Raw genomic sequence first — 57,671 nt, 5'->3', positions numbered from 1 at the left:
CGCTGTTCATGGTCAACGGGGTCGCCAACGATTCGATACAGGTACCCGCCGACTTCAGCGACATGCGGTTGTGGCGCAACACGTCGATCGCCGGTCTCTCTCCGGGCCAGACGGCGACCTTCCCCACGGGAACGCTGGGGTACGAGTGGGACGAGGCTCCCGACAACGCGGTCACACCGCCCGGACTGGTCAAGTACTCGAGAACGACCGGCAGCACGAGCAACAGATTCCTGCTCAACTACGGCAGCCAATACGGCGCCGGGACCGCCACCCACAGCCTGGTGCTCTACCGGGCTCCCAGCGGAGCGCTCGTCTTCGGAGCGGGGACCACCCAGTGGGCGTGGGGGCTCGACGCGGTCCACGACCGGGCTGGAAGCCCCACGGACATCACCATGCAGCAGGCGACGGTCAACCTCTTCGCCGACATGGGCACGCAGCCGGCCAGCCTCCAGTCCGGCCTGGTGCCCGCGACGCCGTCGACGGACACGTCTCCACCGACGTCGACGATCACCAATCCGTCGAGCGGCGCCGGTGTGGTTCCGGGAAGATCGGTCACCGTTCAGGGAACGGCCACCGATACCGGGGGCGGCGTCGTCGGGGGTGTGGAGGTCTCGTTCGACGGCGTCCAATGGTTCCACGCGGCCGGCCGGAGCGCCTGGCAGTACCCATGGACGCCCACCGGCAACGGACCTGTGACGATCCGGGTGCGCGCAGTCGATGACATCGGCAACGTCCAGGCCAATCCGACCACGGTGAACGTGACCGTAGGCGGGACGTGCTGCACGCTCTGGTCGTCGACGACCGTGCCGGACGTGGAGGCGAGCGGCGACTTCGGGTCCGTGGAAGTAGGGGTGAAGTTCAGGGCCACCGCGACGGGTGAGATCACCGGAGTCAGGTTCTACAAGGGCACGGCCAACACGGGGACGCACGTCGGCCATCTGTGGAGTTCCACGGGGACGCTACTCGCGGAAGCGACCTTCACCAACGAAACGGCGAGCGGCTGGCAGCAGGTGAACTTCGCCACCCCGGTGGCGGTCAGCGCGAACACCACCTATGTCGCGTCCTACCATACGGCTGGCCATTATGCTGTTTCGCGGTCGTATTTCGTGAATCCGTTCAATAACTATCCTCTGATCGCGCTGGCGGGTGCTGCTTCGGGCGGGAATGGGGTGTACGTCTATAATGCCGCGGCCACGTTCCCTGCGGGAAGCTTCCAGTCCACGAATTACTGGGTCGACGTGGTGTTCATGCCGTCGTCCAGTCTGTGGGACAACTCGGCCGTGCCGGGCGTCCAGTCGAACGCGGATACCAACGCGGCCACTCTCGGGGTGAAGTTCACGGCGTCCGCGAATGGTTCCATCAGCGGTATCCGGTTCTTCAAGGGCTCCCTGAACACGGGCACTCACGTGGGAAGCCTGTGGGCCGCGAACGGGACGCTGCTGGCGACCGCGACCTTCACCAGCGAGACGGCGTCGGGCTGGCAGCAGGTGAACTTTTCCACCCCGGTGGCGGTGACGGCGAACAGCACCTATGTGGCGTCTTATTTCACGTCGTCGGGTTATTATTCTGTGACGCGGGGGTATTTCGCCAATGCATATGTGAACGGTCCTTTGACCGCGCTGGCGGGCGGTGCTTCGGGCGGGAACGGCGTGTACGCCTACGGTGCCGCGAGCACGTTCCCCACGGGGAGCTTCCAGTCCACGAATTACTGGGTCGACGTGGTGTTCACGCCGTCGTCCAGCCTGTGGGACAACTCGGCCGTGCCGGCCGTCCAGTCGAATCCCGATACCAAGGCGGTCACTCTCGGGGTGAAGTTCACGGCCTCCGTGAGCGGTTCGATCAGCGGTATCCGGTTCTTCAAGGGTTCGCTGAACACGGGCACTCACGTGGGAAGCCTGTGGACCGCGAACGGGACGTTGCTGGCGACCGCTACCTTCACCAATGAGACGGCGAGCGGCTGGCAGCAGGTCAACTTCTCGAGCCCGGTGGCGGTGACGGCCAATACGACGTACGTGGCGTCTTACTTCACGTCATCGGGTTATTACTCTGTGACGCAGCAGTATTTCGCCAATGCGTATGTCAGTGGTCCTTTGACCGCACTGGCGAGTGGCGCTTCGGGCGGGAACGGCGTGTACGCCTACGGTGCCGCGAACACCTTTCCCACGGGGAGCTACCAGTCCACGAACTACTGGGTCGACGTGGTGCTCGCGGGATCGAGCTGAGCGCCCCGCCCTCCCCCCGGCCCCGTCCTCCCCCCGGCCCCGTCCTGCCCCCGCCCCGTCCTGCCCCGCCCTGTCCGGAGGCGTGTACGCCCCTGCCGGCGGAGGACATCCTGGACGTGCTGCGGTTCGCGGTGATGTGCTTCCGCAGGCGGCGTCTCGCCGAAACCGGGAAAATACCGGAGGGGCGGCGCGGAGAGGGTGACCGGGTGCGGGCGTTCGACAGACGGTTCGCCAGGGCGACGAGGCGGCTTGAACACGCCGAGACCGCGGTGCGGCTGGCCGGGGTCCACGCGCTGGCCGGTCTGGCCGACGAGTGGCAGGACGAGCGGCAGGCCTGCATCGACGCGCTGTGCGCCTACCTGCGGGCGCCCTACGAACCTCCCCCGGACGCCGGCCCTCCGGCCGCCGAGCAACTGGCGTTCGGCGGCAGCCAGGAGGTGCACCACACCATCATCTCGATCATCACCGCACACCTGCGGGACAACGCCCGGGTCTCCTGGCGAGGCCATGACTTCAACTTCACCGGTGCCCGCTTCGACGGCGGCGACTTCAGCGGCGCGGTGTTCTCCGGCGGCATCGTCGACTTCCGTGACGCCGTGTTCTCCGGTGGCACGCTCGACTTCAGCGGCGCCGTGTTCTCGGGGGCCACCGTCGACTTCACCGGTGCCGTGTTCTCCGGCGCCGCCATCGACTTCACGGGCGCGACCTTCTCCGGCGGCCCGCTCCACTTCGTCTCCGCGGTGTTCTCCGGCGGTGCCGTCCACTTCGGCGACGCGACGTTCTCCGGTGCCACCCACTACTTCATCGGCGCGGAGTTCTCCGGTGCCGCCATCGACTTCACCGGCGTGACCTGCTCCGGCGGTGCCCTCGACTTCGCCGGGGCGGTGTTCTCCGGCGGTGCCGTTCACTTCACCGGTGCGGCGCTCTCCGGTGGCGTCATCGGCTTCAACGGCGCGGAGTTCTCCGGCACCACCGCCCACTTCAACGACGCGACCTTCTCCGGTGGCACTCTCGATTTCACCGACGCGATCTTGTCCGGGGGATCCCTCTACTTCACCGACGCGAAGTTCTCCGGCACCACCGTCGTCTTCACCGGTACGACGTTCTCCGGCGGCACCGTCGACTTCAGCGACGCGACGTTCTCCGGCCGTCGGGGCGGCCTCGGTAAGGACATCGCCGCGGATCCGCCCGCAGGGCTACTGCTGCCTCCCGCATAGCCCCGCGGCATGGGTGTCTGGCGGCGGAGGAGCGTCCCCGGGTGGGTGGCGAGGCGACCAGGCGGCCGGCGTCCCGGCGGTCGCCTGGTCGCCTCGTACGGTGATCGTGCGGACTCAGGCGCGCCGCTCGGTGATCGCGGTCCTGACCGTGTCGTGCAGCTCGTCCGACGTGAAACCGAGGTTGCGCAGGATCTGCGCGGCCGGGCTCTGCTCGACGCGGATCAGGCCCAGCAGCGTGTGTTCGGTGCCGACCCAGTCGTGGCCGAGGTCGTCCGACGCGCGGCGTGCCTGCTCGATGGCCTCTTTGCTCTCCGGCCGGAACGGGATGTGACCCCGCGGCGCCTTCTCCCCGGCCGGCGGCAACGCTTCCTCGATCGCGTCGCGGATGCGCCGCTCCGACTCGGTCTTGGCCATCAGCACCTCGTACGCCAGGCCCCGCGGCTCGCCGAGCAGGCCGAGCAGGATGTGCTCGGTGCCGATGAAGTCGTGTTTGTGCGCTCGGGCGGCCTCCTGCGCCAGCACGATGCCGTGCCGGTTCAGGTCGGTGAACCGCTCGAACACGTTGGGGGCGTGGCGTTGCTGGGCGGCCTGTTTGGACACGCCGATGGCGTCGCCGATCTCGCTCCACGACGCGCCGGCCTGCTTGGCCTTGCCGACGTAGTGCCCGACGAGCTGGTCCCCGAGGTCGGACAGGGTCTGGGCGCGTAGGTGCGCCTCGCTGATGCGGGCCAGGTCGTCGGTGTCGGGGAACTCCTCGTCGAGACGGGCGATCAGGTCGGCGAGGCTGATGTCGAGTGGACTCATGCGTCAACCGTAGATTGACGTTCGCTCGATCGTCAACCCGTACTTGACGCCCGTTCTGTGGATGCGCCCGGCACGGGGCCGCGAACTCGCCGCCCGGCGGGTGCGAACCTCTGGTACACGTTGCCTCATGACGGACCTGATCGAACTGACCGGCCGGACGGTGATCGTCACGGGCGCGTCGTCCGGGATCGGCGCGGCCACCGCGCGCCTGTTGCACGCTGCCGGGGCGTACCCGGTGCTGGCCGCGCGCCGGGCCGACCGGCTGGCCGCGTTGAGCGAGGAGCTCGGCGGGGCGCTCGCGGTGCCCACCGACGTGACCGACGCCACGCAGGTACGCGTCCTGGTCGCGGCCGCACTCGACCGGTACGGGCGGATCGACGGGCTGGTGAACAACGCCGGCGCCGCCATCCAGGGACCGATCGCCGACCTTGACGTCGCCGAGTACCGCAGGATCCTCGAACTCAACGTGACCGCCCTGGTCGACGTCACCCAGGCGGTGCTGCCGGCCATGCGGGAGCGGGGCTTCGGGCGCATCGTGAACGTCAGCTCGGGCACCACCCGCCGGATCGCGACCGGGGTGGGCGCGTACGCGGCGACCAAGTCGGCGGTGAACATGATCAGCTCGGTGTTGCGAGAGGAACTGGCCGCGGATGGGATCGCGGTGTCGCTGCTGCTGCCCTCGGTCACCGCGACCGAGTTCGGCAACGGCATGTTCAAGGACGGCGTGCCACCCCGGCCGGGGATGGTGGTGCATCGACCGGAGTACGTGGCCGGCGTGGTGCTGCGGCTGCTGCGCACCGGCGAGGACACCGTCGACATCCCGCACGGCCCCGAGCAGCCCGACATCATCCGCGTAGCCGAATAGGGGTCACGACAACGCCCACGTGGCCCGGTGGCGGCCGCCGTCGCCCGTCACCGCTGCGGCCGGCCGCGCTCGCTGACGCGCAATGTCTGGTTCGCTATCTTCGTGACCATGCACGGTGAACCCGGGGAGATCCTCGCCGGCCGGTACCGGATCCTCGGGCTCATCGGGCGTGGCGGCATGGGCCGCGTGTGGCGCGCGTACGACGCCGAGCTCGATCGCGAGGTCGCCGTCAAGGAGCTGCGGCTGCCCGACGAGGTCGATGACGCCGAGCGGCGCGAGTGGTACGCCCGGGCGGCCCGCGAGGCGCGCGCCGCCGCCCGCCTGCACCACCCCGGCATCGTGGCCCTGCACGACCGGGTGATGGATGACGGCCGCCCGTGGCTGGTGATGGAGCTGGTCGCGGGAGGATCACTGGACCACGCGCTCCGTACGGACGGGCCGCTGCCCGTACGGCGGGTGGCGGACATCGGCCGTCAGATGCTGGACGCGCTGGTCGCGGCGCACGCGGCGGGCATCGTGCACCGCGACGTCAAGCCGGCGAACGTGCTGCTGGACGGTGACCGCGCGGTCCTCACCGACTTCGGCATCGCCGTGCTGGAGGGCGATGCCACGCTGACGAGGTCCGGCGTCCAGCTCGGCACCCCGGCGTACATGTCACCGGAGCAGGTCCGCGGCCACGTGGCCACGCCGCGGTCCGACCTGTGGGCGCTCGGCGCCACCCTGTACGCCGCGGTCGAGGGCCGCCCCCCGTTCCAGGGCCCGACACACGGCGCGGTCTTCGTCGCCATCGCCACCGAAGACCCACCGCCGCCGACCCGCGCGGGCCCCCTGACGGACGTCCTCACCGGCCTTCTCGACAAGGACCCCGACGCGCGGCCCACCCCGGAGTCCGTCCGCGACCTCCTCCTCCCACTGGCCGCGCCACCGCCCGCCGCGCCTCGCACACCCGGGCCCGGCCCGTACGACGGCCGGTCTTCGGCGGGTTCCGAGGCCACACGTCCGGTGCCCGGCCCACCGCCCGGCTCCGCGCCGGCTCCGTACGGTGCTCGGCCTCCGGCCGGTCCCCGGCCTCCGGCCGGTCCCCGGCCCGGACCGGGTGATGGCCCGGTTCCGGTACCTCCCGCCCCCGGCTCATCCCCGGAGCGTCCCGAGTTCGCGCCGCATGCGGTGCCGCCCGGCTCGTACGGTGGCACGGTTCAAGCGGGCACCAAAATCCTGGACGGGACCGGACGCCGCCTCCGGCGTGGGCGGGTCGTGACCATCGTCGCGGGGGTCGTCGTCGTGCTCGCCGCCGCGGGCTTCGTCGTACGGGACCGGATGGGCGGCGCCTCCGCGCCCACGCACCACTCGACCGCCGTTCCGACCGTCGTCCCGGCCGACCGCGTGCTCGACACCGACTCGGCCGGGGTCTGGGGTGTGGCGTTCAGCCCGGACGGCAGGATGCTCGCCAGCGCCGACAGCGACGACGCCGTCCGGCTGTGGGACACCGCCACGGGACGGCAGGCCGCCGTACTGGACGGCGGCAGCGGCGACCCCGAGAAGTCCCGGCACGTCGTGGCGTTCAGCCCGGACGGGAAGACGCTGGCCACCGAGGACCATGACCACGGCATCCGGCTCTGGGACGTCGCCTCCAGGCGGGCCATCACCACCCTGACCAACCCGGAGGGCGCGAGCGCCACGGCCGCGGCGTTCAGCCCGGACGGCACCACCCTCGCCGTCGGCTCCTTCCGGTTCGGTGACAACGCGGCGGTCATCGGCGAGGTGCGGTTCTGGGACGTCGCCACCCGGCGGGACACCGCCACCACTCCGGCCACGACCGACTCCACCTTCGAGCTCGCGTTCAGTCCGGACGGCCGGACGCTGGCGTACGGCGACCGCGACCACATCCGCCTCTGGGACGTCCCCGGCCGTAGACCGAAAAGCCCGATCAACGCACATCACAGCGTCGCCGCGGTGGCGTTCAGCCCGGACGGGAAGACCCTGGCCGCTGCCGGCGCCAAGGTCGACGTCGAGACCTGGGACGTCGCCACGCACAAGCCCGGCGTACGCTTCGCCGGCGGTACGAGCGGCAAGGTCGCGTTCAGCCCTGACGGCCGTCACCTGGCGGCCTGCGACGAGGAGAACGGCCCGACCGCCACGGTCTGGGACGCGCGAACCGGCAAGGTGGTCCACGCGTTCGCCGGGGTGACCGGCTTCTCGGTGGCGTTCAGCCCGGACGGGAAGACGCTGGCCGGTGGCGGTTCGGACGGCCGCATCCACCTGTGGCGGCTGTGACGCCGAACCGCGTCCGGCAGTCGGTGACTCCACTCGCCGGCCTACTGCGTAGGCACCAGAAGAGGCGGGCGGCTGGTCCGGGTGCACCAGGGGAAGACGGTGGCGGGGGACGATGCCCCGGCGGGGCGCCGAAAGGGAGTGTTGGGGACGCGCAAATCCAACGGCCGGCAGGTGACGGCCGGCGGGAACAAGGCGGCCGTCGAGGCGACGCTCGGTTCGCTGCACGGGGGCGCGCAGGTCGCGTCGACCACCGACCCCTATGAGACCGGCGCCGTCAGCAAGGACGGCACCATCGCCTACTCCACGATCACCTACAGCGCGGACGCCGTCGACCTGACCGAGTCGACGAAGAGCGCCCTCGAGAACGCCGCGAGCCAGGCGCGGCACGCGGGGCTGACGGTGGAGATCGGCGGCTCGGCCCTGGACGCGGAGGAGGAGCCGGCGGTACGACGGAGATCATCGGCGTGGTGGTGGTGGCGGCGGTGGTGCTCGTCCTCACCCTCGGGTCGCTGGCCGCGGCCGGATTGTCGCTGCTGACCGCGTTCTGGGGTGTGGCCATCGCCTTCGGCCTGGTCTCCGCGCTGGCCGTGCCGCTGGGCCTGACGTCCACCGTCGCCATCCTGGCGCTGATGCTGGGGCTGGCGGTCGGCATCGACTACGCACTCTTCATCACCTCCCGCTTCCGCGACGAGCGCGCCAAGGGCAGCGAGCCGGAGGAGGCCGCCGGCCGGGCGGCGGGCACGGCCGGATCCGCCGTCGTCTTCGCCGGCGCGACCGTCTTCATCGCCCTGGTCGGGCTGGGGGGCGTCGGAATCCCCGAGCCCACCAAGATGGGCATGGGCGGTGCGGGCGCCGTGGCCCTCGCCGTACTCGTCGCACTGACCCTGGTCCCCGCGCTGTTCGGCTTCTTCGGCCGGCGGGTACTGCCCCGCGCGGTCCGCAAGGCCACCCGGTCGGAAAGCGAGCACTCGCACCGGATGCCCGCCGCGGCCGGCCGGCCGGGGCTCGGCACCCACTGGGCGCGGTTGTGCTGCGCCGGCCGGTGATCGTGCTGCTGATCGCCGGGCTCGGTCTCGGCGCCGTCGCCCTGCCGGCGCTGAGCCTCGACCTCGGACTGCCGGGAGACGAGTCCAAGTCGGTGAAGACCACCCAGCGCCGTGCCTACGACCTGCTGTCGGAAGGCTTCGGCCCCGGCTTCAACGGCCCGAGGCGATCGTGAACGGGTTCCGGCACAGTGGACGTGTGGTGGCCGCGGCGGCAATTATCATGATCAGCGTGTTCGTCGGGTTCATCGGGATGAACAACCCGACCATTCAGACGAGGGGCGTCGGTCTGGCCTCCGCCGTCGCCTTCGATGCCTTCGTGGTCCGGATGGCGATCGCACCCGCGGTCCTGGCACTGCTCGGCCACCGGGCCTGGTGGCTCCCTCGAGCCCTGAACCGTGTGCTGCCGAACGTGGACATCGAGGGTGAGGCACTGAGCAGGCACGTCGCGGCCTCTGTGACCGTGCCGGACGCGGCGGGGCCGTGGATCCCCGTCGGGCGGGACTGAGCCGGCCATGACGAACCCAGGTGGCGGTGGCCCGCGACCACGCGGCACGTGGTGGCGGGAGGCAGTGATCACGGCGACGGCGTTCGTGTTCTGTCTGCTCGGCGGCGTCATACACGTCGACAACACGCTGGCACCGCCGCCCGCCGCCGCCTATCTCATCGCCGTGGTGTCCTGTGCCGTGCTGCCGCTGCGGCACAGGGCGCCCCTGGCCACCATGGCGGTCACGACCGCGAGCGGCGTGCTGGCGCCGGCCTTGGGCCTCCTGCTGAGCCCGCTCGTCGTGGTCCCCACCGCGGTCATCGCCTACTCCTACTCGCTCGCGGCGCGCACCGAACGGCGCGCGGCGGGCGTGGTGTCGCTCGCCTCCGTGGTGCTGCTGGTCGGCTTCGCCCCCTGGTTCGGGAGCTCCTCGTGGAAGGACGCGAGCCGGATGGGATCAGTGGCGGCGTTCCCGCTGATGGCCGGCGTACTCGGTCACTCGGTGCGGAACCGGCGGGCCTACCTGGCGGCCGTGGAGGAGCGCGCCCGGCGGGCCGAGGAGAGCCGGGAGAGCGAGGCGCGCCGGAGAGTGGCCGAGGAACGGGTGCGCATCGCCCGGGAGCTGCACGACCTCGTGGCCCATCAGATCACCCTGGCCAACGCGCAGGCCACGGTCGCCGACCATCTCTTCGACACCCGCCCGGAGCAGACCCGTAAGAGCGTGAAGGATCTCGTCGCGATCACCAGGGACGCGCTCGACGACCTGCGGGCCACGGTCGGCCTGCTGCGTCAGTCCGGGGACGCGGCCGCGCCCGCCGAACCGGTGCCCGGGCTGTCCCGGCTTCCCACGCTCCTGGAGTCCTTCCGCCGTGCGGGCCTGGAGGTGTCGGTACACCATGAGGGCACGGCCAGGCCGCTGCCGCCGGGAGTGGACCTCACCGCCTACCGCATCGTCCAAGAGGCCCTGACCAACGTGACCAAGCACGCCGGTACCGCTAGCGCCCGGGTGCGCCTCACCTGGAACCGCGATCGCGTGACCATCACCGTCGCCGACGACGGAGGGAAGGCCCGTACGGCGCCGGGTGCGCCCAGGCTGCCGGACCGCCCGCCCGGTTATGGTCTGATCGGAATGCGGGAACGTGCCACCGCGGTCGGAGGACGCCTCTCCGCGGGCAGGCGCCCGGAGGGCGGCTTCCTCGTCTCCACCGAGCTGCCCTTCCCGCCCGCCAAGGACACGACGCGAAGGACCGACGGAGCGACGACCAGCGAGGGGCGGATGGCCGACGGAGCGACAGGCGGCGGACGGACGGGCGATGGAGAGGCCGGGGGTGCGCCATGACGCTCCGGGTGCTGCTCGCCGACGATCAGGCCCTGCTGCGCGGTGCCTTCCGGATTCTTCTCGACACCGCCGACGACATCACCGTGGTCGGCGAGGCCGCCGACGGCAGGGAGGCGGTGCGACTCACCCGGGAGCTGCGCCCGGACGTGGTGATCATGGACATCCGCATGCCCGAGATGGACGGTCTCACCGCCACGTCGAAGATCTGCGCCGACCCGGAACTACGCGCCAGCCGCATCCTGATCCTCACCACGTACGAGACGGATGAGTACGTCGCTCAGGCGTTGCGCGCCGGGGCCGGCGGCTTCATCGGCAAGGGCATCGGGGCCGAGGACCTGCTGGACGCCGTGCGTACGATCGCCGCCGGCGACACTCTTCTTTCCCCCGCCGCGACGCGCTCCCTGGTCGCCCGCTTCCTGGCCACCCCGGACGACGCCCCGGCGAACGACCCCGAACAGCTCGCCGTGCTCACCCCGCGCGAACGCGAGATGGTGGCCCTGGTCGCGACCGGCCTGTCCAACCAGGAGATCGCCGAGCGAACGTTCCTCAGCCCCTACACCGTGCGCGCCCACGTACAGCGCGCCATGACGAAGCTGGACGCCCGCGACCGGGCCCAACTCGTCGTCATCGCCTACCAGACGGGGCTGGTCCACGCCACCCCCGACGGCGGCCCCGACCGCCTGCCGTAGCCCGATCCCGATCGGGCCCGAACCGGGCAATCGGCGCGTTCCACGGCGAGGATCGCCGTTTCGGACTTCTCAGACACCGTGTCGGTGACTGTCCTTTTCGGGGACGATCTCAAATATTCCAAAGATAGGACTAACGGGATTAGCGTCTTTGCGGTTATTATGTCATGCGCACCAGTGGTCTGACTCGGCCGGCTTTTGGCGATCAGTCGGGGCGCTTGTGCATCGCTGCGTGAAATGTCCAATGAAGCGAACGTTGTGACGGATCATTCGGAGTCATCGTGCCCGGTTCCAGGTCGCCAGACAGGCGCTTCTCTGGCTCCCTGACCAGGCTGGTCACTGCCGTAACTTCGGCCACGGGCATTCTCGGTGCCAAACTCGCCCGCGGTGTTACGCGCCCGCGCGCGCGTGGTCGTGGGGCACTTGCGGCGCACGTCGTGGGTGATCACCCGGCAGTCGCGCCGGCCTTCCGGATAAGGCGCGGCGGGTGGCAGGCCGTTCGTCGGCGGCGACAATTATCGGCGAAATGGCCGCAACATATCCGTAATGTCGGGACAAATGTGGTGGGTGTTGTGAGCGCGGGTCTCCGGCGCTCATCATTTTACGGTTCTCGAAACGGCGATGGTGGCGTATCATTCATGAGTATGGGCACCTCACACTCCGTGCGGCGGAGCAACAGGGGACAAAATGCGGAATTCCCCTGGGATACGTTCGATTCGCGATCTTACTTCGCGGCGAACTACAGCAAGATCCGGCATGACGATCAGAAGATCGTCGAGGTGGTCCGTGACTTCTTCTCCGTGTCGGGGGTCCGCGCCGCGGAGGGCATCGACGTCGGCAGTGGTCCGAACCTCTACCCGGCGCTGGCGATGCTGCCCCTGTGTGAGACGGTGACGCTCTACGAGTACTCCGACTCCAACATCGAGTGGCTCCACGGTCAGAAGGAGCACTACTCGCGGCCGTGGGACGCCTTCTGGGACGTGCTGGCCGGAGACCCCCTCTACGAAGCCGTGCCGGATCCGCGCGACGAGCTCCGGCGGCGGGCGCGCATCGTCCAGGGCAGCGTCTTCGAGCTGCCGGAGGCCCGGTGGGACATCGGCACGATGTTCTTCGTCGCCGAGTCGCTGTCCTCCGACAAGGACGAGTTCCGCGCCGCCCTCGACTCGTTCCTTCGGTGCCTAAAGCCGGGTGCTCCGTTCGCCGCCGCCTTCATGGAGAATTCCACGGGTTACGCGGTGGGCGACACCGCGTTCCCGGCCGTCGCCATCGAGACCAAGGACGTCGCCCAGTGTCTGGGCAGCGCCGCGTCGAGCATCCACATCGACCGGATCGCCATGGACGATAAACCGCTCCGCGAAGGGTACAGCGGAATGATTCTCGCGTGGGGGCGCATCATGGAGCGCGGAAAAGACTGACATGCCATGAAAATTCAGCCGCGACAGCGTCTTCTCGAGATCTGGGCGGCGGCAGCCCGATCGGCGATGCATGATGGCAAGTGGCACTGGGGCGGCCGTGACCCGTCCAATTCGGTGAGCGACGCCGAGCAGCTGCTATGCATCATGTATCCGGCGTCCGCGGTGGCCAGTTTCAAGCTGGACATCCCCGACGCGACGGCCGACGATGTGCTCGACGCGCTGAGCAATCTCGGTGACGCGGTCGAGGTCCCCCGGCTCCTGGTCCGTGTGATCACGTCCTACCTCCGCACGTACACCGATGAGAACGGCGCTTCGCTATTCTCCGGCGGCAGCTATTTCCACAGCGATGAGCCGGGTCGCGAGCCGACGGCCGATCAGGCGAACCTCGATGTCGTCGACTCGTTCTCCATGTCGGTCTCGCTGATGCTCGCGACGATCGGCTTCGCCCGCGTGTTCCGCACCACCGTGCGCCGGGAGGACCTTCGCGCGGAGATCGACGAGATGGAGGCGCTGGCGAGCCGGCGGCTCACCGCGGCCATGGTGGGGCTCCTGCGCAGCTTCACGGTGAAGGTCTTCCCACCCGACTCTCCGGCCGGCCGAACACTCATCAACACGGTCAACCAGGGCGACGCGCCCCCGCGCATCGTCGTGGCGGACCTCCAGCGGGCCCTGCGGGAGGTGCGCGCGGGCATCCGGGACTTCACCATCGGTTCCGGGCGCACGACCGAGCTCGACAATCCGAACCGGCTGTTCGAGTGCGGCTGGGCCTGGGGGGTGGTCAAGGACGCCCCGGAGATCGCCACCGACGACATCGGCCCGCAGCCCCAAGGGGTCGCCCAGCCCGACCCGTACCTCTACTTCACGGTCAACGCGCTCGACGGCATCGCCGATCTGTTCTCCGAGCGCACCACCGTCCTCGGCCTGCTGAGCGAAGAGCAGGTGCGTCTGGCACAGGCGCTGCGGCTGCGCTGGGAGCTGACCCAGAGCTACTGGGCCACGATCGGTAGCTTCGGGCAGGAGCGCTGGCCGCTGGAAGACCTGCCGTGGCGCACCACCGACGAGAAGGAGTCGGACTACTTCAGCCTTCTCGTCACGTCGATGGTCGTCCAGGACCTCCACCGGCGCCGTGCCACCGACTCCGACCTGCGCCGGGTCGGGGAGATCCTCGAAGAGCTCGCCGAACGCGGCCGGATCACCCGCCGGGCCACCCACGAGGACCAGGCCATCCGACTGCACGAGCCCGGTGTGGGGCTGAGCCTCGACGGCAGCGAAGAGCTCGGTGGGCCCCGGCTCCGCTGGCAGGTCTCCGACTACGCGGCGGTCGTGCTCAAGCGTGCGCTGAAGGTCGCCGGCATGGCCCGCAGCACCGAGTTGCGCGACACGATGACCGCGCTGGTCGATGACGTGTGGGCGCACGTGCTCCGCCGGCGCATACCCTCCGGTGACGCGCAGAACCTCTGGGACTCCCCCCGCAACGTCTTCACCGCGATCGATGCGAAGGACGACCACCAGGCGCCGTCGTGGTACTTCACCGAGCGCATCGTCGAGTGCCTCGTCGAGGCGGCCAACCTGATCAGCGGCTCTCCCTTGCGGAGCTCGCGCCTGGCCGCGATCGCGCTCGACCTGCTGAACGAGGCCGAGCACCTCTTCGACGACGAGCTGCTGAGCAGCTCCTCCGAAGTCGGGCCGGCCATGCGCGACAGTCTCCTGCACACCCAGGCCAGCCTCGTACGGGCCCGCGAGGTCCTGTCCACCCGCCCCGGCACCGCGTTCGTACTCGCCGGTGAGGTGCTGCGCGAGCTCGATCGCCTCACCGTCGCCCGGCGCGAGGCCACAGGAGCAACGTGACCATGCTGGTCATCGCGACATCCGACAAAGGCGGCACCGGCCGGTCCGTGACGAGCTGCAACGTCGCCTACCGGCGCGCGCTGCAGGGCAGTGACGTCTGCTACCTCGACTTCGACTTCGGCTCGCCGACCTCGGGCGCGATCTTCAGCATCGATCCGGTCTCCCGCGGTACGGAGGGCGGCGGCCTGCATTCCTACCTCCAGGGCAAGATCGCCGAGCCGCAGCGCATCGACGTGTGGCGGCAGACCGATCGCGAGACCCTGCGGTCGCGGCCGCCGGGTGCGGGACGCCTCGTCCTGCTGCCCGGAGACCAGGGCGGCGGCGAGTTCTCGATGACCAAGGACATCCTGCAACGCTGCACCAAGCTGTTCGTGCGGTTGCTGGAGGAGTTCGACCTGTGCGTGGTCGACCTGAGCGCGGGCCGCTCGTACGCCGCCGAGCTGGTGCTCGCCGCCACCGCGCAGCAGGAGCTGCGCGGCGTCCCGCATCGGTGGCTGGTGTTCCACCGTTGGACCCGGCAGCACGTCATCGCCGCATCCGGCCTCGTGTACGGTCGGCGCGGCCTGATCGAGGCGGGTGCCGAACGCGGTCACGACTCCCAGGTGCTCGCCGATTCGATCCGCTTCGTTCGCACCGCCGTCGTCAACCCCGATTCCGAAGAACTCGCCGGCCTGCGGCCGACCCAGGTGGTCTGGCTGCTCGACTGCAACAAGGACCTGCAGGAGCTGGCGCGACAGCACCAGTTGGGACGCACGATGGTGCTCGCGACCATTCCGTTGGATCCGGTGCTGCAGATGCGCGAGCAGCTCATCTCCGATCGCGATGTCTGGGCCAGCCAGATCGCCAACGCCGCCACGGTCGCGGCATTCGACCAGCTCGCCCGGCGAATCGCCGACGACGCGGCCTGGGACGAGCTTTGACATCGGCGCACGTCACCTTCGGGGAGGTCGCGGCCGAGCGCCGGATCTCGAACATCCCCCTCTCGCATGTCTCGGTCGAGCTCGGACACCTCTACATGGACGACTTCGAGGCGGGCCGGGACGCCCTGCGCCGGCAGTTCGAACGCGTACGCCCGTGGGCCGAGACGGTGACCCAGATCAATGAGGGCCGGGTGCGGCGCCCGCGGATCAGCACCTGTTTCCTCATCGACGACTACTTCACCCGGTTCAGCACGCCGTCGGTGGTGATCGGTGATCTCCTCGCCGCGTCCGAGGCCGCCGGACTCCGGATCGACTACATCGCCCGTGAGTCGGGGTGCGCCGTGGCCGACGGCGTGCCGCTGGCCGAACTCGTGCACGCCCGGCTGGTGCCCGATCCGCCTCCCGGCACGAACGGCTCCCGGCCACCGCCACACGAGTCGGGATGGCTGAGCAACGGCGAGCGATCACCATCCGGTGGTGTGGACGAGGCGATGGGCCAGGTGGCGGCGTGGCTGCCCCCGCGGGAGAACGCCGCACGGCACCACTCGATCTTCCTCGACGTCGAGATGTGGACCGACGAGGGCGATCGCCGGATCTGGTCCTGCCCGTACCTCGCGGCCGTGTGGCAGCTCCTGCGGCTCGGCCTGCTCCGCGACGACGGCCGCCCGGTCGCCGTGCCGGTTCCCGCGCCGGACCCGCTCCCGGACGACTGGGACGACCTGCCGGCGATCATCCAGATGGTGCCCTCGGCGCCGCCGTTCGCCGCGTACACCACGATGTCGGTGCTCTCGTCGCGGTTCCTCCCGGTCGAGCACGCCGTACGCGTCATCCTCGGCCAGGTGTCGATCAGCGCGGCGGTGCTCGAGCAGACCGTCAGGCGCGGCGCGGACGAGAACCTGGAAATACCCCGGGACATCCTGAAGAGGATCGGCTATGCCATCCCCGGCGAGATCTGACGCGGGCGGTGACGGCGCCGGGATTCTCATCGGCGAGGTGCATACCGGCCTCCTACTGAACTCCGCCTCCCTCCGGCAGGACATGCTGCCCGCGGTGCTCGGCCTGTTGCCCGGGGAACGGGTCCGCTCGTTCGAGCGCCCCATCTCCCACGCGGTCTCGCCGGAACTCCTGGTGGGGGTCGACTGCGACCTGTCGACGGCCTCGGGGACACGCGTGCGCGGCATCGGCACGCTGGCGGTACGCGCGGCCATCACCGGTGGCCGGGTGCTGCAGGGATCGGCCTGGACCCGCCTGATGGGAGGCCACGCCGAACACCGTCTGCCCTGGTCCCACTACCTGGCCCGCCCGGGCGTCGTCGAGACGGTCGGACGACGCAGGAACCACCCCTACCATGCCGACCTCGCCGACGGCTTTCTCGACCGGACGAACAACAGGAAAGCGCCAGGAATCGATTTCGGAGCGATCTGCGGACAGATTATGGGCGAGGTTCAAAGATCCCCGTATCTCGACCGTAGATCACCCTTCAAAGCCGCCCGGACCACCCTTCGGTGGGTCGCGGAGGAATCTCCCGAACGGCGCATCGGCTTCATCCTCGGGGACGACGGATCGCGGACCACCCGGATCACATTCGACGGTCAGCCCATCTCCGCGGTGATCGAGCTGTGTGAGGATCTGGCACTGCACGATTGGCTGCTCAGCACGTTGCTGGACGTGATCGACCGCGGCATGCCGAGCGACGGGCCGCACGAGACCATGATGCGGCGGATACGCCCGGCTGTGGATCATTTGATACACCTTTGGATGCCGGGCGCACGGGTGGTGGAGTCACTCCTGCCCCTGTGGGAGAGCCTTGACACGAAGCCTGGCTTTACTCGACAATGGGATACTTTGGTGAATCGTATTCGTGACCAACTCGCTTTGCGCACTCTCACACTCTTGAGTGCCAGCGCGGAAGGTGTTCCGGGGCGGAATGAGCAGGGAATTAGAAGCTGACAGTAAAATATATTTTTCTCCCTCTCTGCGAAAGGTTCTGCTGAGCGCGCTCCTCGGCGCGTTCGCGTATGTGATCACCAACCTCACCGACCAGCCGCAACTGTGGCAGATCACCGTGTCGATCTTCATCAGCGGCGTGTTGCTGGTGGTGCAGTTCGTCATCGAGTTCGACGACCGGCTGAAGGACGTCGAGCATCGGCAGCACAGCCATCACAAGGTCATGGAGCAGCTCGTCGATCAGGGGTTCCGGAAGATCAGCGACGCGACGGAGCTGTTCGGGCTGGTCGAGATGTCCGCGGTGAAGACCGATTCCGTCACGCAGCTCGTCCGCAACTCCACCCGCATCGACGGCGCCACACCGGAGCTCGTACAGCGGTTCGCCCAGGGTGAGATCAACCGGCTCTCACAGTTGCTGCTGAAGCTCGGCGACGGCAGTGACGTCACCTACGAGGGTGAGGACCGCGAGTGGATCCTCGGGTTGGCGCGCAACGCGGAGTCGTTCATCTACGCCACGAGCCTGACGACCGTCGACGCGGGCGGCGACGGGTTCGACGGGGGGTTCTGGAACAGCGACCTCGGCCAGCACTACCTGGAGCTGCAGCGGGAGGCGATACAGCAGCGGAACGTGACGATCAAACGGCTGTTCATCCTGGACCGGCCGACTCTGAGTGACGATCCCGATTTCCAGGAGATGTGCGTTTACCAGTCTTACATCGGTATCGAGGTCCGCGTGCTGAAGCCACGCGCCGGCCCGTCGCAGCCGCCGATATCGATGTCGGATTTCATCCTCTTCGACGGCGTGGTGAGTTATGAGACGATTCCGGCAGTTCGGGTGAGCGACCGGACGCGTCCGACGATCATGCACACCCGCCTTGTGCTGGAAAGCGATCGGCTGAAGGAAAGAACTGACCGTTTCGCCGACCTGTGGGGGATGGCCGTGCCGTTCCGGGCCGATCCGAATCCGGAACTCGGATGAAACGCCTGGGGTCGCACAGCGACAGTTCGAATGAACGCTGGACATCGATCGGGCCGTCCTCGACGAGGGCGCTTACGAGGTCGGCGGTGACCGGCGCGAGCGTGATGCCCAGGCCATGGTGCGCCGTCGCGGCGACGAGCCGGTGGTGCGGATCCACGTATCCGATCACCGGCGCGCCGTCCGCGCTGCCGGGTCTGATGCCGGCCCAGTGACGGACGACCCGCCAGTCGGCCGCCTGGGGTACCAGAGTGGTCACGCCGTACAGGATGGCCTCCCGCCCGTTCCGTGTCGGCCGGGTGTCGGCCAGTCCTTTCTCGTAGGTCACCCCGGCCACGACGCGGCCATCGGCACGCGGCACGACGTACGCGCCCTGCTCCTGGCCGCGGACGGGGATCAGCGCATAGCACTGGTGCCGCAGCCCGCCGGCGGCCGGCGCGGCGAACTCGACCGCCTGCCCCTTGACGGGGAACAGGCAGTTCGGGGGGAAACCGAGTAGGCGGTCGCTGAGATGGCCTGCAGCGACCACCACCACGTCACCGAACACCCGGCGACCGTCGCGCAGTTCGACGCCGGCGGTGTGCTCGTCCGACCAGACCTCGGTGACCTCCGCCGGAAGCAGGAGGTCCACCCGGGGATCCCGGCGGAGCATGGCGCGTAACCCATCGATGAGCAGCGCCGGTTCGAGTGCGAGCTCATCCGGCAGCAGGAGACCGCCGAGGACGTCTCCCGTCAGCGCGGGCTCGGCGCGCCGCACCTGCGCGGCGTCCAGGGCGACGACGTCGACGCCGCGGGCGGTGAGGGCGGGAAGCATGCTGCCGTGCAGGCGGCGTAGCTCGCCCGGATCCGTCGCCACCTGCAACTGGCCGGTTCCGAGGACGTGCACGTCGACGCCCGACTCCACGCGGATCCGGGCCAGCCAGGACGGATAGAGCTCGCGGCTGCGCTGGGCGAGCGCACCCACCGGGCCCAGGCAGAAGTCGCCGCTCTGGGGGGTGATGCCGCCGATCGCGGCCGAGGACGCGCCCTGCCCCAGCGACGACTGCGACTCGACGAGCGTCACACCGGAGAATCGGTGTCGTATCCGTTCCGCGATGGCGCAGCCGATTATTCCACCGCCGACGATGATTGCTTTGTGCCCCAAGGCCACTATGCTGCTCCCGACTCGATAAACAGAAACCGAAATCATCGGCGATTTAACGAAGCGGTTTTCTGTTACCGACATTTAGCGATAAATGTGACCGGCGTCAGTGTAAACTTTTTCGCGACATCCGTCAATCCCGTCGTTCCGAGATCGATGACACCGTGCGGTTCGTCATCACGAAATTGTGCGGTCTCGTCTGCTTGTGACTCAGGGCTGCCTACCAGACGCAGCGGTCCCCGGCGTACCGGCGGCCCACCAAGAAGCGCCTAACGGGCCGCCGCGCTACCGCGGGATGCCATTCGGCCCACGTTCGTCATCGGCCTCCCAGCGCGCCGGGAGGCCGCTGTGCCGGGGAACCGTCGGCCGCACGGCGGCGAACTGCGAGGCCGTTCGGGATGACGACCGGCTGCGATCGCTTGACCGCCGCGGCACCTGCCTCGGACGCACACTCACACACGTGGAGGCCGTGCCCGGACGGTGTCACCAGTTGGTGGGCGACCGGGCGAGGGTGGGTGAACCACCATGCCGCCTGCGTGGGCGCCGAATTGGAATTTTGTTCCTGCAGGAATCCTTTTCGAGTCGTTTGAGGAGCGAGGGACGACACAATCGGAACTCGCTCGTCGTGTAGATCACCCTCTTAAGGCGAGAAATGGCCGTCGACGGGTCGACCGGCCGGTGTGAGAGCACAAAGACGTAACCCCCGTCGTCGGTGATTTCGGCCAGGCCCCGGGCGTTGCCCCGCCTGCACAAGTGTCTGGAAACCGGTCTCCGGTGAGGAGACTTTCCCACTCGACGACGGCGTCCGCGGAATCGTAGTTGCCACCCGGCAGCGACTCGAACACGCCACGCGTCCCGAAGGCCGCCGACCTTCCGCTTTTCAGGAGTAACGACCACCGCGCTCGCTGGGTCCGCGCCGAGGTGGACGGCAGCCCGGGTACGTCGGCGGTCGCTAGTGGCTGCCGACGTTGCCGTCACGGTTGCCGTCAGCGGGCAACGTCCCTGATGTCGAGGAGGGGTGTGGGCGAGTGATCGAGGGCAGCAGCGCGTATCGCTTGCGAGTACGCTGGCCGATCACATAAATCTGATAATCAGATATGCTGGTCTCATGAGGACGATGACCGCAACCGAAGCCTCCCGGAGGTTCTCTGACCTCCTCGACGCCATCGAGCGCGGCGAAACCATCACCATCACCCGAGGCAACCGCCCGGTTGCGGAGATCGGTCCCGCGCACCGCCGTACGGGCGCTGATCTGCGGGCAGCGCTGGAGGGTATCGAACCACCCGATGACCGGTTCGTCGAGGACGTCAACAGTGCTCTGGGTCTGCTTACGACGGAGGAGCGGGATCCGTGGGCCGACGCCTGATCCTCGACACCAACCTCCTGATCGCGTACGAACGGGGCACCATCGATCGGGGCACCCTCGACGACGATGACCTGGCCGTCGCGGCCGTGACGATCGCCGAATACCGCGTCGGTATAGAACTGGCCGACACCGCCGCGCGTGCCGCCGACCGCTCTCGTGCGCTCGCCACGATCACCTCGGTGGTCGAGGTGCTCCACTACACCGACAACACGGCCGCCCATCACGCCCGCCTGATAGCGCACGTCCGCCGCGTCGGCACCCCCCGGGGAGCACACGACTTGATCATCGCGGCGCACGCGGCAGAGACCGGCCGGACCATCCTGTCCCGTGATGCCAAGGCACGCTTCGCCGACCTTCCCTCGGTGATCGCAGCCGAAGCCTGAAGCGTTCGTCACGTTCGGTATTGGGCATGGCATGCCACCGGATCTGTTGCCCTCCGGGCCGCCGGTAAGGGTTGTGCCGCGGTGACCGTGATGCGAAAGGCGGACGGTCGTCCCTTGCCGCGGCTGCCGTCACAAGAAAGCTTCGAGACGAAGTGTCTCGGGGCTGTTTCTTCAGGTCACCAATGGTGGGCAGAGGCGGGGTCGAACCGCCGACCTTCCGCTTTTCAGGAGTGACATCACCCTTCTTCGCGGTGCGCATGCCGAGGTCAGACGGTGGTCGATGTGTGCCAGCGTGTGTCTCTCGAAGGCGACGTTGCCGTCACGGTTGCCGTCAACGGTCGGTGTCTTTGGGGTGGCGAGGCGATGCGTAGATGACCCAGACAGCGCGGCTGTCATCGTCGATCACGTACCGGACGCGGCCGCCGCTGGTGACCTCGTATTCCCACTGTTAGAGATCGCGGCCGTTATGGCGGTGGGTGGCGAGGTCACCGCGAAGACGATGCTGTCGCTCGTGGTTGGACCGGGAGCGCGGCTCGCTGCGCAGGGTGTCCAGGCATCTGCGGGTGTTGGACAGAGCGAGGCGGCACAGCTCTTCCCAGCCGCGTACCGCCTCGCTGGTACCGAATCGGACGTCCCACTCGTCGTCTGGTGGCGGGACGGTGACCCTGTCCCCACGCTTCGGGCTCAAGGCGTGACCTCGACCGAACCGAAGTCGCCGGAGGTCGGCCGGCGCGCCTCCTCGTACTGAGCGCGGTCTGCCTTGATCCGCGCGGTGGCGCGCCAGCCGGTGATCACTTCTTGGGCGTTCGTGTCGAGGTCGAGTTCGGCGGCGTCGGACAGCGCGTCGATCAGCTCGACGGTGAAGGCGCGGACCTCTTCCGTGCTCAGGTGGCGTACCCAGGGGAAGACGTCAGGCATGGCGAGCAACAGCGCGCGGGCGCTCGGGTCGTGCTTCATCAGCGCCAAGAAGATCCGCGATGCGGTCGTCAGCGTCTCGTCACGCTGCTCTTCGCGGTCGGCGGCGGTGAGGTAGAAGTCGGGGGCGTCGCGGTGGGTGACCCGCAGCCGGCCAAGCCGCGAGGCGCGCTCGGCGACGGACTTGGGGTTGCGGGACAGATCGGAGAAGGTGACTGCGTCCGCGGTGGTGCTCATGCACCCCAGTATATTCAGATCGTGTTCTGAAGTCGCTGTACATGGTTGCTGCCATGGCTCACCAGTGGGCGTCTGGAGGAGGCCGCGAGGCGGCCTTCCGAACCGGTTGGTTCCTAACGCAGTTCGAGTCGGGCCACGTCCTGGCCGGCGTCGGCGTCGCCTCTTTCGGCAGCGTGGCGGTACAGGCCCAGCGCCTCCTGCGGTCGGCCGGTCTCCTCCAAGAGCCCAGCGAGGTTGTACATGATGGTGGTATTCGCTGTGTAGTCGTCATCGCCTGCGGTGTCACATGATTCGGTTCGTTCGTCCAGTGCGCGGCGGTACCAGGCTTCCGCCTCTTCGAGGCGTCCGGTTCCCTTGAGCAGGCAGGCGAGACGGTTACGGGCGGCAGGGAAGTTCACCTGAGCGGCCATCCGGTAACGCTGCTCCGCTTCTTCCAACAGGCCATCTTCCTCGAGGAAGGCGCCGAGGTTGTAGCGGGCCGTGAGATCGGGACTGAGGGCGACGGCTTGGCGGGTCCAGCGGAGGGCCGCTTCGCGGTCGTCGTCCTCAAGGAGGAACGCAAGGTTGATCATCGCGTCGGTGGCACCCTGGTCCGCGGCCGCTTGGTACCACCGGATGGCCTCGCTCTTGTGGCGGGCCTCGTCATACATCCGCCCAGACGGGCGGCGGCGTCGGTGTGGCCCGCCTCGGCCGCCTGCCGCAGAAGGTGGTCGGCCTCGTCCATCCGTCCGTCGAAATACGCTTTTTCGCCTCGCGCGTACAGCGTCTCAGGATCCACAGGCCCATGATGACCGCGTCAGATCGAGGGCCCATGCTGCTTTTCCGAAGCCGGCACTTGTATGAGGTGACCGAGGGGCCGGGGTGCGGGGGCGGAGCCCCTGCATCGGGGGTTCCAGGGGGTCGTCCCCCTGGGAAAACACAAAGCCCCCGGCGAAGTCGATCGAAGATCGACGAGCACCAGGGGGTGAGTGGGCAGGGGCGGGGTCGAACCGCCGACCTTCCGCTTTTCAGGCGGACGCTCGTACCGACTGAGCTACCTGCCCGCGCGGCGCCGAACGGCGCCTCAGCGGTCCTGACGGGATTTGAACCCGCGGCCTCCACCTTGACAGGGTGGCGAGCACTCCTAGCTGCTCCACAGGACCTTGCTGTCTTGCTTTGTAGTACCCCCGAAAGGATACCGTGCCCCCAACGGGATTCGAACCCGCGCTGCCGCCTTGAAAGGGCGGAGTCCTAGGCCGCTAGACGATGGGGACTCCGACGGCCTGGCCGCCGTTGCCCTTGGCGCCTGCCGTCGGGGACTCCGTCAGCATAGGGGACAACCGCCCCAACCACCAAAGTGGATTCCCTCCCTAACGCGGGCCGCCCGCCTGGGAGGGCCGGGACGGGGTTGGGGAGGGGCTGGGGGTGAGTGGCGTCCCGGTGGGTGTCTGTGCTGGTGGGGGGCTTATCGGCCGGTCCGGTTTGGATTCCAGGGTGCGCTCGATCTGGGCGGAGGTGAGACCTAGACCACCCAGCTGGATGTCGTCCCAGCCCTGGAGCCGGTGGCTGGCCTGGTTGAAGTACAGGACCGACATCTCGATGGGAGTGGGTTGTTCGTGTTCGAGGCCGCGCATGCCGGCGCCGCCGGTCGAGCCCTGGACGAACAGCCGGGTTCCTCCGGGCAGGAGCCGGGTCCAGCGCCGGTGCGTGTGGCCGGACAGGATGAGCGGGGCGGTGCCGTCGAACGCCGTGCCCTCGTTCGGGTCGTGGGCGAGGACGAGGTCGGGGTTCTGGCCGAGGGCGCGTAGTTTCTGCACGGCGGTCCGCCCGTACGCGAGCATCTGCGGGCCGTTGACGTCGTCGTCACGGGTCGTCTTGTCGGGGGTGAAGCGCGGGTCGGGCGTGCCGAAGATGCGCAGGCCGGCGACGCTGGCGATCCTGTCGTCGAGGACGACGGCGTTCTTCTGGCGGCGTACGGCCTTTTCGTTCTCCGGGGAGTCGTGGTTGCCCTTGATGAAGACGTACGGGACCTTGAGCTTGCCGATGCTGTTCGCGAACTTGTCCTCGGCCTTGGTCCCGTGGTCGGTCAGGTCGCCGGTGTCGACGATGACCTGGATGTGGAACTGGTCCACGACCTGGCGGATGACGGTCCAGGCGACCGGGTTGAGGTGGATGTCGGAGACGTGCAGGACGCGGATGGTGGTGGGGTCCGGCTCGTACGTGGGGAGTGTGGACGTCACGTCGTACAGGCGGGACATGTTGCCGACGAGCCGGGCGAGCTGCTCGCGGTACGCCCCGATGCGCGACACGATCGTCTTGGCGTCGCCGACGACCTGCGGGGCGCTGGCGAGGATCCCGGTGAAGCGGGGTTCGGCGATCGACTCGGGGTTGAATGTCAGGCCGCCGATCAGGCCGACGGTGACCAGCCCGCTGAGCGCGCCGGCGGCCGTCCCCACCGTACGGCGCCAGCTGCGGAAGATGAGGAACCCGGCGAGGGCGGCGCAGGCGAGGGCGGCGGCGGCCGCCTTGACCGCCATGACGATGAACGCGTGCCGTACGTCCCCGCCGATCGTGTCGGAGAGGCGGGTGACGGCGGCGGGGTCGTCGATGAGGGTGCGGGCGCGGTCGGGCCGGAGCCGGGTGACCTGGGCCTCGATCCGGACGGGGCCGGCGTGGCTGTTCAGGCGGAGGGTGCCCAGCGGCGGGATGTCGATGACGGTGCCGCCGGACGTGGAGGGACGGAGGGCGAGGTTCACCTCGGCGGGGCCGACGTCGGTCCGGGTGTGCCCGCCGGCCAGGAGGCCGATCCAGCCGCCGACCAGTCCGACCGCGATGACGGCCGTGACGCGTCCGGTGAGGCGTATCCAGGGGCGGGCGAGGAACCGCCGCAGTTCGTTCCATGCTCGGATCAACACGTTGGTACGTATGCTCACGACGGCAAGGATCCACGCACAATGGCGACGTGATCGAGGTAACGCGGGAAGAGTTCGAGGATCTGGTCGGCGAGGCGCTCGACACGATCCCGTCCGACCTGACCGGTCTCATGCGGAATGTGGTGGTGCTGGTCGAGGACGACGCGCCGGAACGCGGGCTCCTGGGGCTGTACGAGGGGGTGCCGCTGACCGAGCGGGGTGACACGTACGCGGGGTACCTGCCCGACCGCATCACGCTCTATCGCCGACCGCTGCAGATGATCAGCCGTAACCGTGATGACCTGGTGAAAGAGGTGCGCACCACCGTGGTGCACGAGATCGCCCACCACTTCGGGATCGACGACGATCGATTGCACGAACTTGGCTGGTGATCCCGATTGTGCACGTTGGGTCACGCGTTTTGAACGCAGCGTGAGATAATGTCCGGCAGACCGACCGGCCGCTTGGCAAAGGCGGCCGGACGACGTTCACCGGCAGGGGAGCGCGCGTGGGAAGACATCGGCGGGCCTTCGATCGCCAGGTCACCTATCACGAGGTTTTCGGCGTCGGTGAGTTCCGCTCGATCTGGCTGGCCCAGACGCTGTCGTACATCGGCGACCAGCTCGCCCAGATCGCTCTCGCGGTTCTCGTCTACAACAACACCCATTCGGCGTTGCGAACGGCCGTCGCGTACGCCCTGACCTACCTTCCGTCGATCATGGGCGGGCCCGTCCTGTCGGTGCTGGCCGACCTGCTCCCGCGCCGCCGCGTCATGATCGTGTGTGACGTCGCCCGTACGGGCATCGTGGCGCTGATGGCACTGCAGCACCTGCCGTTCGCGGTGCTGTGCTTCCTGATCTTCTGGACGGTCCTCCTGGGCGCCCCGTTCACCGCCGCGCGCGCCGCGCTGCTGACGGAGGTGCTGCCCGGTGACATGTACGTCGTCGGTTCGGCGATCAACAACATCACCCATCAGCTGACGCAGATGCTGGGGTTCCTGGTGGGCGGCGCGGTGATCTTCGCGGTGGGCGCGCACCAGGCGCTCGCGGTCGACGCGGCGACCTTCGCGGCCTCCGCGGTCATCCTGCTGGCCGGGGTGCGGGCGCGGCCCGCGCCGCGGGCGGAGAGCCGCAAGCGCCCGTCCCTGTGGGCGATCACACGGGACGGCGCGCGGCTGGTCTTCCGGGACCGTACGCTCCGGCCCCTGGTGTGCTTCGCGTGGCTGTGCGGGTTCTACGTGCTGCCGGAAGGGCTCGCCGCGCCGTACGCGAAGACGTTCGGCGCGGGTCCGGTGTTCGTCGGGCTGCTGATGTCGGCGATGCCGTGCGGCATGGTGCTCGGCTCGCTGGCGTACAGCCGGTTCGTCCGCCCCGACGACCGCCTGCGGTTCATGGGCTGGATGGCGATGCTGTCCTGCGCGCCGCTGCTGGGCACCGGCCTGCGGCCGCCGCTGTGGGTCGTCATCGTGCTGCTGGCGCTGTCCGGGGTCGGCAGCGCCTACCAGCTGGCGGCGAACGCCGCGTACGTCGCCGCCGTGCCGCCGGACGGCCGCGGTCAGGCGTTCGGGCTGGCGCAGTCGGGCATCCTGGCCAGCCAGGGCATCGGCATCCTCATCGGCGGGGCGCTGGCCCAGGTGCTGGGCCCGGAGCCCGTCGTCGCCCTCGCGGGGATCTCCGGCCTGTCGGCCGCGACGATGCTGGCGATGTCGTGGACGCGGATCAGGGGAGAGGTGATCGCGTCGAACCAGGAGCGCGCGATGAGCGCCGCCGCCTGATCCGGCGGCTACCCGACGCCCTTGGTCTGCTTGTTGATGAGGTCCTGGGCGATCGACGTCTCCTTGCCCTCCTCCGGGATGATCAGCGTGCCGGCGACGTACAGCAGGATGCCGGCGCCGCTGGTCAGGAGGGTCAGGACGGCGAAGACGATCCGTACGATCGTGGGGTCGACGCCGAAGTACGCGCCGGCGCCGGAGCAGACGCCCGTGATCATGCGCCCGTCGCGGGTGCGGGTGAGGCGGCGCGGAGCGTCGCCGGAGCCGGTGTGAGGGGTGTTCTCGTTCATGCTTCGATGGTGCCCGCGGACGGGGCCTTCCACCATGAGGGGTTGCCCTGACGCGTCCCTGAGAGCCCCCTGACCGCCGGATCGGCGCGCCGACGTACGCTGTGCCTGCGGGCGTCCCCCTCCGCTCTCCCGGCGTCCGCGAGCTCCTGGGAGGACCGATGGATCTGCTGCGTGTGGACGATCAGCTCACGGACGAGGAGCGCCTGGTCCGCGACACCGCCCGGCGGTACGCCGCCGACCGGATCGAGCCGCACGTCGCCGACTGGTTCGAGGAGGGCGTCTTCCCGGCGGCCGAGCTCGCGCCCGAGCTGGGGGAGCTGGGGTTCCTCGGGATGCACCTGTCGGGGTACGGCTGCCCCGGGGCGGGCGCGGTCGCGTACGGCGTCGCCTGCCGGGAGCTGGAGGCCGCCGACTCGGGGCTGCGCAGCTTCGTGTCCGTGCAGGGGTCCCTCGCCATGTCGGCGATCCACAAGTACGGCTCGGAGGAGCAGAAGCAGGAGTGGCTGCCCCGCATGGCGGCGGGCCGGGCCATCGGCTGCTTCGGGCTGACCGAGCCCGACCACGGCTCCGATCCCGCGAACATGCGCACCCACGCCAAGCGCGAGGGCTCCGACTGGATCCTCAACGGCTCCAAGATGTGGATCACGAACGGCTCGATCGCCGACGTCGCCGTCGTGTGGGCCCGTACGGACGACGGCGTCCGCGGGTTCCTCGTGCCGCGCGGCACGCCGGGGTTCACCACCCGGGACGTCCACAAGAAGCTGTCGCTGCGCGCGTCCGTGACCTCTGAGCTGAGCCTCGACGACGTGCGCCTGCCGGAGGACGCGACGCTGCCCGGCGTCCGGGGGCTCAGGGGGCCGCTGGGCTGCCTGTCGGAGGCGCGGTACGGCATCATCTGGGGCGCGATCGGCGCCGGCCGCTCCTGCTACGAGACGGCCGTCGAGTACGCCCGTACGCGCGAGCAGTTCGGCCGGCCGATCGGCGGGTTCCAGCTCACCCAGGAGAAGCTCGCCTGGATGGAGGTGGCGCTGGGCCAGGCCGGGCTGGTCGCCCTGCACATCGGGCGGCTCAAGGAGGCCGGGAAGGTCACGCCGCAGCAGGTGTCGTTCGGCAAGCTCGCCAACGTACGGGCCGCGCTCGACATCGCCCGCCAGGCCCGGTCCGTCCTCGGCGCGAACGGCGTCACCCTGGAGTACCCGGTGATCCGGCACATGACGAACCTCGAGTCCGTCCTGACGTACGAGGGCACCCAGGAGGTCCACACCCTGGTGCTGGGCGAGGCGATCACCGGTCTGTCCGCCTACCGTTGATCGGCTCGCCGTGGCCGCCAAGATCCGGCAAATTGCGGCATATAGCCTGATCAGGGGAACGTGAGCCCAGGTTTCACGGGCACGCGCGCACGGGAATGTCTGCCCTGGCGATGAGCAGAGCAGGATCCGATCGACCGGGGAACCACTGCTTCGAGGGAGGTCGGACCGTGACGACGCCCCGCTCACCGGCCGGATCCGGGGCCGTCCAGAGCGACGTCGGCGCCCCGGCCGCACTATCCCGAGGCTTCCGGGCCGCCTGACCGCGTTCCCGCGGGTGCACGCTCCGGCGTCCGCTCCCACCAGCGGGTGACGCGGGCAGGCTTCGGCGACCGCCCTTCGGTCGGCTCGCCGAGGAGCGGCGTGCGCACGGCTTCGCGGCCGAGCCGTCGCACGCGCTTCCGGCGGGCACGCCCGCCCTCGTACGGCCCGCCTCGCCATCGGGGCGCCACGGAGGCCCTCCGCCCACGGGTATTCGGCGCGCGGGGTGTACGGTGCCTCCGGTACGCTCAGGTGTCAGCGGGGCGTTAGCTCAATTGGCAGAGCTGTGGACTTTTAATCCATAGGTTCTGGGTTCGAGTCCCAGGCGCCCTACCACTCACCTGGCCGTTGACCTGCGGTTTCTCCGGTCCGGCGGATCTTGTAATGATCGTTTCGGGGCCGCGGGTGCTCCCTGGGTGCTCGTTTGTTCCGATCTTGTGCAGGACGGCCATCCGGCGGTGTGCTGCCTGTTGCATAACTATCCGCCGGGCGACCGCGCTGACACTGGCGTCGCGACCGCAGCACGACGTGGAACGGCCGCCGTCGCCGCAGACGGGATCCGGGCCGGCCACCTGCGCAGGCCAGCCGGTGATTGTTCGCCAAACGCCGGCGGTCTGGGGGGAGGCTACGAATCCGCCCCAGGTGCCCACTCGTCAGCGAAGGTCTCCAGTTGGCGGATGACCTTGTCGATCGCGTCCTTCTCCTCCTCGGGCGGGTAGCCGTGCTTGGCGAGCAGCCGCTTGATGATGGAGCGGAGTTTGGCCTGCACGTCGTCGCGGGCGGTCCAGTCGGTGGACAGGTTGTTCCGCACCGCCCTGACCAGATCGCGGGCGATGTCGGCGAGCTTGCCCTCCCCCATCAGCAGTTTGACGCGATCCTTCGCGGCGACCGCGTCGTAGAAGGCGAGTTCGTCGGAGGTGAGTTCCGGCGTGAACCGCTTGCCGCGATCGGCATCGGCGGCGACCTCTCTGGCCATCGCGACCAGCTCGGCGATGATCTCCGCTGCGGTGAGGTTCTGGTTGGTGTACTTGCGCATCAGCTCCAGCAGCCGGTCGGAGAAGCTTTGCTGCCGTACGATGTTGTGCTTGGTGACCTTGCGCATCTCCTGCTGCACTAGCCGACGCAGCGCCTCGATCGCCAGGGCCGGGTTCTTGGCCTCCTGCATCCGCTTGATGTACTCATCGTCGAGATTCGACAGGTCCGGCCGTTCCAGCCCGGCCGCGGAGAACAGATCGGTGACGTCGCCAGCCTCGATCGCCCCCGCAGTGAGCTGTTTCAGGTACAACTCGACGTCGGCGGGAATCGGCCTTCCTTCGGACTGGCGCTCGGCGGCATCGAACTTGACCACCCACACCCGTACCTCACGGAAGAAGGCGATGTCGTCGCGGAGGTCGTTGAGTTCACCGCTGCTCTGGCACAGCGCGTAGAACCGGGCCAGCCGCGCAGCCTCCCGGGTGAACCGCTCCTTGAGCGTCGGCTCCGGATCGGCGACCTGATTGGCCGGGTTCTTTGGATCGCGCAGGTGGTTCGTTGCCCCCCGTACGGTCTCCCGATAGGCGCGCTTGCCTCCGGACCGAAGCCTCTCCCGCCACGGGTAGTCGGCGAGCAGGATGTTGCCGATGACGTCGACGAGGTCACGTACCTTGGCCAGCGCCTCTTCGAGGTCCTTGCCCATCGGCTTCTGCTGCCGGTCGTCGCTGGTGTACTCGGCCAGGGCGGCGAGCAGGTTCTCGTGCAGTGGCGCGTACCCGACCATCAAGCCGTCCTGCTTGTTACGGAACGTGCGGTTCACCCGCGCGAGGGTCTGCATGAGCTGCGCCCCCCGCATCGACCGGTCCAGGTACAGCGTGTGCAGCGGCGGGGCGTCGAACCCGGTGAGAAGCATGTCCTTGACGATGATCAGCTCAAGGGTGTCGTCCGGATCTTTCATCCGCCGCTGGATCGCCTTGTGCTGCGACGGCCGAAGGTGATGGGCCTTCAGCAGATCGGAGTCACGGCGGTCGGCGCTGTAGACGACTTTGATCTTGCCCTTGTCGATAGCGTCGGAGTGCCAGTCGGGTCTGAGGCTGATGATCTCCTGATAGAGGTTCGCGCAGATCTCTCGGGTATTGCATACGATCATCGCCTTGCCGGGCGCGTCGATGAACTCCTTCATTGCCTGCGACCGCGCCTCCCAGTGGGCGACGACGTCGGCGGCCAGCTTCTTCAGGCGCGCCGGGGCACCGTACACGGCGTTGAGCACGGCGGCGGCCTGCTCGACCCTCCGGCGTTCGGAGTCGTCGAGGCCTTCGGTTGCCCGGTCGGCCTCCTCGTCGAGCTTCTCCGCGTCGGCCCCTGCGGGCAGGCTGACCGGGATCAACCGGCTCTCGTAGTAGACCGGGACGGTCGCGCCGTCGTTGACGGCCCGGGTGAGGTCATAGATGTCGATGTAGTCGCCGAACACCTGCCGGGTGTCACGTTCGGCTTCGGAGATCGGCGTGCCGGTGAAAGCGATCAACGTGGCGTACGGGAGGGCGTCCCGCAGATGCCGGGCGTACCCGTTCAGGCTGTCGTAGTGGCTGCGGTGCGCCTCATCGACGATCACGATGATGTTCCGCCGGTCCGACAGCAGCGGGTGCGCCTTCCCGGCCTCCCGTTCCTCCTTCGTGCGGCCGAACTTCTGCAACGTGGTGAAGAAGATCCCGCCGGTGCGCCGGTTGGTCAGCTCCGTACGCAGCTCTTCCCGGCTGGTCACCTGAACCGGCTTTTCCGGCAGAAGTTCACTGGCGTTGAACCCGTCGAACAGCTGGTCGTCCAGGTCCGTACGGTCGGTGATCACCACGATCGTGGGGTTGCCGAGGGAGGGGTGCTTGAGCACCTGGTTGGAGTACAGCTCCATCTCCATCGACTTGCCGGACCCTTGGGTGTGCCAGACGACCCCGGCCTTACCGTTGCTGCGCACCGCCTCTACGGTCTTGTCGATCGCCTTGGACACCGCGAAGTACTGGTGCGGCTTCGCTAGCCGCTTCAGCAGGCCGGCATCCGACTGCGCGAACGCGACGTAGCCGTCCAGCAGTTCAACGAACCGCCGAGGGTCGAACAGGCCATACAGCGTTAAAACCAGCTCCGATTCCTCCCACGTCTCGGCGGGCTGCTCCACCGGCTTGCCCTCATCGTCGACGTTCCACGGCGCGAAGTGGTTGTACGGGGTGAACGCCGTACCGTATTTGGCGCGCAGGCCATCCGAGGCCAGGCAAATCACGTTGCAGCGGAACGCCTGCCAGACGTCCCGCACATAATCGATCAGCTGGGCGTGCGCGGTCTCCGGCGTCGCGTGCTCGTCGCCGGCCTTCTTCAACTCGAAGATCGCCACCGGCAGGCCGTTGAGGTACAGCACCACGTCGAAGCGCCGCCGGGTGTCCCCGTCGACCACCGTGACCTGCCGCACCGCCAGAAAATCGTTGTTGTACGGGTCGGCGCGGTCGATCAGATGAATGGTCGGATGCTGCTCAGCGCCGTACTCGTCGGTGAAGCTGATCCCCCGGATGCCTCGCGTCAGGTACTCGTGGATACGGAAGTTCTCGCTCCGGACATCCTGCGACTTGGGAGACATGACGAGGTCCATGACCTCATCCACCGATGCCGTCGGCAACTCCGGGTTGATCTTCACGATCGATTCCCGCAACCGACCTGGGATGATCAGCTCACTCCAGGACTCGCGCTCGCCCGAGCCCTTGGCAATGTGCTTCCCTTCCCGAGGCTCCCAGCCGAGCTCGGCCAGGACCTCCAGAACGTCGTTCTCGAGGTCCGCCTCGCTGTACCCACTCATGCCGCGTCCTCCACGAGCCTCTCCGCGTCCCGAACCCGAATTCCCCCCGACATCAACTTCGGTAGCAACGTGTCCCGTAGCTCAGCGAGCGTCTTAGACTCCAAACCGATCGACTTCATATGGGCAAAAGCCTTTGACGTAGCCTCACCAAATCTAGCGAGGTCATTTTCGTGTGGCCGCCTGAGCGGAAAGTCTGTGAGGGACATGGCAGAGACGCGTTGACGTCCAGATGATCCGACCATATTGCGAATTGCATGACTCCGGAAGCGCGGGCTTCTCGCCAAAAAATATGATAGGTGCGTTGGGTAGGGCGCACGAGTCCGCATGACAATGAACTCGGTGGATCCTATGCCAACCTCTCCCTCTTCGAGGAAGTCGATGTATGCGGTCTTCCCATTCTCTAGACATGGCGTGATACGAGCCATGACGGTATCACCGTTCATGAAGCGCGTTCCCGACTTTGGCGGGCGCCTAGCCCAATCATCGACACGAGCCGTTGTTGTCGGTAGGGCCGCCATTTCAAGGTATACAGCATCTACAGAATTTGACACTCGAAGGCGAGGATTGAATTCGATCACGTCAGATGCAGGAATGGAATCCTGCAGCTCTGGCTCCACATCGACTTTAAGAGCCTCGAATTCTAGGCGGAGGATTTTCTCGTACGTTGTAGCGATACGGTCGTTGACGGCGATCTTGTCGTCGAGCGTGCCGAGAATATCGCCGATCGCCCTCTGGGTGTGAGTGCTAGGCAGGGCGAACTCGAAATCCCTGATTTGACGGCCACTGATATGAGGAATCGCCGTTCCCGTCTGTGTTCCGAGAATGTAATCGATAAATGGTTTACTGCCGATTAGATATTTGAGATACTTTTGATTCAATCCTGGCAGTGCACGCAATCGCGCTACGCGTTGGACCAGAAGGCTCGGCATATCCTCGGGGCGGATTTCTGCATATTTTAGCCCAGCTTCAATCCATGGACGATCCATCGCTAGAACTACGTCTCCTACCTGCAATTGATATTGCAGGTAGGCCGCATGGTTGCCTGCAGGCCAAAACTTGACCCCTTCCCAGCGAATTCTCCCCTGGCCGATATTATCACCACGCAAGAGGCGGATTCCTGGCTCATTAGCGCCACAATATCCAGAACTCTTAAATGGAAATCCGGTCAGGAGTTCAACATAGTCGCCGAGCTTCACGAGATCAGACATCAATGCGCTCCAGTTTGGTGCGGATGGCCTGCTCAAGGCGGTATGAGGTGTCGAAGTGGCCGAGGAGTTCTTTGGTGAGGCGTTCGATCTTGTCGGCGATGGGTTCGTCGTCACCGTCGTCGACTTCGGCGGCGCCGACGTAGCGGCCAGGGGTCAGGATGCGGTCCTGAGTACGGATCTCGTCCTGAGTGGCTGAGTAACAGAAGCCGGGTTCGTCGGCATACGTCAGACCGGCGTCGCGGGCGCTGCGGGTGCCGCGCCAGGCGTGGTACGCACCTGCGATTTTGGCAATGTCGTCGTCAGTGAGGATGCGCTCGGTGCGATCGAGCATCGTGCCCATGTTTCGGGCGTCAATGAAGAGGACCTGGCCTCGACGGTCGGTGTGGCCGCCTCGTGAGCTTTTGTCTTTGGCGAAGAACCACAGGCAGGCGGGGATCTGAGTTGTACGGAAGAGCTGCGGCGGTAGGGCGACCATGCAGGCGACCAGGTCGGCTTCGACCATGGCGGCGCGGATTTCGCCTTCGCCGGACTGCTTGGAGGACATCGAGCCGTTGGCCATGACGATGCCGGCGCTGCCACGCGTACCGAGCTTGGAGATGATGTGCTGCATCCAGGCGAAGTTCGCGTTGCTTGCGGGTGGGGTGCCGAAGCGCCAGCGGGGGTCGTCGGTCTTGCGGTACCAGTCCGACATGTTGAACGGCGGGTTGGCCATCACGTAGTCGGCTTTGAGGTCGGGGTGCTTGTCCTCGTAGAAGGTGTCGGCCCAGCGTGGGGACAGGTCGCCGCGGAGGCTGTGGATGGCCAGGTTCATTTTAGCCAGCCGCCAGGTCCGCTCGTTGGCCTCTTGGCCGTAGATGGCGATGTCGTCGCGCTTGCCACGGTGGCTGAGGACGAACTTCTCGGCCTGCACGAACATGCCGCCTGATCCGCAGCACGGGTCGTACACCGATCCCTTGTACGGTTCGAGGATCTCGACGAGGACCTTGACGACGCTGGACGGTGTATAGAACTCGCCGCCGCGCTTGCCTTCGGCGCGGGCGAACTTCTCCAGGAAGTACTCGTAGACCTCGCCGAGGACGTCGCGGGCGGATTTGCCGTCGTGGCCGGTGAAGCGGGCGTCGCTGATCAGGTCGACGAGTTCGCTGAGGCGGCGTTGGTCGACGTTGTCCCGGTTGAAGATCTTGGGTAGGACGCCGGTGAGTGAGGCGTTCGCCTTCATGATGGCGTACATCGCGGCGTCGATGAGCTGGCCGATCGCGCCGGATTTGGCCTGGGCGGCGAGGTCGGCCCAGCGGGCGCCTTCGGGCACCCAGAAGATGCCTTCGCGGTCGTACTCGTCCTTGTCGTCGAGGAAGGACTCGTGCCGGGACTCGGGTACGCCGTCGGCGATCAGTTCGTCGCGGATCTGGCGGCGGCGTTCCTCGAAGGAGTCGGAGACGTACTTGAGGAAGACGAGGCCGAGGACGAAGTCCTTGTACTGGGCGGCGTCCATGGAGCCGCGGAGCTTGTCGGCGGACTTCCAGAGGATGTCCTTCAGCTCCGTCATCGTCGATACGCCGGGCAGTTCGCCCTGGCCGGGGGGTGTTTTCTTTCGGGGGGGCATTGGTTCTCCGTTTGTCTATTGAGTTGTTGTTCTTCGGTTGCCGGCGAAGGTCAGGGTTCCGTCGGACAGGCCGGTCGCCGCGATGCTGAGCAGTTCGCGGATGGCGTTCAGCTCGTCCGTCGCCTGGCGGCGTCGTTTCTCCAGCTCGGCCAGCAGCCGGTCGAAATGCGCCAGCTCGCCGGGTGGCAGCAGGGGCAGGCGCAGCTCGTCGAGGCGCTGAACGGGGCGGATCGCGCCGTCGACTCGGCCGGTTCGGGTGAGCAGGGCGCCCAGAACACGGGGGGTGAAGTACTCGGCGCCCCGCTCGGTGATGCGGAGGATGCGTGCGGGGAACTCGACCGCCGAGTAGCCGTCGTGATCGACCAGTACGGCCGGCTGGGGAACGGTGGTGATGATCAGGTCGCCGGGCAGGCTCCGCTGTGCCTTGGGGTACGTGGTTTCGAAGGCGATCCGGTCGATGCGCCGGTTGCCGGGAGTCGAGCGTTCGAGCAGTTCCGGGGCGCCGAGGACCGGGTAGGAGAGCGATTTCCAGTTCGGATCGTTGCTGGACCGGATGAGCTCGGCCGCGATCCTGGTGCCGTTGCGCAGGGAGAGTCGGTTGGTGCGGGCACGGCCGCCGCGGGTGAGCTCGGCGATCGTGGCGGTTCGGGGTGGCGCCGGGTGGACGCGAACGGCGAGGTCGCTGCGCAGGGCGGGCCGTTCGGGCCGTACGTCGCTCAGCACGCGTTCCAGCTCCATGGCACGAGCCACCCGTTCGGGGATGTCCTGGTGGGGCTCGCGTTCGGTCGGCAGGTAGCGGGGGGACAGCGGACCCGGCGTGTTCACCAGGGCGGCGACCGGCGCGGCGATCGCGTGGACGCGGCTGCGCGCGTTCGGGTCGAAACCCTCCTGCCGCCAGGTGAGCACGTCGGTGGCCAGCGCGTCGATCACCGGCCGGGTCAGCGTGCGGTCTGATACGTCCGCGAGCAGGATGCGGCCGCGCAGGGGTGAGCTGTAGTCCGCGCTCATCACCCAGAGGGCCACCTCATAGCCGGGGCGGTAGGGCATTAACCCGCCCGGCAGCCGGACGATCGCCTTGATGAATCCGGACATCAGGAGTTCTTTACGGAGGACGGCGGCTTCGCTCGTTGGGTCGAGCCTGCCGATGGCGTCGGCGGAAGCCACGACCACGGCGGTCGCACCGGTGGTGAGCTGGAGGGACAGGTCGTTCAGTGCCCCGAGTGTCTGTTCAGCGGTGCGGTCCTCACTGGGGCGGTACGGCTGCTGCGTGACGATGACGTTGGCGTCCTCCAGGGAGCCGCTCGCGTCGGCGCGGACTTCGAAGTCGCTGGCAACGCTGCGAACGGTCAGGCGGCGGCGGGTCAGCCGGGCCAGGTAGGGATCGGGGCAGCAGGCGGTGAGCCGTACGTCCTGGTCTTCGCGGAGCGAGTCGGCCACGGCGAGGAGGAGGTCACCGGGTCCGGCGGTGGGGTCGGCGATCCGGGCGATGCCGTCACGATCGGCCTGGCCTGCGGGATCGGCGAGTGCCGCGGCGAGGGCGGACAGTGCGGGGTCGATCCGGTCGACGGACAGTTCCGTCGCGCCGAGGCGGTCCCGGACCTCCATCACGCGTTCGAAGGCGTTCTGGGTGTTCCACGCGGCCTCGATCAGCTCGTCCGCGATGCGAGGCAGCCAGGAGGCGCGCAGTTCGGTGATCTCGGCCAGCAGGAGACGGTCCTCCGGATCGGCCTCCTGGGCGCGCCGGCGGAGTCGGGTGATCAGCGCGGGTGTTCCATCGTCGAGAAGCTCGTCGTCGGTGAGGTGGCGCAGGCAGATGAGCGCGGTGAGCGCGGCGATCAGTGTCCGGGGTGGCATCTGGGCGCCGAGCCGGGCGAGCGTGTAGGTCTGCAGGTCGCCTTCGATCCTGCGGGCGTCCGCTCGCCCGGTCTCGATCAGCCAGGCGGCGATCTCCTTGGCGTCGAAAAGGGGATGGGCCTGGTCACCGGCCACCGGCTGCGGAAAAGTGTCGTGCCGCCTACGCCAGGTGCTGACGACCGGTCGGCGAACGTTCGCGAGTTCCGCGATTTCGGTCATCGACATCAGTTGTGCACTTCTGTAAGGATCGGTCATCTCAGCACCTCCTCTCGTAGACCGGGCATCAGACTCTAAAGCTCACAGCCGCTTTCGGGTATCGATTCGACTGATAACCCCCTTTGTCAGGCGATCTCAGTGGTTTCGTCTGTAGTCGATTCGGGGAGTGCGCGAACCGTTTGCGCGGCTTCGGCGGATGCCACCAATTCGGCGGCGCCCAGTCGGCGTACCGCTTGTTCCGTCGGTTTCGGGGATTCGAGGGCGCCCTCGACGATCTCGAGCGCACGGAACTTGCGGGCCGTCACCAGCACGCGGCTCTCCAGCGAACCGACTGCCCGGTTGTAGGCGGTCACCGAACGATCGATGCTCGCGCCGAGGGAGGCCAGGTGCTCACCGAGTTTCCCGATCCGCTCGTACAGCTCCCGGCCCAGCTCGTAGACCTGGCGCATGTTGTCCTGCAGCGCGGCCTGGGTCCAAGCGAAGGCGATGGTGCGCAGCATCGTGATAAGGGTGGTCGGCCCGGCGATGAAGACACGCTTGCTCACGGCGTACTCCAGCAGCTGCGGATCCTTCTCGACGGCCGGCTGCAAGAGGGCCTCGCCCGGCAGGTACATCACCACGAACTCCGGGCTTCCAGCGACCTTACGGAAGTACTCCTTGCCCGCCAGCGTGTCGACGTGCTTGCGGAGCTGCTTTGCATGCTCGGCCCAGTACCGCTCCCGCTCGGCGTTGTCGGTCGCCTCGGTGGCGGCCAGGAACGCCGCCAGGGAGACCTTCGCGTCGACGACCACATGCTTGCCGCCCGCTAGGTGGACCACCATGTCCGGACGGAGTCGGCCCTCGTCCCCGTCGACCTGGACCTGCGTGGTGAAGTCGCAGTGCTCGTGCATCCCGGCGAGCTCGGCCGCTCGCTGCAGGTGCATCTCGCCCCAGGCGCCGCGGACCTGTGGCTTGCGAAGTGCCTCCACCAGGGCACGTGTCTGCTGCCGGCCCTCGGCGTAATCCTCGGCCAACCGGGTGATCTGGTGCTTGAGGTCGGTATCCGCCGACGTGCGCTGCTGGTCGAACTGCCGTAGGTACTGGTCCAGCTGTTCCAACCGCTCGCGTACCGCAGTGCTCGTCGCGCTGAGCTTTCCGTCGGCGGCGGTGACGAGCTTATCCTGCGACTTTTCCAGGATCTCCGTCGCCAAGGCACGGAAGCTTTCGGCCTGCAGCCGGTTGTTGTCCTCCCGGGACTGATCAAGCTCCTTACGGGCCGCATCAAGGGCGACCGCCTGCTCGCGCAGCGCCTGCTGCTGCGCTTCAAGACCAGCCAGCTGTTTCTTGTACTCCGCGACCTCCTGGCGATACCGCCCGTCGAGCGCGCGCAGTTCCGCGATCTCTTGCTCGCGGGCTCGCAGATCCCGGACGAGAGCCTCATTCTCGTTCTGCTTGTTCGTCACGCCGATGCGCAACCGTTCGGCCTCTGCGTGGGCGCCGCGCTCTCGTTCCCGCACGGCCGCCAGCTCTGTGTCGAGCCGTCCAAGCCGTTCGTCCAGGGCGCGACGCTCGGTGGCCTGTGCGGTCTGCAGCTGCTCCAGTCGATCCGCACGCGTCTTCACCTCTTCGTGCTCGGCGCGCAGCTGTTCGATCTGCTGGCCGGCCTGGCGGTATCGCTCCTCGGCGACCTTCAGGTCAGCCTCGAACCGTCGGTGTTCAGCGCCGAGACGGGTTCGGGCGATCAGGTAGCCGAGACCGCCAAAGGTAAGGCCGGAAAGTAGGGCAACAGCCATCAAAGTCAGCGTGTTCATGGTCGATACCTCCGGGAAGCCGCGCCGGCCGATATAAGGCCGATTGGGGAAGATGCGGTCGCCGTGATCCGGGGCCCTCGCGAGGCTGGGCCGGTACGGCAACGGTGACGATAAGACGGATCAGCGCCATCCAGTCGTCACTCGGCCGATAACCCCAGTTATCGGTTGAGATATGCGAGCAGAGCGTGCGATGTCGCTACTGTCCAAACCAACCCACGTCCCCTGCGAGCTGCGGAGGCGCCATGAACAAGATCCACAGTGAGGTGTGCTGGTCCGATACCGAAGGCCACCTAATCGAGACCGTGATGCATCGTCGCGGCTTCACAAATCTGAGCACGACCATCCCGAAGCAAGGGAAATGGCGGTGGGCGGTGCGCCACGGTTGGATCGATGATTCGCTGACCGGACCAGTAGCGGAGCTAGACGGCCTTTACTCCGAGAACTTCGCATACGAGGTTTACCGCGACGCGTTCATCGCACCCAATCCCCATCTTGCCGACGACGCTGTCGTCGAACGGTGGGTTATCCACCTCGCCCGTGCCGTTCACGACACTCACGCAGACGTCGCCCGCCTGGAAGCTCGCCTCGCCGCCCACGCGGAACTGCGCACGCCGGCGATGACCACCCGGTTGCGGACCATCCACGGGGAGCTCGATGCACTGATCCTTCGTCAACGGGTCGCGAACGAGTGCGTGGCAGAGTTCGACTCCCGGCTGCGTGAGTACGTCGAGGCGCTGACCGTGGAGGCCCATCACACGTGCGCCACCGAAGTCCGCCACGAATTGATCCACGGCTATCAGGGATCGTTCGACTCCGAAGGGCGGCTGGTCGTCGCCACAGACGCCTCCGGTCGGGGCGGCGAAGCCTGCGGATACGGCTGGATCGCCGAGACCGGTGAGGTCGGCTTCGGGTTGACCGTCACCGCTGAGATCCACCAGGCCGAGATGATCGCGATCTGCCGCGCCGCGGTCGCTCCGGAACTCGCCGACCGCGACCTGCTCATCCTCTCCGACAACCAAGGGTGCGTCGACCTGATCAACCGGGTGCTGGAACACGGCGTCTACGAGGTTCAGCGTCGCAGCCGACACCCCTTGCCGTGGATGCGCCAGGCTTACGCTCAGCGCGACCGGATCAAGGTCGCCTGGGTCAAGGGTCATCACGGCCACATCCTCAATGAGGCAGCCGACCGCTTGGCCGCCCTGGCCATCCGGGAAGCAAACGGCGTCAGCTCACACGCCATCGCCGGCGAACTCGCCGAGATCCGCAGTCGGTTCACTCGGCTCGCTACCTCAACTCCCATTGGTCGAGCAGCATGAAAGCCACCCCCCGAGACCACTTCCCGCCAAATTAGGAAAATCCATAATCGTCACTTTTGGGCGACGGTAAATCTTCGCCAGTAAGACCCACGCTAAACCTCCAGTTATGCGATTCTAGGGAATCGTCGCCATCGGCAACGAGAGGTCATTTTGACTGATTCATCACCCCTTCCGCGCTGGCTTCCTGATCAGCAGATCACGGTGGCGCAGCTGGCCAGCGGGATCGTGGATTACGCGCAGCGAGCCACCTCGAACGAGAATTTCCGCCTGCCGTACCCGGCGAATCTGCAGATGGCGCTTAACCGGCTCACCCTGCTCGCCTGGCATCAGGGCGCGCCGGCACCGGCGAGCGTGGTCGAGCTGCTCCACCTCGCCGGAAATGCCTTCGGAGCCTGGAAGATCTCCCTCCCTGATGCTGACGTGGATCCGGACGAATCCCTGCTTGCCTACGGCCGTCCCACGCGGACCTGCGAGGAGTTGGGCAGTCTCCGCGGTGATGTCGAGGGCGAGATCCGCGAGAACACGTTGATGCGCGCAGTCATGGATAAGGCACGGGCGGCAGACGCGCCCCACTCCTACGTCGCCTTCCGTGAGCTCTTGATCAGGCAGCCGGCGATCAGCGCACTCGAACTCGATACGCGGTTGGGCACATCGGATTTGGCGCTGCTGGCCGACGAGGTCCGGCAAGCTTACGAACCCGTACCGCCGGAGGCTGTGGCCGATGGCGTGGTGCGCACCTGCAGCGGGTGCAACGGGTTGCGGTTGCCGCTGGACGATGGCCGCGCTTGGGTCTGCGGCGACGAGTCGTGCCCGGCGCCTGGAAGCCCCGGCACCGACTATCCCGCCAGTGAAGGCGCCTGGTGGTTGCGGCGTGAGCTGCGCACCTTTGTGACCGCGCCGGGCCGTGCCGAGCTTCGCATCGCCGACTTGGTGGCGGCGATGGGCGTACCGGTCGCGCTGTGGCCCGACTTCGACGCCTGCGATCTTTCTGCCTTCGAGGAGCGCCCCTGGGTGGTCGACATCAAAGCGTGGCGTAACCCGGTGCGGCTGGCCCGCCGGCTTCGGGAACGGTTGTTCACCGTCCCTGAGGGAGCGGAGAAGGCATTCATCGTCATCGGACGGGAGCAGGTGAAGGCGCACCCGCGGTATGTCGCACGGTTGCGCAAGGCGTGTCCGCAGGTGCGGCCGGGCCAACGGGTGGTGGCGGTATCCGAGGCGGAGTTCCTCCGCGCAGTCCGCAAAGAGGCGGAGGCGAGGGCATGAGGCAGATCAAGACGGCACGGGATTGGTTCACCCGCGCGCTTGAGGGCCACTACACCCCGACTGGGCAACAGCCTGCGCCGGGCCGGCTCATGGACACGGAGCTGTGCCTCTACCTGTCGGAGACCGTCGCCGACGGCCAGGCGGCCAGAGGCGTGCCCGCGTTGCTCGACGGTTATCGCGCGCTCTGGGACGCCGTGCCGAACCCGCCGCCGGACGCATCGGTCCGGCTCGCGAACGCGCGGGCCCTGCTGTGGCGTACGCAGCGTCCCTACGGATGGGACGGGGTGCTACGAGCCTACCTGTCGGTCCCCGAGGAGGTTCGTGGTTACTGCCTGGACCCGATTGGTCGACCGTTGCGCCGTCGGCAGTGCCGTGTCGCGGCCGAACGGTGGGAATGGTACGAACAGTTGCTCACCGACCCGCTGCCGTTCGCTTCTACTGCCGTACGACTCGCCACGCCCGGCACGTACAGGATGAGCTCCACAGCGCGAGGCATCGGGGTGACGGTGCCCGACGACCTTCCTGCCGCGCCAGCCCCTACCTTGCACGACTTGGCGGTGCGGCCCCGAGAGCTGATCGAGGTCCCCTGGCCGGAGCTGGTGAAGACCGCGGCGGGTATGGATGAGGCCGACTGGAAGGCCGAGCGCAGTCCACAGCGCTGGGAAGAGCGCCTGATGGACGTCACGCTGCAGGTGCGGATGGCGGACGACACCTTCAAAGACGCGGCCGTTCTTCGCATCGACCAGATGCTGCATCTGGTCGGTTTGGTCAGTGTCGGCAAGAGCACCTTGGTGAAGGTCCTGGCTACCTGGGCAGCGCAGCACAAACGTCGCGTCACCATTGTGGTAGGCGACAATTCGGCGGCGCTGCGCATGGCGCACGAGCTGTCTTGGTACGACGGCGTGCTCGCCGCTCCGATCATGGGACGGAACCGCACCCGGCACACGGAGCGACTGCACCGGCTTCAGCCACCGCCGCCGGGCCGGCTCCTGCCTATCAAGCCCTACGGATTCGACCTGGTCAGCACGGCGTGTCCGCTCGACGCGCTCCGCGAGGCCGCCAGCCCGTTGGAGGTTCGTGAGGCACCCTGCCAGCACCTGATCGAAGCCGACCCGGACGCCCCAGCGGACGGATGGCGGGATAGGCCACGGCGCACGTGTCCGCTATGGCATCGCTGCCAGCGGCACGAGGCTGCGCGTCAGCTCGTGCAGGCCAACGTGTGGATCGCGACTCCCTGGAGCCTGGTGCACACCCCGGTACCGTCGCCGCTGAGCCACGATCAGATGCGGTACTTGGAGGCGGCGTGGCGCCGCAGCGACCTGGTTCTGGTCGATGAAGCCGATCAGGTACAAGCGAACCTCGATGAGATGTTCGCCAGCGCGCAGGTGCTGCTCGGCCCGAGCGAGGAAGCGTGGATCGACGAGATCGGGGCTCGGGTACAGGCCAAGCTCCGGGCCGTCGGCCGCGCTCCGGTCAGCTCGCGGCAGATCCGCCGGTTCATCCTGGCGCTCAACCATGCCCGTACTGCCGCTGACATCATCTACCAGCTGCTGCAGCGTGACCGGGTCCGGCCCGGCAGGCCGGTCCTGACCTGGCTCGATCCCGACTACTTCACCGCGTGGGCGCTGTTCGACAGCCTGGCCAAAGACTGGGCCGGGTACACCGGGCCCAGTGGACGCAGGCCTCCTTCAGGCTGGGATGAGGATCCGCTCTACCTGCTACTGCGTGCGCAGTTCGACGCCTTCGTCGACGATCCAACCGGTGCGTCCGGCGATGTTGCCGGAGGACTGGCCGCGCTGGCGGAGACGCACCTCTCCGACACCGAGGAAGAGGCGCGTGAGGAGGACGTTCGGCAGTGGCTTACCGACCTGAACGACCAGGAGCTGGTCGAAGGAAGGAAGATCGCGCCCGCCGATCTCGACCGCACCGTCTGGCGGCTCGAGCTGGCCATCGCAGTGGCCGTGATGGCGCACCGGCTGAACCTGATGCTCGCCATCTGGCCGGAGGTCGCAGCCGAGTTGGACATGTTCGACACGCTGCCAACGGAGGTACGCAGACCGCCGAGCGACCTCGCGGTCACGGTCCCGGAATCCCCGATGGGCAACGTGCTCGGGTTCCAGTACATCGAGGACGAGCCCGGTCGGCGCGACGGACAGCTGGGCGAATTCCGCTTCTTCCGCTACACCGGCGTAGGCCGCGCCCTGCTCGTCGGGCTACCGGACCTGTTCCCCGCCGACGGCCCAGGCCCCAACGTGTTGCTGTTGTCTGGCACCAGTTGGGCGGGCACCTCACCTCGCTACCACATAGACGTCCCTGTCGGCGCGATTCTGTGCCCATCGCCAGAAAAGCTCGCTGCTATCGCCGAGACGACGTTCACGCTGGATATCCAACACGAAGGCGAGCGGAGTACACCCATCTGGGTCTCAGGCCGCTACGGCAGCGAACGCAGCGACGCACTACGGCGAATGGTCAAGGCCCTGACCCGGCCAGGCGCCGGCCCGGGCCGCCCGAACCGACTCGAACGTGAGCGCGCCTACCTGCCACCCGGCCGCCAGAAGATCATGCTGCTGGTCGGCAGCTACGCCGAAGCCCGCACCGTTACCGATGAACTCCTACGACAGAAGTCCTCCTGGAAGGGACAGATCCGCTGCCTCGTTGGCGACGACGAGCAGGAGACCGGCTGGGACGGCTCTCACCTGCTGCGCCGCGGTGACATTGCGGACTTCGGCACTGACGAGGCGTGGCTGCTGGTCGCACCGATCCTTGCCGTAGAGCGTGGGCACAACATCCTTAACACCGCGGGGATCGCCGCCATCGGTGCCGCATTCTTCCTCGTGCGCCCCCACCCGCGACCGAAAGACCTCAGCTACGTCACGCAGCGCATCAACCAGTACGCCCTCCAACAGCTGCGGCCACGTGCGATCGACGACTGTCCGACACACGAACGCCTGCTTACTGCGGGTAACCAACGGCGACGCGCAGCACAGCGCCAGTGGCGGCGGTTGCTGCACGCCCTCGTCGCCTACAGCCAGCTCGGCGACGATGAACGTAACCGCGTCGCCTGGACCCAGTTGGTGACGATCTGGCAGGTCGTCGGCCGGCTGCTGCGCGGCGGCCAGGCCGCGAAGGTCTACTTCTGCGACGCCGCCTTCGCGCCGCTCACCGCCCGCCGCAGTGAGACCGACGCCGACCTCGACGACGCGAGCACCAGTCTGCTGTACGGCATGCGCGACGTGCTCACTCCTTACTTCGACCCCACTAATACCGACCCTGACCGTCATCTGGTTCAGGCGCTCTACCAGCCGCTGTTCCAGGCCCTGACCACCATGGGAGATCGCTGAATGGCCCCCCGATACGACGAACTGGCCGTAACCGCCCTACGCCTCAACCCCGCCGCCCCCATCGAACGCGATTACTACCTCATGCGCTTCCCTGGCCGGTGGAAGGAGCCGCTGCGCCGACTCGCGAAGGCACGGCGCGGCGGCGATGTCGCCAGCATCCCGATCGCCTCACTCAACAACGCCATCACCGCTCTGGTCCCCGACTGCGTCGTCACCCTGACCTACGCCGGCCGCAGCGACGACGACCAGGACTGGCTCCTCGCCTACCGGGATGTCAACCCGGCAGCCATCTTCAACGTGGTCACCGCATGGGTACGTGCACAGAAGGGCGCACCGGAACAAATCTCCTCAACGCTGTCCCAACTGCACGCCTCCGACCTCATCTGGACACCCGTTCGCCTCAACTTGGCCGCAACGGATCAGCGCGCTCACGCCATGCGCCTGTTGCCGATGGAGATCGCCGCAACGCTGTCCCGGCCCAACGCGCAGTGTCCCCACAACAGCCTGCGGTTCCTGCGATGCCCCAGCGACGACGGCGCCGAGATCATGTCCTGGCCACCGGAGCGTGTTGAGGACCAGACACCCTTCTCAGTGAAGATCGGGATCACCGCACAGACCCTGCCGACAAGCAACGAACTACTCATCTACCTCTCGTTCGGCGTACGACGCTGGATGCCGGTGCGCGGCAAATTGGCCTTCGACCATGGCCACTCGGTCTACCTGGCACCCACCGTGCCCTATCTGACCGGGCTGCAGAACTCCCGGCACTTCGGAATCGCCAAGATCAAGCTGACCAAGGTGACCGACAGCGAAGGCAAGACCAGCTACCTGCCCCGATGGGACGACAGCCTCGCAGGCGTACTCGACCAGATCGGCTGCCTCAGCCGCCTCCCTGACCCGCAGCAACTCACCGACAAGCCCCTGGAATACCTGCAACGCCACGGCGACGCCGCCGCGCTCGTCTACAGCACCGGCATGCTCTCGTCGGAGAAGGTCAGCGCCGGACTGTCCATCGCCGATCGCGAACCGTTGATGAAGTGGGTCATCAGTGAGCTGGCTCCGCACCTGCACCCGGCCCCAGCGCTGCCGCGCGAGAAAACCACCATCTACAAGGGCCTCAGTGGGATCAGCGAAGGCACCATCCCGGCGGGATACCTCGGGAAGGTCGTCGGCCCCCGGCTCACCGTGGAACTGCTCACCGACACTGACCGCGCAACCCAGTACGCTCTCGACCGCCTTGCCACCCGGCTCGGAGCCACGTTGCCACGCGCTGAGCAGCTCGACGAGCACGAGTCCCTCATCGACCTCGGCCCCCTCACCGTCGGAATCCGCCGGCTGGAAACACCCACGATCCGTGCCGACCTGGACCGCAACGGACGCAGACTGCAGGCCGCGGTTGAGGACCGCGTCGACCACATCACCCAGACTCTCGGCAACGCCCCGCACCCGACCGTCGCCCTCGTCGAGATCGCCCACCCGGACGCCTACCAAGGCCAGCGCCGCGCCGACGACCCGAAGTTCGCCATCCGGCATGGGCTGGCGTGCAGCGGACGGCTCAGCCAGTTCGTCACACCGGTCGCCGATCCCAACCGCCCCGCGCGGGTACGCGAGGGCAAGCCGCCGTCCGACCCAAACCGGGAGCGCTTCGCCGCCGCCGTTGACGACCTATTCCGACAGCTTGGCGTGCGCCCGGCACCGCTGCCGGCACCGGCCCGCGACACGCTCGTGCGACAGCCGGCGCTGCTGGCCCTGTGGATGATCCGCCAGAACAAGAAGCGCATCTGGGGCGTCACCCGACAGGTACCCGTCGCCATACTCATCGACCCGACCGGCCAGTATGTTCAGGTCCGGGCGCCAGAGGTGTCATGGCAACCCCTTCACACCGGCCTCATCGAGATCGGGAAGCGCTACGTCCACGCCGACCTGAACTGCGGTCCGGACGACGTTGCCCGGTTCATCGAAGACGCACTCGGCGAAGCCATCGTCGCTTACCCCGACACGCTCCTGCTTACCCACGCGCAGAATCTGCGCAGCGTGTGGGGCAGCCTCGCCAACAACCGCATCGAACTCGACACCCTCCGAATCGGCGGCAGCGCCCCTCGGCCCATCGCCGAGCTGCCCGGCCTGCGCCACATCCGCGTCCGTACGGAGGAGGACGGGGAAACCCCGGAGTGCTACGGCGTCAGCGGTGACGACACCGGCCAGCCCAAGGGGCTGTGGCGATTCCTGCTCCCCCGCGTCTATGGCAGCACCACCGGCAAGCCCAGCACTCACTCGGGCGCGCTCAAGGGCGTATCCAAGATCGTGTCGGCCGAACACGACGGCAAGCCTGTCGCGCCAAAACCGAAGGCACAGGTGTGGAACCCTCAGTTCATCGAGTTGCTCGTGGCCGGGATCCAAGAGGGTAGCGGCGACAAGCCCGAACACTGGGCAGCGCTCGCACACGACCTCCGCGACGCGGCACCGTACGTGCGGAACAGCACCGTCCTGCCGTGGCCGCTGCACCTCGCCGCACAGATCGAGGAATACCTCTTGCCGACGACGATCACCGATTCGTCCTCGGGGACGTGATCTTGACGCGGATGAGTCAGTCGCGTCACGGGTGGGTCCCGTGTGGGTCTACATTGCCGGCCAGATCATTGGGAACGGACGATCCCGGTCGTGTGGGAACGGCCCAAGACCCGGAAGCTGGGTTCCTAAGGTCGCCTGCTGATGCCGTGCATGCGGTGCCGCGCAGCGTCAGCAGCCGGGAGCTCACGAGTCCGTTCTCTCTGGTGCCGCTCGACACTCTCTGCGATGCGCTCCGGCCAGTCGTAGAGGATTTGGCGGAGCCGGGCGATCTGCTCGGGCCGCAGCGGAGGCATCGCATCAACGGCCGCCTGCACCTCAGGACGAGTCGTGAGGCTCATCCGCCCTCCAAGAACGTCTATTGCCCCAGCGTCTCGGCCCAGCTCCCGCTACCCCAACGCTTCCGCAGACGATCTACCTTGAGCTGGTCATACCTTGCCGACGGCGTTCTGGTCGACTATGGCTGGATGGTCACGAGTTCGACGAAAGTCTCGAAGTTGACCAGAGCGAGGGCGTCTTCGAGCCGGGCGTAGTAGCCGTACCCGAGGAGAAAGCCGTTCCAGGTCGCGCGGATGACCGGCCGGGGCCCGTGGCCACGGTCGATCGTGATGACCTTTAGGCGGCGGCCAGCCCCGTCGACGAACACGGCAAAAGGTCTCTACCTGCGGTGATGCCTTCCACGAGGGGGTCTTAGCCGAGTCGCAACGGCTGTTCGTCATGTCAGGAGGCTCGCCGTTTGGGCGGCCGAGCACGGAGCTGAGCGACGCCCGTCGTCGCCGCCTCGGCGGTCTTCTTCCTGCGCGGCGCGGCGGCCGGGCCCAGGTCCTCGGGCTGCTGCTCGAACTGCCGGATGATTTGCTCGAGGTGCGCGTTGGTGAAGCGGTACGCGCCGCCTATGAAAGTGAAGGGTATCCGGCGCTTCCGTGCCTGCTCCTTGAGCCATGACGGCTTGCAGCGGAGTATCTCCGCGGCCTCGTCGGGCGTGTGCAGGAGCGGGATGCTGCTCATGGTCGGCTCCTGGGCGACGAGGTAGCCGGAGGCGGGCCAGCGGATACGGCCGCCTGACTCCCGGCTCCAGCCGGTGTACTGCGCGGCACGGCAGCTGGCAGCGTACTGCTCGAGCTCGGGCAGGACCTGATCCCGCAGCCGGGCGGCGCGCTGCTTGTGCTCGTCCAGCTTGGCCTGCGTGGCGCCCTCCTATCTCCAGGTGGTGCGGTGCGCCGTCCAGGCGATCGCCGCGCGAGCGGCTCGTCCCTGGTGGCTGCGCAGGTGAGGAACTCCCGGCGGCGCTGGCTGACGTGAGCTGCGGGCCCAGTAGCCGGCGAACGCCGCGGCGTAGCTGGTGATGATGGCCGGGTCGGTGTCTCGCCAGGCCGGTACGTCGGCGAGCGCGGCTTCGGCCGCGGCGGGCGTGTGCCCGGCCAGGATCAGGTGAGGGACGAGGTCGACGACATCGAGCCAGGCAGCCCCGCGGGCCGGTTGCGCCCAGTCGATCAAGAACACCCTGCCCTCCGGGTCGAGCAGAAGGTTGGAGGCGTTCACGTCGCCGTGGACCAGCGTGTCGCCGGCGGCCGGCGGGAGCCAGGCGGTCTCGAGCGCGGCCAGGTCGTCCAGGTGCCGCCGGGTCCACTCGTCCAAGTCGGGGGGCGGCGTGGCCGCCAGGGTTCCCCAGCCGTGCACGAAGTCGGCGAGGTCGATCTCGGCGGCGGGTGCATCGACGGGGCAGGGGGTCAGGACGTCGGCCAGGCCGGCGATCGTTACCACCACCCCAGGAACGTCCGGGGAGCCGGGTGACAGGTCGGCGTGCCGGGCGTCGACGTCGTCCAGGACGAGGACGACCCAGTCGGCGATCTGGCCGTCCCAGTGGAGCCGGGGCGCGGGCGCGGCCGCCGGAAGCGCCCGGGTGGCCGCGGCCTCGTCGCGATACTTCCCGGCGAGCGGGTGCGCGGCGGGGATGCCCTTGGCAAAGACGCGGCGGCCGTCGGCGAGTTGAATTCGGGCGGCTAGGCCGGGTGTGAAGCCGCCGCCCTGGACGTGGGCGGTGGTGATGTCGCCGAGCAGCTCGGCCAGGCCCTCGCGGAGCGGGGCGGGCAACTCCCCCCAGCGTGGGCGTACGGCTGTAGCGGCCGGCTGTACGGATTGGGGCGTGGTCACGGGCCGATGGTAACCACGCCGCGTGATCAACTCCGGTGATTTCGGTGAGGGCTGTCCGGAAGCAGGTCGTGGGGGAGGGGAGCCAGTTCGCGGCGGATGCGGGCCGAGGCGACCGTCGTCAGCTCTGTGCGGATCCGTCCGAGGGTCTGCGCGGCGGCGTCCCGGTGGCCGCGGCGGTACTGGACGCGGGCGAGCCGCGCGGCGATCAGCGCGCGGGTGCGGCGCTCGATCGGCCGGCGCGTATTCACGGAAGCGGCGAGGTGTCGTTCGGCTTCGGGCAGGTCGCCGAGGCTCGCCAGGAGGGTGCCGGTCTGGTGCTCGAAGGATTCGCGGCGGTAGCCGCCGTACCAGGCATCCTCGGGGAGGGAGTCGGCGCGCTCGAGGTCGCGTTCGGCTCGGGTGAGGATCTGGCGCGCGTCGCGGCCGTCGGCTGCGGCAGCCAGCGCCTCGGCATGCGCCCCGGTGATCCAGGCGCGGGTACGTGTCGGGCAGCCGCGCCGGATCCCGGACACCGCGGCCTCGGCCAGGTCGACGGCCCGGTGCGGGTGACCGAGCTCGATGGCCTGGATGGCCATGGACCGCAGCGCGGTGGCGCGCAGGAGCGGGTCGTTCGCTTCTTCGGCCAGGCGGACGGCTTCGATGTAGTACCCCTGGCCCAGGCCGTTCGCGCCAGCGTCGACGGCCATCCACCCGGCCAGATAGGTCAGCTCGGACGCGGCGCGGAACAGGTCCGGGCGGGCCCGGCCGGTGGTGCCGCGCAGCAGCGGGCCGATCTCGCCGGCGAGGTACCCGGCGACGGCAGCGCGGGCGTTGCCGCCGCCGTACAGGTCATCCATATCAGCCAGGTGCCTGGTCGTGGCGCGGATCCGGGCGACGTCGGCCGCGCCGGCGCGGCGACCGGGCCCAGAGCGGGACAGGATGCGGTGCGGGCCGGTCGGCATCGTGAGGGCGGCCAGGCTGTAGAGGCCGGTGGCCAGTGCAGTTCGGCGGTCCATGTCACTCCTTGCCAGCCGCATCAGCCACGCCACGGGGTCACCTTGCCACGGGTCCGCGCGAATGTCGGTCATCGCCGGGGCATCCCAGCCAAGATCCTCGGCCGTCAGTTGTGGCCGGCCGAGTGCCCGCGCGAATGCCTCCACGGTGATGGGGATCGTCTCGTCGCGCGGGACCACGCCGGCGATCCAGTGCGCGATGGCACCGGCACCGTAGGTCAGGGGGATGTCGTTCTCGGCCCCGACCGCGTTGATGGCCTCGGCCGCGGCGGCCAGGGTCCATCCGGCCTGGTCGATCGCCGCTCGTAACGCGGGGTTCTGGATGGGGCGGCTTCGCTGACGCGCCATGCCGCCAGCATGCCCACCGATTGCATTGCCTTCAATACGTTCCGACCTTCCGCCCGGACCCGCGGCGCTCTTCACTGACCCCCAAGACCCCCGAGTCAGGGAGCGCTCATGATCCTCACCAGCACTTACCGCGATCAGACCAGCCTCAGCCGGGACCTGCTCGCGGCGTTCTCCGCCCTCGACCACGCCACCACCGCCGACCTGTCGCCCGACACACTGGCCGGCGCCCTCGACCGGCTGCTGCGCCGGCTGGCCGTCCTGGCCTCCCTGCACGGCAGCGCCGTGCCCGCCCAGTTGCTCACCGCCCTCGGCGGTGTCGACGCCGGCAGCGTCGACCCGGTCGACCTGGCCGCGGCCTACCTCGAACACGGCACCGGCACGATCTCCGGCGAGGCGAGCGAGATCCAGCAGGAGCTCGTCCACTTCTCCCGCATCGTCGACATCGGCCAGCTCGGCCTTCAGGCCGGCGTCGACGAGCACGCGCTGCGCCGGCTACGCGGTTCGGACCGGCTCCCGGACTCACTGAAGGTCCTATCGGAGCTGGTCATCGTGACCCGGGCCCGGCTGGCCCAGCGCGGCCGCCTGCTGCCGACGCCGTGGCTGCGGCCCGACCCCGCCGCCGAGACCGACACCGGCGACGTGACCATCGCCGCGCCGCCGGCGACCCCGGACTACTGGATGGCGGTGCGCTGCGCCCGGCGCCGCCTGCGCCGGCAGTTCCGCTATGAGTTGTCCGCGCTCCTGGAGTACCTGACCCCGGTCGAGGCTGCGCTCGCCCTGTGGGCGCACGCGCACGAGCAGCAGCTGCCCACAGGCGTCGACTTCCTGATGGTCCAGGCCGACCCGTGCGGCGTCACCGCGGCCTCCTGGACCTACCAGCCCGGCACCCGGCCCGAGACCGACGACATCATCGGCCACGTCGCCCGGCAGCTCCCGACCATCACCACCCTGACGACGGGCCAGAGCACCGTCGTTCCGATGGGGGAGGGCGCCTACCGGATCACCGCGGACGCGTTCGCCGCCGCCACCGTGACCGACCAGACCAGCAACGCCACGGCCGCGACCCTGACCGCGCCACCGGAAATCGGCACCGTCACGCATCAGGCCATGGCCGAGGAGGCCCGCCTCCTGCTGTCCCACTACATCGGCCCGGAGCTGGTCAGCATGGAGGCCGGCCACATCCACCTGGACCGGGACCTCGACATCGACCAGGACACCGGCGCGGCCATCGGCGCCGCGCTGATGGAACTGCTCGCTGCCCGGCAGACCCGGCCGCCGGTGCTCACACCGATGATGGACGACGATCACGTCCTGGTCCGGCTCGCCCCGACCACCTACCGCCAGTTCCTGCAGCAGACGTTCGGCGGCGCGCCGATGCACCTGATCTGTGAGTCCTCACCGATCATCCGCGCCATCGTCGTCGCGCTCTATCAGCGGTTGCGGAACTCCAAGCTCGGCAACCGGTTCGACCGCCGCGGCGGCAACCTGTTCCTGCCGCTGCCCGACGGCAGCCACTGCGAGCTGTTCGAGAACATCGACGGTACGCCGATCACCGGCTGCGTGTTCTTCGAGACCGCGCTGCTCACCTACCGCACCGCCCCCGCACGGTTCGACCAGTACTTCGCCGAGCGGTACGGCCTCACGGTCGGGGTGCACGAGCAGGCCGCGCAGATCCTGTCCGGTGACCAGCCGCACGACGCAAAGGTCGCCGAACTCGGCGAGTACTACCGGCGGTACGCCGACATCACCGACCCGCACCGACCCGACCCGCACATCACCGCGCTCGTGGCCGACGTGCTCGACCAGGCCGCGCCGGTGACCGCGCACCTGAACGTCCTGGAGGACTACTACGAGATCCAGCAGGGCCGCGTCCGCCAGCTCCTGAGCCTGCTCGGCCTGCCACTGCGGCTGGTCACCGTGCACTTCAACGCCGCCACCGGCCGCGTGGTGCTCTGCGATGAGTGACCATGTGCTGGTGCTCACCGGCGGCACCGGGACGGTCGGCGATCAACTGCTCGCCGCACTGGCCACGGTCTGGCCCGGCCGACTGTGCGCGGTCGGCCGGGCCAGACCGGCCCGGCTACCCGCCGGACACGACTTCCTGCCCTGCGACCTGGCCGACCCGGCCGCCACCAGGGCGGCCGCCGAACACCTCGCCGACGGGTCCCCGATCACCGCGCTGGTGTGCGCGGCCGGCGTCGACTCCCGCGCCACCCTGGACGACCTCACCTCGGACGCGTTCAGCGCGTGCATGCAGATCAACTGCCTGGCCCACCTGCAACTGCTGCGCGCCGCCAGCTGGCTGCTGCCGCGCCCACTGCCCGTCGTGCTCGTCTCCAGCGACGTGGTCGGCGCCCCGGCACCCGGCACGCTCGTCTACGCCGCGGCCAAAGCCGCCGCCGAGGAAGCCTTCCGCCACGCCGCGATCGAAGCGCCCGCGCCGGGGATCGCGCTGCTGACCGTACGACTCCCCGACATCGGCGTGCCGATGCGCGCGGCCGCCCCCGGCCCGCCACCGCCACCCCGGACCGCCGACCAACGCCCGAACGAAGCCCTGGCGGCGGCCGTCGCGGCCATCACCCAGTTCGTCACCCAGAAGCACGCCGCCCGCATTGAGGAGGTCTGGCATGCCTGACTGGACGATCTCCACCAGCGGTACCGACCCGGCACCCGCCCGGGCCATCGCCGAGGAGACTCACCTGCCCCTCACTCGCCCGACCCGCGTTCCGGGCACCTACCTGATGCACGGATCCGACCAGGCCCGGATCGCCGCGGCCGCGCAGACCGCGCTGCAGGCCGACCATCGCCTCGTCCTGCTCCCCGCCCCGCCGACCGGCGCCCTGCCCGACGGCATCGCCGTACGGATCGACGAGCGGCGATGCCGCGTCGACGCGCACACCGGCGGGGATGTCCGCAGCGGCTGGGACGTGGCGATGTTCACCTCCGGCAGCACCGGGACCCCGCGTGGCTACGGGTTCACCCGCCTGCAGCTGGAGCAGGTCACCGCCTGGTACGAGCAGATCTACCAGGTCACCAAGGACAGCATCCTCGTCACCGCGCTTCCGGCCGCCTACAACTTCACCTTCGTCGCCGGCGTTCTCCTCGCCGCCCGGCTCGGCGCCCGCCTGCACCTCAGCCGATCCCTCCCACGGGTCCTGCACGACGCCAAGCAGCTGGCGAGTGCGGCGGATCGGCTCGTCGTCCTGGCCAACCCCGTCATCCTTGACCAGGCTCAAGCGACCGGCCCGCTGCCGCGTCACGTCCTGGTCGACTCCGGCGGTGCACCGCTCAGCACGACCGCGGTCATGGACTACCGCAACCACGGCGTCGACCTTCGCGAGGGCTACGGCCTCACCGAGACCGCGAGTCTCACCCACTTCGACACCGATGCCGGAATCGCCTCAGTCGGAACGGTCGGTGTCGGGATGCCCAGCGTGCGCACCGTCATCGACACCGATGGCGGTGCACCCGTCGTCGAGGTCGCCAGCCCGGCCATCGGCATACCTCTCGATCCTGCCGAGCCTGTGCCCGGAGGGCGGCTGCGCACAGCCGACCTCGGCCGCCTCGATGATCGCGGCCGGCTGCGGCTGCTCGGCCGCATCGGCGACGAGCAGATCGGTGGTCTGTGGCCTCGGGACACCCTCGACGTCCTCGGGCCGTTCCTGCGTCGACGCTGCGCGCTCGTCCGCCATCACACCGGCCAGGCGACAATCCGCCTGCTCGCCGAGGCCAGCGCCGAGTACACCACCGCGATCCAGTGCCGCGCCGCCGATGCTCTGGGCATATCACCCGACGACGTCTTCGTGACCAGCCAGGGCCCGACGCCCCTCCTGCACTCGGTCAAACTCACACGAAACCAGCCGCGCTGACCGGCCTACGGGGGCATCGACAGCCACCTCGCACAGCAACGGGAGCCAAGGTCATATTTGGTTATGGCATGCGGTCGGGACTGAATCGAAAATCGGTTCAGTCCCGACCGCACGCGCGCTGCTGGCCGCCGTAGACGCGCTGGGCCGAGATGGCGAACCGCAGCCCACCTACTCAGTGCTCATGGGACCGGCCGCCGGGACCGTGGACTCCCGCACCGCCAGAACGCTCACCGAAATCGGAGACCTGCCCGGCACCGAAGCGCGGCACCGAGCAGCCTTCACCTCCTGGGATCCGGTCGCCTTCCCGCGCGTTCACCTGCTCACCCACATGGACCTCGGAGACTGTCTCTCCGCCCAAGCTCGCGCCGACGAGGCCGTAGCAGCCTGGAGCCGGGCGCTTGATCTGGCCGAGGGAATGGCCTCAGCCCGAACCAGAACCGCGTGGGCGTCCATCCGGCCCACCCTCACCGTTTACCGGCGCCGTGGTGTTCCCGGCGCGGCCCTTTTGGAGCACCGGATTCGGCAAGCAGCCATCTGAAAGGATCGATCCCGTGACCGACACCGCCCTGCCCCCGGCGCTCGACTCCCACACCCTGCTCGTCGCCGCCGTCATCGTGCACGACACCGCAGCGGGCCGGGTGCTGCTGATCCAGCGCGGACCCGACGCCAAGTTCGCTGCCGGGCATTGGGACTTGCCTGTCGGCAAAGCCGACAAAGGCGAGATCATCACCACGACCGCCGCCCGCGAGCTGAAGGAGGAAACCGGCCTGGTCGTGGAGCCGGCCGAGCTGAAGGTCGCAGGAATCATCCACGGCGCGTGGGGTGTCGAGGCCCCCAACGGCTTCTTGACCGTCGTCTTCGTCGCCAACACCTGGACCGGCGAGCCGGTGAACGCCGAGCCGCACAAGCACTCGCAGGTGACGTGGTTCCCCGTCGAGCAGGTGCCCTCACAGTTCGTACGCACGACGCGCGAGGCACTGATGAACTACCTCCACGGCGGACCGATGGTGTCCACCGACGGCTTCTAACGTCCCCACGGCGTTCAGTACGCCAGTGCGCGTGCGCGAGGAGACCTCCTCGGAGTTGATCACGTTGACCGCTTCTCCGCAGCGGGCCAGGAGATCGCGACCAGTCCGTGGATCTTCTCCATGACCACGACACCGTCCGGCAGGTCGAGTTCGTCGCTCCCGGTCGGCCAAAACGCGAACGTGGGGGCCGGCCCGCGCCGGGCCTGGCGGTCCCACGCCCGGATCTGCTCGACCATCGCGGCTGCGGCGGCCTCTGCGTGGCAGCCGTAGGCGCGTGCTCCGAACTCCGAGCCGGTGACACCGGCGGCCGGGCGTACGGTGAGGTAGGCGAGCGAGTCGTCGCGTACAGCCCCGAAGGGGAACCATCGGCCGGTGCCAAGAGCCAACACGTCCTTCTCGGCCGTGATCCAGCAGAAGCCGGTCAGGAAGCAGGCGAACCACAGGTGCAGGTCGGCGAACGAGACGCCGCGGTCGATCGTGACGCCGGACCGCACCTCTGCGGGCTCGGTCGCCAGGACACCGTCCAATTGGTGCGGGTTCTCCGGTGCTCCCTCATCGAAACGGAGCTCGACGCGGCGACCTTGAGCATCGGTCAACGGAAGCGCCGATTCGTGACGCGCGCCGGCGCCCTGCATCGCGACGAACCCCGCCACCTCGGCAGAGGTACTCACCAGGTGACCCGCCTCGCGGCGGAAAGCGATGACACGGGTGATGCCGTTCATCCGCAGCGGTACGACGAGCCGCCCATCATCGGTCAGCTGCTCCCGCCAGGCCGGGGCGATGTCCCAGGCGCCGACCGTGACGATGACCGCGTCGAAGGGTGCGAACTCGGGGGCTCCCTGCTCGGCGTCGGCCAGCGTCACCGTGACCCGCCCGCCGTACCCGGTGGCGTCCAGCAGGGTGCCGGCGCGGTCGGCCACTTCCGCGTCGATGTCGATCGTGACGACGCGCCCCTCCGGGCCGACCACCTCGGCCAGGAGCGCGGCATTGTAGCCGCCCGATCCCACCTCAAGCACCCTCATGCCCGGCTGGAGCGCGGCTTGCTCGATCATGCGTGCCTGAATGAACGGCGCACTGACCGAGGAGATCGCGGCCCCGTTCTCACCGGTCTTGGTCACCACCGCCTGATAGGCGTCGTACGCGGCCTCCAGGGCCGTGCCGGCCGGAACGAACTGCTCACGCGGCACCGTACGGAAGGCGTACTCCACCCGCGGGGAGGTGATCTTGCCGTCCGTGAGGAGCTGGTCCGTCATGGCGTCGCGGAGAGCACGCGCAGCGCTTGCGGTGGGAATTCGAGGGCTGCCGGTCGTCGTCACCGGCGTCACCCTAATCGCAGGGACCGGCCCACCGGGGGCAGCACCGCGCTGTTCGCATGAACCCGTCGTGGGCTGCGCGAGGCCATTCCGCCGGCATCGTCGATCAGGTGCGGCCGTGGCGGCCGATACGTGTCGGACCACCCGATCATGCGCCCCGCCGCGTAGTGTCCCCGCCCGACACGGTTCCCCCTGGGAGGCGGATGATGATCACGCCGATGCGAACATTCTGGGAGTTAGCGCTTCGAAGCTGCAGGAGCGGCAGCAGTCGCCGCGCGCAGGGCTCTACCTCCGGCTCGCCCGTAGTCCGAGCGCCGGCGACATGAGCAGACGTGGCCTGCTTAGACGTCGTCTCATTTGGTGAGTCGGCGGTAGCAGATGAGGGCCGCGGCGAT

Annotated in this window: 45 protein-coding genes and 4 tRNA genes (1 of these 49 running past the window's edge); 30 read left to right on the top strand and 19 right to left on the bottom strand. The window is 68.2% G+C overall.

Features of this window, described 5'->3' with window-relative positions; all coding sequences use genetic code 11:
• Together NE235_RS16810 and NE235_RS16805 are read left to right on the top strand one after the other, a co-directional pair.
• Window positions 1-2,222, top strand: partial view of a DUF4082 domain-containing protein gene (locus NE235_RS16810; protein WP_252803836.1) — the 3' portion only. It extends 904 nt beyond the left edge of the window; only the last 2,222 of its 3,126 coding nucleotides appear in the window; its start codon lies beyond the left edge, outside the window; its stop codon occupies window positions 2,220-2,222.
• A 206-nt stretch (window positions 2,223-2,428) separates the two neighbouring features.
• Window positions 2,429-3,439, top strand: coding sequence for a pentapeptide repeat-containing protein (locus NE235_RS16805; protein ID WP_252803834.1), 1,011 nt, complete (start codon window positions 2,429-2,431; stop codon window positions 3,437-3,439).
• A 114-nt stretch (window positions 3,440-3,553) separates the two neighbouring features.
• On the opposite strand, the gene NE235_RS16800 is transcribed toward NE235_RS16805, so the two are convergent.
• Window positions 3,554-4,243, bottom strand: coding sequence for a Clp protease N-terminal domain-containing protein (locus tag NE235_RS16800; RefSeq protein ID WP_252803832.1), 690 nt, complete (start codon window positions 4,241-4,243; stop codon window positions 3,554-3,556).
• 127 nt (window positions 4,244-4,370) lie between these two features.
• On the opposite strand from NE235_RS16800, the gene NE235_RS16795 reads away from it, so the two are divergent.
• The 14 genes from NE235_RS16795 (at window position 4,371) to NE235_RS16730 (ending at window position 18,046) form a co-directional block, all read left to right on the top strand.
• A complete protein-coding gene (locus tag NE235_RS16795) occupies window positions 4,371-5,108 on the top strand; it encodes an SDR family oxidoreductase (protein ID WP_252803830.1) in 738 nt (245 codons plus the stop codon).
• Window positions 5,109-5,216: 108 nt separating this feature from the next.
• Entirely contained in the window at window positions 5,217-7,382 is a 2,166-nt protein-coding gene (locus tag NE235_RS16790; protein WP_252803828.1) for a WD40 repeat domain-containing serine/threonine protein kinase, read from the top strand.
• Window positions 7,383-7,523: 141 nt separating this feature from the next.
• Window positions 7,524-7,919, top strand: a complete 396-nt coding sequence (locus NE235_RS16785) for an MMPL family transporter (RefSeq protein ID WP_252803826.1) — start codon at window positions 7,524-7,526, stop codon at window positions 7,917-7,919.
• Entirely contained in the window at window positions 7,847-8,428 is a 582-nt protein-coding gene (locus NE235_RS16780; protein WP_252803824.1) for an MMPL family transporter, read from the top strand. The genes NE235_RS16785 and NE235_RS16780 overlap by 73 nt, the downstream gene beginning before the upstream one ends.
• Window positions 8,425-8,601 (top strand): hypothetical protein, encoded by a 177-nt coding sequence (locus tag NE235_RS16775; RefSeq protein ID WP_252803822.1) that lies wholly within the window; start codon window positions 8,425-8,427, stop codon window positions 8,599-8,601. Before NE235_RS16780 ends, NE235_RS16775 begins: the two co-directional genes overlap by 4 nt.
• Complete coding sequence (locus NE235_RS16770; RefSeq protein ID WP_308206093.1) at window positions 8,598-8,933, top strand: MMPL family transporter; 336 nt, start codon at window positions 8,598-8,600, stop codon at window positions 8,931-8,933. Before NE235_RS16775 ends, NE235_RS16770 begins: the two co-directional genes overlap by 4 nt.
• A 7-nt stretch (window positions 8,934-8,940) precedes the next feature.
• Complete coding sequence (locus NE235_RS16765; RefSeq protein ID WP_252803821.1) at window positions 8,941-10,251, top strand: sensor histidine kinase; 1,311 nt, start codon at window positions 8,941-8,943, stop codon at window positions 10,249-10,251.
• Window positions 10,248-10,940: a response regulator transcription factor gene (locus tag NE235_RS16760; protein ID WP_252803819.1), complete on the top strand. Its 693-nt coding sequence runs from the start codon at window positions 10,248-10,250 to the stop codon at window positions 10,938-10,940. Before NE235_RS16765 ends, NE235_RS16760 begins: the two co-directional genes overlap by 4 nt.
• Window positions 10,941-11,581: 641 nt before the next feature.
• On the top strand, window positions 11,582-12,352 hold the full coding sequence (locus NE235_RS16755; protein WP_252803818.1) for an SCO2525 family SAM-dependent methyltransferase: 771 nt from the start codon (window positions 11,582-11,584) through the stop codon (window positions 12,350-12,352).
• Window positions 12,353-12,358: 6 nt separating this feature from the next.
• Entirely contained in the window at window positions 12,359-14,200 is a 1,842-nt protein-coding gene (locus NE235_RS16750) for an SCO2524 family protein (RefSeq protein ID WP_289848757.1), read from the top strand.
• 2 nt (window positions 14,201-14,202) lie between these two features.
• A complete protein-coding gene (locus NE235_RS16745; protein WP_252804292.1) occupies window positions 14,203-15,120 on the top strand; it encodes an SCO2523 family variant P-loop protein in 918 nt (305 codons plus the stop codon).
• Window positions 15,117-16,076, top strand: a complete 960-nt coding sequence (locus tag NE235_RS16740; protein WP_252803815.1) for an SCO2522 family protein — start codon at window positions 15,117-15,119, stop codon at window positions 16,074-16,076. The genes NE235_RS16745 and NE235_RS16740 overlap by 4 nt, the downstream gene beginning before the upstream one ends.
• Window positions 16,054-17,070 carry an SCO2521 family protein gene (locus NE235_RS16735; RefSeq protein WP_252803813.1) on the top strand — a complete coding sequence of 339 codons (1,017 nt, stop codon included), beginning with the start codon at window positions 16,054-16,056 and terminating at the stop codon, window positions 17,068-17,070. Before NE235_RS16740 ends, NE235_RS16735 begins: the two co-directional genes overlap by 23 nt.
• Window positions 17,071-17,140: 70 nt before the next feature.
• Window positions 17,141-18,046, top strand: a complete 906-nt coding sequence (locus NE235_RS16730) for a hypothetical protein (protein ID WP_252803811.1) — start codon at window positions 17,141-17,143, stop codon at window positions 18,044-18,046.
• On the opposite strand, the gene NE235_RS16725 is transcribed toward NE235_RS16730, so the two are convergent.
• Complete coding sequence (locus tag NE235_RS16725) at window positions 17,928-19,187, bottom strand: NAD(P)/FAD-dependent oxidoreductase (protein ID WP_252803809.1); 1,260 nt, start codon at window positions 19,185-19,187, stop codon at window positions 17,928-17,930. The genes NE235_RS16730 and NE235_RS16725 overlap by 119 nt on opposite strands.
• Window positions 19,188-20,292: 1,105 nt before the next feature.
• Between NE235_RS16725 and NE235_RS16720 the strand changes: the two genes are divergently transcribed.
• Window positions 20,293-20,550: a type II toxin-antitoxin system Phd/YefM family antitoxin gene (locus tag NE235_RS16720; RefSeq protein ID WP_252803807.1), complete on the top strand. Its 258-nt coding sequence runs from the start codon at window positions 20,293-20,295 to the stop codon at window positions 20,548-20,550.
• Entirely contained in the window at window positions 20,535-20,933 is a 399-nt protein-coding gene (locus NE235_RS16715; RefSeq protein ID WP_252803805.1) for a type II toxin-antitoxin system VapC family toxin, read from the top strand. Before NE235_RS16720 ends, NE235_RS16715 begins: the two co-directional genes overlap by 16 nt.
• 684 nt (window positions 20,934-21,617) lie before the next feature.
• On the opposite strand, the gene NE235_RS16710 is transcribed toward NE235_RS16715, so the two are convergent.
• The 6 genes from NE235_RS16710 to NE235_RS16685 all read right to left on the bottom strand — a co-directional run bounded on the left by NE235_RS16710 (window position 21,618) and on the right by NE235_RS16685 (window position 24,997).
• A complete protein-coding gene (locus NE235_RS16710) occupies window positions 21,618-22,085 on the bottom strand; it encodes a hypothetical protein (protein ID WP_252803803.1) in 468 nt (155 codons plus the stop codon).
• 113 nt (window positions 22,086-22,198) lie between these two features.
• Window positions 22,199-22,735 (bottom strand): tetratricopeptide repeat protein, encoded by a 537-nt coding sequence (locus NE235_RS16705; RefSeq protein ID WP_252803801.1) that lies wholly within the window; start codon window positions 22,733-22,735, stop codon window positions 22,199-22,201.
• Window positions 22,736-23,054: 319 nt separating this feature from the next.
• Window positions 23,055-23,128 (bottom strand) — tRNA-Phe (locus NE235_RS16700).
• 24 nt (window positions 23,129-23,152) lie between these two features.
• Window positions 23,153-23,227 (bottom strand) — tRNA-Asp (locus NE235_RS16695).
• A gap of 38 nt (window positions 23,228-23,265) precedes the next feature.
• Window positions 23,266-23,338: transfer RNA gene (locus NE235_RS16690), tRNA-Glu, on the bottom strand.
• 96 nt (window positions 23,339-23,434) lie between these two features.
• Window positions 23,435-24,997: a metallophosphoesterase family protein gene (locus NE235_RS16685; protein WP_252803799.1), complete on the bottom strand. Its 1,563-nt coding sequence runs from the start codon at window positions 24,995-24,997 to the stop codon at window positions 23,435-23,437.
• Between the two features lie 29 nt (window positions 24,998-25,026).
• Between NE235_RS16685 and NE235_RS16680 the strand changes: the two genes are divergently transcribed.
• Both NE235_RS16680 and NE235_RS16675 read left to right on the top strand, forming a co-directional pair.
• Complete coding sequence (locus tag NE235_RS16680) at window positions 25,027-25,368, top strand: metallopeptidase family protein (protein ID WP_252803797.1); 342 nt, start codon at window positions 25,027-25,029, stop codon at window positions 25,366-25,368.
• A 116-nt stretch (window positions 25,369-25,484) separates the two neighbouring features.
• Window positions 25,485-26,750: an MFS transporter gene (locus NE235_RS16675; protein WP_252803796.1), complete on the top strand. Its 1,266-nt coding sequence runs from the start codon at window positions 25,485-25,487 to the stop codon at window positions 26,748-26,750.
• Window positions 26,751-26,758: 8 nt separating this feature from the next.
• Here the strand turns inward: NE235_RS16675 and NE235_RS16670 are convergent, their stop codons facing one another.
• Window positions 26,759-27,037, bottom strand: coding sequence for a PspC domain-containing protein (locus NE235_RS16670; RefSeq protein ID WP_252803794.1), 279 nt, complete (start codon window positions 27,035-27,037; stop codon window positions 26,759-26,761).
• Between the two features lie 158 nt (window positions 27,038-27,195).
• On the opposite strand from NE235_RS16670, the gene NE235_RS16665 reads away from it, so the two are divergent.
• Window positions 27,196-28,347, top strand: a complete 1,152-nt coding sequence (locus NE235_RS16665) for an acyl-CoA dehydrogenase family protein (RefSeq protein ID WP_252803792.1) — start codon at window positions 27,196-27,198, stop codon at window positions 28,345-28,347.
• A 518-nt stretch (window positions 28,348-28,865) separates the two neighbouring features.
• Window positions 28,866-28,941, top strand: a tRNA-Lys gene (locus NE235_RS16660).
• A gap of 289 nt (window positions 28,942-29,230) precedes the next feature.
• Here the strand turns inward: NE235_RS16660 and NE235_RS16655 are convergent.
• The 5 genes from NE235_RS16655 to rmuC all read right to left on the bottom strand — a co-directional run bounded on the left by NE235_RS16655 (window position 29,231) and on the right by rmuC (window position 39,084).
• Window positions 29,231-32,413 carry a type I restriction endonuclease subunit R gene (locus NE235_RS16655; RefSeq protein WP_252803790.1) on the bottom strand — a complete coding sequence of 1,061 codons (3,183 nt, stop codon included), beginning with the start codon at window positions 32,411-32,413 and terminating at the stop codon, window positions 29,231-29,233.
• On the bottom strand, window positions 32,410-33,621 hold the full coding sequence (locus NE235_RS16650; protein ID WP_252803789.1) for a restriction endonuclease subunit S: 1,212 nt from the start codon (window positions 33,619-33,621) through the stop codon (window positions 32,410-32,412). Before NE235_RS16650 ends, NE235_RS16655 begins: the two co-directional genes overlap by 4 nt.
• Complete coding sequence (locus NE235_RS16645; RefSeq protein WP_308206092.1) at window positions 33,614-35,167, bottom strand: class I SAM-dependent DNA methyltransferase; 1,554 nt, start codon at window positions 35,165-35,167, stop codon at window positions 33,614-33,616. The genes NE235_RS16650 and NE235_RS16645 overlap by 8 nt, the downstream gene beginning before the upstream one ends.
• Window positions 35,168-35,239: 72 nt before the next feature.
• The gene (locus NE235_RS16640) at window positions 35,240-37,297 is read right to left on the bottom strand and encodes a hypothetical protein (protein WP_252803785.1); all 2,058 of its coding nucleotides are present in this window, start codon (window positions 37,295-37,297) and stop codon (window positions 35,240-35,242) included.
• A gap of 122 nt (window positions 37,298-37,419) precedes the next feature.
• The gene (gene rmuC / locus NE235_RS16635; RefSeq protein WP_252803783.1) at window positions 37,420-39,084 is read right to left on the bottom strand and encodes a DNA recombination protein RmuC; all 1,665 of its coding nucleotides are present in this window, start codon (window positions 39,082-39,084) and stop codon (window positions 37,420-37,422) included.
• 242 nt (window positions 39,085-39,326) lie between these two features.
• On the opposite strand from rmuC, the gene NE235_RS16630 reads away from it, so the two are divergent.
• The 4 genes from NE235_RS16630 (at window position 39,327) to NE235_RS16615 (ending at window position 47,575) form a co-directional block, all read left to right on the top strand.
• A complete protein-coding gene (locus NE235_RS16630; RefSeq protein WP_252803781.1) occupies window positions 39,327-40,400 on the top strand; it encodes a ribonuclease HI in 1,074 nt (357 codons plus the stop codon).
• 201 nt (window positions 40,401-40,601) lie between these two features.
• The gene (locus NE235_RS16625; protein WP_252803779.1) at window positions 40,602-41,663 is read left to right on the top strand and encodes a pPIWI_RE_Y domain-containing protein; all 1,062 of its coding nucleotides are present in this window, start codon (window positions 40,602-40,604) and stop codon (window positions 41,661-41,663) included.
• Window positions 41,660-45,004 (top strand): pPIWI_RE_Z domain-containing protein, encoded by a 3,345-nt coding sequence (locus NE235_RS16620; protein WP_252803777.1) that lies wholly within the window; start codon window positions 41,660-41,662, stop codon window positions 45,002-45,004. The genes NE235_RS16625 and NE235_RS16620 overlap by 4 nt, the downstream gene beginning before the upstream one ends.
• Window positions 45,005-47,575 carry a pPIWI_RE module domain-containing protein gene (locus NE235_RS16615; protein ID WP_252803775.1) on the top strand — a complete coding sequence of 857 codons (2,571 nt, stop codon included), beginning with the start codon at window positions 45,005-45,007 and terminating at the stop codon, window positions 47,573-47,575.
• Window positions 47,576-48,029: 454 nt separating this feature from the next.
• On the opposite strand, the gene NE235_RS16610 is transcribed toward NE235_RS16615, so the two are convergent.
• The 4 genes from NE235_RS16610 to NE235_RS16595 form a co-directional block, all read right to left on the bottom strand.
• Complete coding sequence (locus tag NE235_RS16610) at window positions 48,030-48,218, bottom strand: hypothetical protein (RefSeq protein ID WP_252803774.1); 189 nt, start codon at window positions 48,216-48,218, stop codon at window positions 48,030-48,032.
• A 74-nt stretch (window positions 48,219-48,292) separates the two neighbouring features.
• Window positions 48,293-48,580: a helix-turn-helix domain-containing protein gene (locus NE235_RS16605; RefSeq protein ID WP_252803772.1), complete on the bottom strand. Its 288-nt coding sequence runs from the start codon at window positions 48,578-48,580 to the stop codon at window positions 48,293-48,295.
• Between the two features lie 189 nt (window positions 48,581-48,769).
• Window positions 48,770-49,726 carry a phosphotransferase family protein gene (locus NE235_RS16600; protein WP_252803769.1) on the bottom strand — a complete coding sequence of 319 codons (957 nt, stop codon included), beginning with the start codon at window positions 49,724-49,726 and terminating at the stop codon, window positions 48,770-48,772.
• A gap of 26 nt (window positions 49,727-49,752) precedes the next feature.
• On the bottom strand, window positions 49,753-51,141 hold the full coding sequence (locus tag NE235_RS16595) for a hypothetical protein (protein WP_252803767.1): 1,389 nt from the start codon (window positions 51,139-51,141) through the stop codon (window positions 49,753-49,755).
• A 33-nt stretch (window positions 51,142-51,174) separates the two neighbouring features.
• Between NE235_RS16595 and NE235_RS16590 the strand changes: the two genes are divergently transcribed.
• The 4 genes from NE235_RS16590 (at window position 51,175) to NE235_RS16575 (ending at window position 55,963) form a co-directional block, all read left to right on the top strand.
• A complete protein-coding gene (locus NE235_RS16590) occupies window positions 51,175-53,031 on the top strand; it encodes a hypothetical protein (RefSeq protein WP_252803765.1) in 1,857 nt (618 codons plus the stop codon).
• Window positions 53,024-53,701, top strand: coding sequence for an SDR family NAD(P)-dependent oxidoreductase (locus tag NE235_RS16585; RefSeq protein WP_252803763.1), 678 nt, complete (start codon window positions 53,024-53,026; stop codon window positions 53,699-53,701). Before NE235_RS16590 ends, NE235_RS16585 begins: the two co-directional genes overlap by 8 nt.
• Window positions 53,694-54,935, top strand: a complete 1,242-nt coding sequence (locus tag NE235_RS16580; RefSeq protein WP_252803761.1) for an AMP-binding protein — start codon at window positions 53,694-53,696, stop codon at window positions 54,933-54,935. The genes NE235_RS16585 and NE235_RS16580 overlap by 8 nt, the downstream gene beginning before the upstream one ends.
• A gap of 551 nt (window positions 54,936-55,486) precedes the next feature.
• The gene (locus NE235_RS16575) at window positions 55,487-55,963 is read left to right on the top strand and encodes an NUDIX domain-containing protein (protein ID WP_252803759.1); all 477 of its coding nucleotides are present in this window, start codon (window positions 55,487-55,489) and stop codon (window positions 55,961-55,963) included.
• A gap of 59 nt (window positions 55,964-56,022) precedes the next feature.
• On the opposite strand, the gene fxlM is transcribed toward NE235_RS16575, so the two are convergent.
• Window positions 56,023-57,279, bottom strand: a complete 1,257-nt coding sequence (gene fxlM, locus NE235_RS16570; protein ID WP_308206091.1) for a methyltransferase, FxLD system — start codon at window positions 57,277-57,279, stop codon at window positions 56,023-56,025.
• Between the last annotated feature and the right edge of the window lie 392 nt (window positions 57,280-57,671).

The sequence above is a fragment of the Actinoallomurus spadix genome (assembly GCF_024055725.1).
GTDB classification, from domain to species: domain Bacteria; phylum Actinomycetota; class Actinomycetes; order Streptosporangiales; family Streptosporangiaceae; genus Actinoallomurus; species Actinoallomurus spadix.
Note: the sequence above shows the minus strand (reverse complement) of the source record. Positions and strands in the feature narration are given on the sequence as shown.

Excerpts from the sequence above, each read along its gene's own strand:
- NE235_RS16630 (WP_252803781.1), top strand. The coding sequence starts at position 39,327 with ATGAACAAGATCCACAGTGAGGTGTGCTGGTCCGATACCGAAGGCCAC.
- NE235_RS16735 (WP_252803813.1), top strand. The coding sequence starts at position 16,054 with ATGCCATCCCCGGCGAGATCTGACGCGGGCGGTGACGGCGCCGGGATT.
- NE235_RS16620 (WP_252803777.1), top strand. The coding sequence starts at position 41,660 with ATGAGGCAGATCAAGACGGCACGGGATTGGTTCACCCGCGCGCTTGAG.
- NE235_RS16615 (WP_252803775.1), top strand. The coding sequence starts at position 45,005 with ATGGCCCCCCGATACGACGAACTGGCCGTAACCGCCCTACGCCTCAAC.
- NE235_RS16790 (WP_252803828.1), top strand. The coding sequence starts at position 5,217 with ATGCACGGTGAACCCGGGGAGATCCTCGCCGGCCGGTACCGGATCCTC.
- rmuC (WP_252803783.1), bottom strand. The coding sequence starts at position 39,084 with ATGAACACGCTGACTTTGATGGCTGTTGCCCTACTTTCCGGCCTTACC.
- NE235_RS16765 (WP_252803821.1), top strand. The coding sequence starts at position 8,941 with ATGACGAACCCAGGTGGCGGTGGCCCGCGACCACGCGGCACGTGGTGG.
- NE235_RS16720 (WP_252803807.1), top strand. The coding sequence starts at position 20,293 with ATGAGGACGATGACCGCAACCGAAGCCTCCCGGAGGTTCTCTGACCTC.
- NE235_RS16755 (WP_252803818.1), top strand. The coding sequence starts at position 11,582 with ATGGGCACCTCACACTCCGTGCGGCGGAGCAACAGGGGACAAAATGCG.
- NE235_RS16800 (WP_252803832.1), bottom strand. The coding sequence starts at position 4,243 with ATGAGTCCACTCGACATCAGCCTCGCCGACCTGATCGCCCGTCTCGAC.
- NE235_RS16750 (WP_289848757.1), top strand. The coding sequence starts at position 12,359 with ATGAAAATTCAGCCGCGACAGCGTCTTCTCGAGATCTGGGCGGCGGCA.
- NE235_RS16650 (WP_252803789.1), bottom strand. The coding sequence starts at position 33,621 with ATGTCTGATCTCGTGAAGCTCGGCGACTATGTTGAACTCCTGACCGGA.
- NE235_RS16640 (WP_252803785.1), bottom strand. The coding sequence starts at position 37,297 with ATGACCGAAATCGCGGAACTCGCGAACGTTCGCCGACCGGTCGTCAGC.
- NE235_RS16705 (WP_252803801.1), bottom strand. The coding sequence starts at position 22,735 with ATGTATGACGAGGCCCGCCACAAGAGCGAGGCCATCCGGTGGTACCAA.
- NE235_RS16710 (WP_252803803.1), bottom strand. The coding sequence starts at position 22,085 with ATGAGCACCACCGCGGACGCAGTCACCTTCTCCGATCTGTCCCGCAAC.
- NE235_RS16760 (WP_252803819.1), top strand. The coding sequence starts at position 10,248 with ATGACGCTCCGGGTGCTGCTCGCCGACGATCAGGCCCTGCTGCGCGGT.
- NE235_RS16580 (WP_252803761.1), top strand. The coding sequence starts at position 53,694 with ATGCCTGACTGGACGATCTCCACCAGCGGTACCGACCCGGCACCCGCC.
- NE235_RS16795 (WP_252803830.1), top strand. The coding sequence starts at position 4,371 with ATGACGGACCTGATCGAACTGACCGGCCGGACGGTGATCGTCACGGGC.
- NE235_RS16745 (WP_252804292.1), top strand. The coding sequence starts at position 14,203 with ATGCTGGTCATCGCGACATCCGACAAAGGCGGCACCGGCCGGTCCGTG.
- NE235_RS16585 (WP_252803763.1), top strand. The coding sequence starts at position 53,024 with ATGAGTGACCATGTGCTGGTGCTCACCGGCGGCACCGGGACGGTCGGC.
- NE235_RS16670 (WP_252803794.1), bottom strand. The coding sequence starts at position 27,037 with ATGAACGAGAACACCCCTCACACCGGCTCCGGCGACGCTCCGCGCCGC.
- NE235_RS16590 (WP_252803765.1), top strand. The coding sequence starts at position 51,175 with ATGATCCTCACCAGCACTTACCGCGATCAGACCAGCCTCAGCCGGGAC.
- NE235_RS16645 (WP_308206092.1), bottom strand. The coding sequence starts at position 35,167 with ATGACGGAGCTGAAGGACATCCTCTGGAAGTCCGCCGACAAGCTCCGC.
- NE235_RS16605 (WP_252803772.1), bottom strand. The coding sequence starts at position 48,580 with ATGAGCAGCATCCCGCTCCTGCACACGCCCGACGAGGCCGCGGAGATA.
- NE235_RS16665 (WP_252803792.1), top strand. The coding sequence starts at position 27,196 with ATGGATCTGCTGCGTGTGGACGATCAGCTCACGGACGAGGAGCGCCTG.
- NE235_RS16655 (WP_252803790.1), bottom strand. The coding sequence starts at position 32,413 with ATGAGTGGGTACAGCGAGGCGGACCTCGAGAACGACGTTCTGGAGGTC.